The 57,671-nt window shown below is 46.4% G+C and carries 53 protein-coding genes, 6 tRNA genes, 1 pseudogene and 2 riboswitches (2 of these 62 cut by a window edge); of the genes and pseudogenes, 19 read left to right on the plus strand and 41 right to left on the minus strand.

What is annotated here, in order from left to right; translation table 11 throughout:
• From BM358_RS04540 to BM358_RS04585, 9 genes are all read right to left on the minus strand, one after another.
• Positions 1-292, minus strand: the beginning of a protein-coding gene (locus BM358_RS04540) for a type II secretion system F family protein (protein ID WP_028543028.1). The gene continues 587 nt to the left of window position 1, outside the view; only the first 292 of its 879 coding nucleotides appear in the window; it begins with the start codon at positions 290-292; its stop codon lies off the left edge, out of view.
• Positions 293-304: 12 nt separating this feature from the next.
• A complete protein-coding gene (locus BM358_RS04545; RefSeq protein ID WP_028543029.1) occupies positions 305-1,096 on the minus strand; it encodes a type II secretion system F family protein in 792 nt (263 codons plus the stop codon).
• Positions 1,093-2,340, minus strand: a complete 1,248-nt coding sequence (locus BM358_RS04550; RefSeq protein WP_028543030.1) for a TadA family conjugal transfer-associated ATPase — start codon at positions 2,338-2,340, stop codon at positions 1,093-1,095. The genes BM358_RS04545 and BM358_RS04550 overlap by 4 nt, the downstream gene beginning before the upstream one ends.
• Before the next feature lie 15 nt (positions 2,341-2,355).
• Complete coding sequence (locus BM358_RS04555) at positions 2,356-3,522, minus strand: P-loop NTPase family protein (RefSeq protein WP_028543031.1); 1,167 nt, start codon at positions 3,520-3,522, stop codon at positions 2,356-2,358.
• A gap of 517 nt (positions 3,523-4,039) precedes the next feature.
• Positions 4,040-6,367, minus strand: coding sequence for a histidine kinase (locus tag BM358_RS04565; protein WP_028543032.1), 2,328 nt, complete (start codon positions 6,365-6,367; stop codon positions 4,040-4,042).
• 219 nt (positions 6,368-6,586) lie between these two features.
• The gene (locus tag BM358_RS04570) at positions 6,587-7,474 is read right to left on the minus strand and encodes a metal ABC transporter permease (protein WP_028543033.1); all 888 of its coding nucleotides are present in this window, start codon (positions 7,472-7,474) and stop codon (positions 6,587-6,589) included.
• Positions 7,471-8,400 carry a metal ABC transporter permease gene (locus BM358_RS04575; RefSeq protein WP_028543034.1) on the minus strand — a complete coding sequence of 310 codons (930 nt, stop codon included), beginning with the start codon at positions 8,398-8,400 and terminating at the stop codon, positions 7,471-7,473. Before BM358_RS04575 ends, BM358_RS04570 begins: the two co-directional genes overlap by 4 nt.
• A 5-nt stretch (positions 8,401-8,405) precedes the next feature.
• Entirely contained in the window at positions 8,406-9,170 is a 765-nt protein-coding gene (locus BM358_RS04580; protein WP_028543035.1) for a metal ABC transporter ATP-binding protein, read from the minus strand.
• A gap of 14 nt (positions 9,171-9,184) precedes the next feature.
• Entirely contained in the window at positions 9,185-10,156 is a 972-nt protein-coding gene (locus tag BM358_RS04585; protein ID WP_028543036.1) for a metal ABC transporter solute-binding protein, Zn/Mn family, read from the minus strand.
• Between the two features lie 236 nt (positions 10,157-10,392).
• Between BM358_RS04585 and BM358_RS04590 the strand changes: the two genes are divergently transcribed.
• The gene (locus tag BM358_RS04590; protein WP_028543037.1) at positions 10,393-11,169 is read left to right on the plus strand and encodes a DUF3153 domain-containing protein; all 777 of its coding nucleotides are present in this window, start codon (positions 10,393-10,395) and stop codon (positions 11,167-11,169) included.
• A 195-nt stretch (positions 11,170-11,364) separates the two neighbouring features.
• Here BM358_RS04590 and BM358_RS04595 read toward each other — a convergent pair whose 3' ends face one another.
• From BM358_RS04595 to BM358_RS04605, 3 genes are all read right to left on the minus strand, one after another.
• Positions 11,365-11,790, minus strand: coding sequence for a thiol-disulfide oxidoreductase DCC family protein (locus BM358_RS04595; protein WP_023987611.1), 426 nt, complete (start codon positions 11,788-11,790; stop codon positions 11,365-11,367).
• Between the two features lie 130 nt (positions 11,791-11,920).
• Complete coding sequence (locus BM358_RS04600) at positions 11,921-12,247, minus strand: hypothetical protein (protein ID WP_025722703.1); 327 nt, start codon at positions 12,245-12,247, stop codon at positions 11,921-11,923.
• Between the two features lie 123 nt (positions 12,248-12,370).
• Complete coding sequence (locus tag BM358_RS04605; protein WP_013309264.1) at positions 12,371-12,790, minus strand: organic hydroperoxide resistance protein; 420 nt, start codon at positions 12,788-12,790, stop codon at positions 12,371-12,373.
• 149 nt (positions 12,791-12,939) lie between these two features.
• Here BM358_RS04605 and BM358_RS04610 point away from each other — a divergent pair, with 149 nt between their 5' ends.
• Complete coding sequence (locus tag BM358_RS04610) at positions 12,940-13,197, plus strand: manganese catalase family protein (protein WP_256253343.1); 258 nt, start codon at positions 12,940-12,942, stop codon at positions 13,195-13,197.
• Positions 13,198-13,433: 236 nt separating this feature from the next.
• Positions 13,434-14,753 carry an Nramp family divalent metal transporter gene (locus tag BM358_RS04615; RefSeq protein WP_023987609.1) on the plus strand — a complete coding sequence of 440 codons (1,320 nt, stop codon included), beginning with the start codon at positions 13,434-13,436 and terminating at the stop codon, positions 14,751-14,753.
• Positions 14,754-14,788: 35 nt separating this feature from the next.
• Here BM358_RS04615 and BM358_RS04620 read toward each other — a convergent pair whose 3' ends face one another.
• The 6 genes from BM358_RS04620 to BM358_RS04645 all read right to left on the minus strand — a co-directional run bounded on the left by BM358_RS04620 (position 14,789) and on the right by BM358_RS04645 (position 21,188).
• On the minus strand, positions 14,789-15,721 hold the full coding sequence (locus BM358_RS04620) for a GNAT family N-acetyltransferase (RefSeq protein ID WP_028543039.1): 933 nt from the start codon (positions 15,719-15,721) through the stop codon (positions 14,789-14,791).
• 166 nt (positions 15,722-15,887) lie between these two features.
• The gene (gene kdpC, locus BM358_RS04625) at positions 15,888-16,616 is read right to left on the minus strand and encodes a potassium-transporting ATPase subunit KdpC (RefSeq protein ID WP_028543040.1); all 729 of its coding nucleotides are present in this window, start codon (positions 16,614-16,616) and stop codon (positions 15,888-15,890) included.
• A gap of 19 nt (positions 16,617-16,635) precedes the next feature.
• Positions 16,636-18,666, minus strand: coding sequence for a potassium-transporting ATPase subunit KdpB (gene kdpB, locus BM358_RS04630; protein ID WP_028543041.1), 2,031 nt, complete (start codon positions 18,664-18,666; stop codon positions 16,636-16,638).
• A gap of 37 nt (positions 18,667-18,703) precedes the next feature.
• The gene (gene kdpA, locus BM358_RS04635; protein ID WP_028543042.1) at positions 18,704-20,380 is read right to left on the minus strand and encodes a potassium-transporting ATPase subunit KdpA; all 1,677 of its coding nucleotides are present in this window, start codon (positions 20,378-20,380) and stop codon (positions 18,704-18,706) included.
• 151 nt (positions 20,381-20,531) lie between these two features.
• A complete protein-coding gene (locus BM358_RS27125; protein WP_071559652.1) occupies positions 20,532-20,609 on the minus strand; it encodes a potassium-transporting ATPase subunit F in 78 nt (25 codons plus the stop codon).
• 183 nt (positions 20,610-20,792) lie between these two features.
• Complete coding sequence (locus BM358_RS04645) at positions 20,793-21,188, minus strand: hypothetical protein (protein WP_023987603.1); 396 nt, start codon at positions 21,186-21,188, stop codon at positions 20,793-20,795.
• A gap of 115 nt (positions 21,189-21,303) precedes the next feature.
• Positions 21,304-21,476: riboswitch (cyclic di-AMP (ydaO/yuaA leader) on the minus strand.
• A gap of 466 nt (positions 21,477-21,942) precedes the next feature.
• On the opposite strand from BM358_RS04645, the gene BM358_RS04650 reads away from it, so the two are divergent.
• On the plus strand, positions 21,943-22,428 hold the full coding sequence (locus BM358_RS04650) for a glutathione peroxidase (protein ID WP_023987602.1): 486 nt from the start codon (positions 21,943-21,945) through the stop codon (positions 22,426-22,428).
• Between the two features lie 145 nt (positions 22,429-22,573).
• Here BM358_RS04650 and BM358_RS04655 read toward each other — a convergent pair.
• A tRNA-Leu gene (locus BM358_RS04655) sits at positions 22,574-22,656 on the minus strand.
• Between the two features lie 263 nt (positions 22,657-22,919).
• On the opposite strand from BM358_RS04655, the gene BM358_RS04660 reads away from it, so the two are divergent.
• Together BM358_RS04660 and BM358_RS04665 are read left to right on the plus strand one after the other, a co-directional pair.
• On the plus strand, positions 22,920-23,657 hold the full coding sequence (locus BM358_RS04660) for an urease accessory protein UreF (protein ID WP_028543043.1): 738 nt from the start codon (positions 22,920-22,922) through the stop codon (positions 23,655-23,657).
• Positions 23,658-23,953: 296 nt separating this feature from the next.
• Positions 23,954-24,202 (plus strand): hypothetical protein, encoded by a 249-nt coding sequence (locus BM358_RS04665; protein WP_028543044.1) that lies wholly within the window; start codon positions 23,954-23,956, stop codon positions 24,200-24,202.
• 96 nt (positions 24,203-24,298) lie between these two features.
• Here BM358_RS04665 and BM358_RS04670 read toward each other — a convergent pair whose 3' ends face one another.
• The 6 genes from BM358_RS04670 to BM358_RS04695 all read right to left on the minus strand — a co-directional run bounded on the left by BM358_RS04670 (position 24,299) and on the right by BM358_RS04695 (position 26,287).
• Positions 24,299-24,682, minus strand: coding sequence for a helix-turn-helix domain-containing protein (locus BM358_RS04670; RefSeq protein WP_013309253.1), 384 nt, complete (start codon positions 24,680-24,682; stop codon positions 24,299-24,301).
• 94 nt (positions 24,683-24,776) lie between these two features.
• A complete protein-coding gene (locus tag BM358_RS04675; RefSeq protein WP_028543045.1) occupies positions 24,777-25,151 on the minus strand; it encodes a helix-turn-helix domain-containing protein in 375 nt (124 codons plus the stop codon).
• A 185-nt stretch (positions 25,152-25,336) separates the two neighbouring features.
• Complete coding sequence (locus BM358_RS04680) at positions 25,337-25,792, minus strand: MarR family winged helix-turn-helix transcriptional regulator (protein WP_023987598.1); 456 nt, start codon at positions 25,790-25,792, stop codon at positions 25,337-25,339.
• Between the two features lie 163 nt (positions 25,793-25,955).
• Positions 25,956-26,038, minus strand: a tRNA-Leu gene (locus BM358_RS04685).
• Positions 26,039-26,053: 15 nt separating this feature from the next.
• Positions 26,054-26,129: transfer RNA gene (locus BM358_RS04690), tRNA-Lys, on the minus strand.
• Between the two features lie 86 nt (positions 26,130-26,215).
• Positions 26,216-26,287 (minus strand) — tRNA-Glu (locus tag BM358_RS04695).
• Between the two features lie 246 nt (positions 26,288-26,533).
• On the opposite strand from BM358_RS04695, the gene BM358_RS04700 reads away from it, so the two are divergent.
• Positions 26,534-27,295, plus strand: coding sequence for a DeoR/GlpR family DNA-binding transcription regulator (locus tag BM358_RS04700; protein WP_028543046.1), 762 nt, complete (start codon positions 26,534-26,536; stop codon positions 27,293-27,295).
• A 69-nt stretch (positions 27,296-27,364) separates the two neighbouring features.
• Entirely contained in the window at positions 27,365-28,240 is an 876-nt protein-coding gene (locus BM358_RS04705; RefSeq protein ID WP_028543047.1) for a Cof-type HAD-IIB family hydrolase, read from the plus strand.
• A gap of 178 nt (positions 28,241-28,418) precedes the next feature.
• On the opposite strand, the gene BM358_RS04710 is transcribed toward BM358_RS04705, so the two are convergent.
• From BM358_RS04710 to BM358_RS04720, 3 genes are all read right to left on the minus strand, one after another.
• Positions 28,419-28,507, minus strand: a tRNA-Ser gene (locus BM358_RS04710).
• A gap of 1 nt (position 28,508) precedes the next feature.
• Positions 28,509-28,584 (minus strand) — tRNA-Asn (locus BM358_RS04715).
• Positions 28,585-28,628: 44 nt separating this feature from the next.
• The gene (locus BM358_RS04720; RefSeq protein ID WP_049828511.1) at positions 28,629-29,153 is read right to left on the minus strand and encodes a SprT family protein; all 525 of its coding nucleotides are present in this window, start codon (positions 29,151-29,153) and stop codon (positions 28,629-28,631) included.
• 144 nt (positions 29,154-29,297) lie between these two features.
• On the opposite strand from BM358_RS04720, the gene cmpA reads away from it, so the two are divergent.
• A complete protein-coding gene (gene cmpA / locus BM358_RS04725; protein ID WP_007429337.1) occupies positions 29,298-29,432 on the plus strand; it encodes a cortex morphogenetic protein CmpA in 135 nt (44 codons plus the stop codon).
• A gap of 104 nt (positions 29,433-29,536) precedes the next feature.
• Here cmpA and BM358_RS04730 read toward each other — a convergent pair whose 3' ends face one another.
• The 6 genes and pseudogenes from BM358_RS04730 to BM358_RS04755 form a co-directional block, all read right to left on the minus strand.
• A complete protein-coding gene (locus BM358_RS04730; RefSeq protein WP_028543049.1) occupies positions 29,537-31,759 on the minus strand; it encodes a Tex family protein in 2,223 nt (740 codons plus the stop codon).
• 179 nt (positions 31,760-31,938) lie between these two features.
• Positions 31,939-32,289: a type II toxin-antitoxin system PemK/MazF family toxin gene (locus BM358_RS04735; protein WP_007429335.1), complete on the minus strand. Its 351-nt coding sequence runs from the start codon at positions 32,287-32,289 to the stop codon at positions 31,939-31,941.
• Between the two features lie 6 nt (positions 32,290-32,295).
• Positions 32,296-32,577 carry a CopG family ribbon-helix-helix protein gene (locus tag BM358_RS04740; protein ID WP_007429334.1) on the minus strand — a complete coding sequence of 94 codons (282 nt, stop codon included), beginning with the start codon at positions 32,575-32,577 and terminating at the stop codon, positions 32,296-32,298.
• Between the two features lie 293 nt (positions 32,578-32,870).
• Positions 32,871-34,067 (minus strand): alanine racemase, encoded by a 1,197-nt coding sequence (alr, locus tag BM358_RS04745; protein ID WP_028543050.1) that lies wholly within the window; start codon positions 34,065-34,067, stop codon positions 32,871-32,873.
• A gap of 258 nt (positions 34,068-34,325) precedes the next feature.
• A complete protein-coding gene (locus BM358_RS04750; protein WP_028543051.1) occupies positions 34,326-35,603 on the minus strand; it encodes an outer membrane lipoprotein-sorting protein in 1,278 nt (425 codons plus the stop codon).
• A 110-nt stretch (positions 35,604-35,713) separates the two neighbouring features.
• Positions 35,714-36,346: pseudogene (locus BM358_RS04755) on the minus strand (LysE family translocator).
• 236 nt (positions 36,347-36,582) lie between these two features.
• On the opposite strand from BM358_RS04755, the gene BM358_RS04760 reads away from it, so the two are divergent.
• On the plus strand, positions 36,583-37,575 hold the full coding sequence (locus tag BM358_RS04760) for an ABC transporter substrate-binding protein (RefSeq protein WP_028543052.1): 993 nt from the start codon (positions 36,583-36,585) through the stop codon (positions 37,573-37,575).
• 109 nt (positions 37,576-37,684) lie between these two features.
• A complete protein-coding gene (locus tag BM358_RS04765) occupies positions 37,685-39,415 on the plus strand; it encodes an ABC transporter substrate-binding protein (RefSeq protein ID WP_028543053.1) in 1,731 nt (576 codons plus the stop codon).
• A 24-nt stretch (positions 39,416-39,439) separates the two neighbouring features.
• Here BM358_RS04765 and BM358_RS04770 read toward each other — a convergent pair whose 3' ends face one another.
• From BM358_RS04770 to BM358_RS04780, 3 genes are all read right to left on the minus strand, one after another.
• On the minus strand, positions 39,440-41,071 hold the full coding sequence (locus BM358_RS04770; protein WP_028543054.1) for a formate--tetrahydrofolate ligase: 1,632 nt from the start codon (positions 41,069-41,071) through the stop codon (positions 39,440-39,442).
• A gap of 212 nt (positions 41,072-41,283) precedes the next feature.
• Positions 41,284-41,592, minus strand: coding sequence for a hypothetical protein (locus BM358_RS04775; protein WP_013309242.1), 309 nt, complete (start codon positions 41,590-41,592; stop codon positions 41,284-41,286).
• Positions 41,593-41,692: 100 nt separating this feature from the next.
• Positions 41,693-42,196: a DUF6933 domain-containing protein gene (locus tag BM358_RS04780; protein ID WP_028543055.1), complete on the minus strand. Its 504-nt coding sequence runs from the start codon at positions 42,194-42,196 to the stop codon at positions 41,693-41,695.
• Positions 42,197-42,464: 268 nt separating this feature from the next.
• Here BM358_RS04780 and BM358_RS04785 point away from each other — a divergent pair, with 268 nt between their 5' ends.
• The 6 genes from BM358_RS04785 to BM358_RS04810 all read left to right on the plus strand — a co-directional run bounded on the left by BM358_RS04785 (position 42,465) and on the right by BM358_RS04810 (position 49,495).
• Positions 42,465-43,172 carry a response regulator transcription factor gene (locus BM358_RS04785; protein ID WP_023987588.1) on the plus strand — a complete coding sequence of 236 codons (708 nt, stop codon included), beginning with the start codon at positions 42,465-42,467 and terminating at the stop codon, positions 43,170-43,172.
• Between the two features lies 1 nt (position 43,173).
• Positions 43,174-44,118 carry a sensor histidine kinase gene (locus BM358_RS04790; RefSeq protein ID WP_049828512.1) on the plus strand — a complete coding sequence of 315 codons (945 nt, stop codon included), beginning with the start codon at positions 43,174-43,176 and terminating at the stop codon, positions 44,116-44,118.
• 108 nt (positions 44,119-44,226) lie between these two features.
• Positions 44,227-45,150, plus strand: a complete 924-nt coding sequence (locus tag BM358_RS04795; protein WP_028543057.1) for an ABC transporter ATP-binding protein — start codon at positions 44,227-44,229, stop codon at positions 45,148-45,150.
• Entirely contained in the window at positions 45,143-45,838 is a 696-nt protein-coding gene (locus tag BM358_RS04800) for a hypothetical protein (RefSeq protein ID WP_023987585.1), read from the plus strand. The genes BM358_RS04795 and BM358_RS04800 overlap by 8 nt, the downstream gene beginning before the upstream one ends.
• A gap of 121 nt (positions 45,839-45,959) precedes the next feature.
• Positions 45,960-46,104: riboswitch (FMN riboswitch) on the plus strand.
• A 172-nt stretch (positions 46,105-46,276) separates the two neighbouring features.
• A complete protein-coding gene (locus BM358_RS04805; protein WP_023987584.1) occupies positions 46,277-47,224 on the plus strand; it encodes a DMT family transporter in 948 nt (315 codons plus the stop codon).
• A 240-nt stretch (positions 47,225-47,464) separates the two neighbouring features.
• Complete coding sequence (locus BM358_RS04810) at positions 47,465-49,495, plus strand: methyl-accepting chemotaxis protein (RefSeq protein ID WP_028543058.1); 2,031 nt, start codon at positions 47,465-47,467, stop codon at positions 49,493-49,495.
• Positions 49,496-49,642: 147 nt separating this feature from the next.
• Here the strand turns inward: BM358_RS04810 and BM358_RS04815 are convergent, their stop codons facing one another.
• Together BM358_RS04815 and BM358_RS04820 are read right to left on the minus strand one after the other, a co-directional pair.
• Positions 49,643-51,124: a carboxylesterase/lipase family protein gene (locus BM358_RS04815; protein ID WP_028543059.1), complete on the minus strand. Its 1,482-nt coding sequence runs from the start codon at positions 51,122-51,124 to the stop codon at positions 49,643-49,645.
• 153 nt (positions 51,125-51,277) lie between these two features.
• The gene (locus tag BM358_RS04820) at positions 51,278-51,841 is read right to left on the minus strand and encodes a GbsR/MarR family transcriptional regulator (protein WP_028543060.1); all 564 of its coding nucleotides are present in this window, start codon (positions 51,839-51,841) and stop codon (positions 51,278-51,280) included.
• Between the two features lie 514 nt (positions 51,842-52,355).
• On the opposite strand from BM358_RS04820, the gene BM358_RS04825 reads away from it, so the two are divergent.
• Together BM358_RS04825 and BM358_RS04830 are read left to right on the plus strand one after the other, a co-directional pair.
• Positions 52,356-53,579 (plus strand): quaternary amine ABC transporter ATP-binding protein, encoded by a 1,224-nt coding sequence (locus tag BM358_RS04825; protein WP_028543061.1) that lies wholly within the window; start codon positions 52,356-52,358, stop codon positions 53,577-53,579.
• The gene (locus tag BM358_RS04830; RefSeq protein WP_028543062.1) at positions 53,554-56,151 is read left to right on the plus strand and encodes a glycine betaine ABC transporter substrate-binding protein; all 2,598 of its coding nucleotides are present in this window, start codon (positions 53,554-53,556) and stop codon (positions 56,149-56,151) included. The genes BM358_RS04825 and BM358_RS04830 overlap by 26 nt, the downstream gene beginning before the upstream one ends.
• 96 nt (positions 56,152-56,247) lie before the next feature.
• On the opposite strand, the gene BM358_RS04835 is transcribed toward BM358_RS04830, so the two are convergent.
• Positions 56,248-57,471 carry an ABC transporter permease gene (locus tag BM358_RS04835; protein ID WP_028543063.1) on the minus strand — a complete coding sequence of 408 codons (1,224 nt, stop codon included), beginning with the start codon at positions 57,469-57,471 and terminating at the stop codon, positions 56,248-56,250.
• A 1-nt stretch (position 57,472) separates the two neighbouring features.
• On the minus strand, positions 57,473-57,671 hold the final stretch of the coding sequence (locus BM358_RS04840; RefSeq protein ID WP_023987577.1) for an HlyD family secretion protein. It continues 1,166 nt past the right edge of the window; only the last 199 of its 1,365 coding nucleotides appear in the window; its start codon lies off the right edge, out of view; it ends in the stop codon at positions 57,473-57,475.

A 57,671-nucleotide genomic window follows, 5' to 3' on the forward strand; every position in this document is an offset into this window, starting at 1 on the left:
TATATCCGTAACCCAACATTTCTGTCAGAAAAAGCATCGTTTTTTCTCCGCTGTTGCGCATACCATACAGCTTCTGCACCGAACGCTGGAGCTTGAACATCAGCAAAGGCAGCCTGTGAGTAGCACGTGAAGCATGAATCATGTGTACAAATGGGACTGAAAGTCTTTGCAGCCGCAGTCCCTCCAGCTTCATATGGCGAAAATGCGCATACTTAGCACCATGCATCTGGTTCAGCACCACCCAGCCTCCCACTTGCAGAACCAGCATGACCAGACAAACCAACATCACCATACCCATCTCTCCTTACACTTCAATCTTCATAATGTGGTTGATCCACACAAGACACCCACCAAGCACCAATAAACAAAAGGTTGATAAAATCATACCTGTACCGCTGTATAAGGGCATCATGTAATCACTCGCTGTCATCGTCATAAACAATACAAACAAAAAAGGCGCTGCAAACATAACCCTCGATTCAAAACGTTTCTGCGCAATCATTACACCGATCTCCTGCTGAATTTCCAACTTCTCACCAATGACACTTGAAGCTCGTCGTACGACTTCCACCAGATCACCTCCGGTTCGCTTGCAAGCCGCAAATACGTCCGCAAAATTCGTAATATCCTCCATCTGCGCCCGACGGGCCAAATCCTGCAAAGCAGCCTCTACAGGCTGTCCGATTTCGAGACAGGCGGTAATAATGTTAAATTCAAAAATCAGGTCGTGATCTCCATCCGGGCTAAGCAATCTCAAATCCTCTACAGCCTCACGAAAACCATTCTCCACCGACCTTCCCGCTGAAAGAGAAGACGAGAGCGAATATAACGCCTGCTTGAATTGGATGCTTAGAGCAGACCTGCGTCGTTGCAGCAAAAATTGCCTAAAATAACGAGGCGTCACCACAGCCCCGGCAGCGCACAGCAACGATAATATCCATTGGTGATAAAATAGAAAGCCGATCATCGCAAACAGCACGCCACTAAAGAATATGCACAGACTTTTTTGTACTGTCGATAATGTATACACCGTATAATCTGGCAGAGAAGGGACCTCATGTGATACTTGCTTGGCAGTCGTTTTTCCTGGCTTCACGCTGATACTCCTCCCCTGTGCCAGCTTTCCGGATTGATCCCGGCCATTTGCAGCTTCAAAGTATGTTGCAGACCCTCGCCACAACGTTCCAGACCTCCTACGATTCGCCCGTTACTTTCTCCTCGTTCCTGAAAACGATAAAGGGGATTAAGCGTCACCTCACCATTTTCAAAACCAATCACTTCGCTAATTTCCAGTACTCGTCTGGATTTGTCGCGCATCCGTGACAGATGAACGAATATATCAATGGCCGAGCTGATCTGCTGCCGTACTACTCCAAGCGGAAGCTCTGCCCCTCCGAGCACCATCGTTTCCAGCCGGCTGACCATATCGCGGATATTATTCGCATGCCCAGTTGACAACGATCCATCGTGTCCTGTATTCATCGCTTGCAGCATATCCAATGCCTCACTTCCCCGGACCTCACCCACCACAATGCGGTTGGGCCGCATACGCAGGGAGGAACGAATCAGATCACGAATTGTGATTTCTCCCTTCCCCTCGGTGTTCGCATTCCGTGTTTCCATGGAAACTAGATTAGGGACCGTCACAATTTGCAGCTCTGCTGAGTCTTCAATGGTAATAATCCGTTCAGACGACGGGATAAACTGGGATAATGCATTCAGAAAAGTTGTTTTACCAGACCCCGTTCCTCCGCTTATAAAAATGTTGTACTTGCTACGTACCAAGTCCTTGAGCATAGCAGCGGTTTCTGCATCAAGCGCACCCATTTGTATCAAGTCATCCATCGTCATAGGACGCTCGGGAAACTTCCGTATTGTCATCGTCGGACCCTTGAGAGCAACTGGAGGCAACACAATATTTACGCGTGACCCATCCTTTAACCGGGCATCCACAATGGGGGAAGCCTCATTCACAATTCGGTTCACCCCGGCTACAATCGTCTGGATTAAATCCTCCAGCCGCTCGCGGGACTCAAATTGATCAGGTACCTGCATCACTTCACCAGCCCGTTCCACAAAAATTTCCCGGTGACTGTTAATCATAATTTCCGTAACGGTCGGGTCATCAATCAATGGCTGGAGTACATCCAGCCCACGGAAAGAGTTAAAAATCTTGCGGACGAGTGCATGCTTCTCACGGGAAGTTAAGCCCACCAGCTCTACATCGTGTAAAATTCGATTTTCAATATGCCGTACCAGATCTGCATCCTTTACCGAAGACGTTACGTCCAGCCCGTTTCGGATATCTGCTCGCAATGCCTTAAACCATTCCTCATTCATGTTCATCAGCCCCTTTTAAGACCAAACGGCGGGCGGATGTGTTACACTGTCCACATTCAGCAGCTCGTGGCACAGATGACGAATTTCCCGCTGATAAATCGGTGAACTAAGCAGTAGCTCATGGTGCTGCATCTGCTTCCATGAAGGTATATAGGGTAACGCTCCGTTTATCTCCATGAAGTCACGAGGTAATGAGTTGATCATAGTTCCCATATAGCGGTTCACCACAAAGCTGGTTTTGCATATCATGTCTTCAAGCCCTTCAGGCTGCGTGGTTTCTAAAACATCCAGCCATAATCCGCACTTGTGCATGCTCATTAAATCGTCTGCCAGCAGCCAAATCAGCTTATGACTAGCTTCAAGCACGGCTTGAGCCCGATCACCTTTTTCAGAATCGCCATCTACGATCACTACATCATACTGCCCACTTTCGGCAACCGTTCGAATCAGCTCTTTCGCTTCATCACAAGTCATGTCCGTCAGCTCCTTGCGATTATAGACAGGCTGAAAAGTATCCGCCTGAATTTCAGGGCGACGAATACAGTAGGAAGCCATGGATAATGGAGTGTCCTCACTCCCCTCCGCCTTGAGATCATAGAGCAGCCTGGACAGCCCTTCTCCTTCTGCTCCGCTAGCACTGCCTGAACCAGTGAACAACGAGCTTGAATCCACCGTCTCCAGATTCAGATAGAATACCGAATATCCCTCATTCCCCAGCTGTTTGGACATATTGAGTGCGGCCGTTGTCTTGCCTAGTCCACCGGAAGCTGCTACGATGCCGATAATCATTCCACCTTCCCGACTGTTTACACTTTTCCGACCGTTCGACCTCTGTCTAGCCGTTTCCAAAATAAAACCGACCAGCTCAGATAAAGGCTGATACTTTAATAAAGGCTGTCCATATTCGCTCACTTGTTCTCCCTCATGCAATACCAAACAAGGAATATCAGCAGCTTCCCTGTCTGTCCATAGATTCAAAAAAGCCGCTTCACCTACCACCACATCCGGTCTTTTCATTCCACTGGTTTCCATTATGTATTGATGAAATGCCTCCGGTTGCGAAAAAGCCGTGATTCTCAGCCTTCTGGCGTACTCGCTTCCGTGAACATAATTCAGCAGCGGCTCAATATAATCCCGGCTTTCTACGGCCAATACCACTTTCACTGGAACTATAACGCTCATCCCTTTCCCTAACACAACAACGCAAAAAAGCACCGTTCATCCATCCGTAAGTACATACGGTTGGTGAACGGTGCTTCCGTCACGTGCAATCTATTTACTGGTAGAATAGCATAGCGCTTATATTAGAGCAAGTATTTTTTGTGCAAGTATCTTCCAAAATCCTCGTACTAGGAGAAGGCGGGCAGTCTAGCCCCGCCTCCTAGCATCTTCATCTTAGTAGAATTTGTGGTGACGACGATGACAGTCATGATGACGATGATGGCGGTGATGGCGACGTTTCCGGCAATGACATTTCTTATCAAAATCTTCATGTTTCCGGTGATCATGTTTAAATTTAGGTTTAAACTTAATGACAGTCACCTTAATGATCTTCTTAAAGATACGTTTTTTTGGCTTACGCAAATGACAATGTTTAAACATTTTTAATTCGCCTCCATTTCTTTGAGATAGAATATACTATGGAAGCAGCGAACCATCGGTAACCATCATATGACTATTTATGAATTTACTGGGCGAATTAACGATCTACCTCCAGCTTAATATCCGGATCATAATCCGCCACAATTAGAACATCCATATGACGTGCTTGACGGAGAATCCTCGGCACAACCGCAGCCTTCCCCCAACGGCTACTTCGGGAAGACTGCCCCACGATGAGCTGCGTACCTGAATATCCTTCCACTGGAGCAATCAAAATGTCGGCAATCTCGCTTCGGCTGGAAACAAGCCGTATCTCAAAGGTTCCCCCCAGTCGGTGGGTCAGCAACTTTAGTTGTTCCAGACGAGGGTTCAGTCTCTCGGGCATACGCTCACCGACATGAACATAAGTCACAATCCACACAGCCTTCAGACGAAAGGCGATACGAAAACCGCGGCGAATCAGCCTTTCAGCATTTTCGCTTAGCGTCACGCCTACGAAGATCACTTCCTCCCTGCGCCAAGGTCCCCGAAGTGATTCGTGTCGATCCCAGGATTCCAGCCGCTCATCTACGTCATCTGCCAATTCCCGCAAAGCAAGTTCACGCAACGCAATCAGATTGCCCAGTTTAAAAAAATGGCTAAGTGCCTGTTCCACCTTCGCAGGATCGTATATTTTGCCCTCACGCATACGCTGCTGCAACGATTTGGGAGCCACATCAACAAGCTGTACTTCATCGGCCAGACGCATCATATGGTCGGGAACAGTCTCTCTCACTCGTATACCAGTAATCTGTTCTACCGCATCATTCAAGCTCTCCAGATGCTGTACATTCATTGTGGATATCACAGAAATACCTTGTTCCAAAATGGTAAGCACATCCTCATAGCGCTTAGATCTCATACTTCCGGGAACGTTGGTATGTGCCAGCTCATCAATAAGCACCACCTCGGGATTACGCCTGAGAATGGATTCCGTGTCCATTTCTTCCAAGTGTGCGCCATGGCGCTCGATGGACTGACGGGGTATCATCTTCAGAGATCCTACCTGGGCCAGTGTTTCTGCTCTTCCGTGCGTTTCCAGCAATCCGATAACTACATCGATCCCACTCTCCAGCAGATCATTCCCCTCTCTCAGCATCGTGTATGTTTTGCCGACCCCCGGAGCAGCGCCAATGTATACCTTGAGCTTGCCCCGCAGGATTTTGGCTGCCTCAGCCTGTGCTTCCTCAACGCTCAAACGATGATACGGATCGTTATCTCCCTCCTCCTGTCTCATTGTTGGCAAAATCCGCTCACCCTCCTGCTCGGCCCGGTCCGCAATCAGCAGCAAATCCATATTTTTCATTCGTTTTAAAATCCCGTTCACAAGCGATCCTTTCATCAGCTCCTGCCACGGCGTCTGCCGAGAATGCCCCATAACAATTCGGGTAACATTGTGCGTCACCGCATAATGAATCAGTTGACGAGGCAACCTTCTGCGGGAAAAAAGCGGGATTTCTTCAAATGTTGATCCGATCTTGTCAGCCAATTTCTCAATTGAACGCTTGAAGGCTGCTGATTCCTTGGACAGTTTGCGCTTCGAGCTGACAAAGGAGACCACTAGCATATCTCCACCCAACCGCTTGGCGACCTGTTCCCCCCTACGTACATAAATGGACCCATTCCAATGATATTGGACAGGTACCAAAATACGCTCTGCGGCTCCTGATGCCCCGTGCAAGCCTAACTCTTCCCGGTGCCGTTCCAGCGAATCGTTCACATCCTCTGCTACCAATCGCAGGGCTAGCTCACGCAATTTACCCAGATTTCCCCGGTGAAACATCTCAGGATTGGGCGTATGCATATAGCCTTTCGCCAGCCGTTCCAAAATCATCTCCGGGGTGGCATCAATCAGACGAATTTCATCCGCCAGCTCCAGTGTATCAACCGGAACCGTATATTCCGCTTCAAAGCCTGTCAGCTGATACACCCACTCCGTAATTCCCTCGAGTTCATAAACATTGACCGTCGTAATGACGCTAATTCCCTGCTCCAGCAAATACCGAATATCTTCCAGCCGTGTTGGAAATAGGGCGTCTTTCCGGTTATGATGTGCCAAATGATCCACCAGTACCACCTCGGGATTTCGTGCCACCAAAGCCTCCACATTCAGGTCCTTTTGCTCCTCACCATCTTTTATCCAATGAATGCTAGGCACTCGCTCCAGCGTGCCGACCTGTTCCACGGTCACAGGCCGCTGCATGGTTGAGACCGCACAAATCACAACATCAATACCTTCATGCTGCAGCGATTGTCCCTCCTGCAGCATATGATACGTCTTGCCCGAGCCACTGACCGCACCCATGTATATTTTGAGTCTGCCTCGATGCAGTTTGTTAATCGAATCCAGTATTTCCTCTGGTGATTTACGTTTGAAGCTCTCCACTTTCGTTCCTCCCCACAGCGTGCCGCTTGTTTGTTCGGTCCATTCTTATATGGTTGTAATGAATGTACTCCCGTGTCCCAATCAATTCAAGATGATCAATCAAGCTTGCCCCAAAAAAAGCCGCACAGGGCAGTATAAGTGCAAAAAAACGTGCATTCAGGTCTCTTATGCCTGAATGCACGCTATTTTGGGTAACTCATATGGGATCACTTCCTACAATCACTTGCTATCTTCGCCAACGATCCCCCGTTGTTGAAATAACTTTTGCCATACCACACCGTGAGACGGGGAAAAGAGGAAAGCCAAGAGCAGCAACAGACCCGATACACACAGCATACATGCTGCAATAGAAGCATCCAATACACTTGCTGTGTAAAAGCCTACGACCGAACTGATCGCCCCAAATCCGACGCTGTATACAATCATATGGGACAACTTCTCCGTCAGCAAATAAGCGGTAAGAGGCGGTACAACGAGCATGCCAACCACCAGAATTGCACCCACGCTCTCAAATGACGCCACCGTCGTTAGTGAGACGAGACTCATCAGTAGATAATGAAATAAAACAACTGGAATGCCTAATGAAGCTGCCAAGGCGGGATCGAAGGAAGTAATTTTAAATTGCTTGAAAAAGCCCCCTATCACGAGCAAATTGATCAAAAACATCACGCCCGTAATCCACACAGCCCTCGGACCGACATTGAAGCCAGCTATTTCTAACGTATTCCACGGCACATAAGCAATTTCCCCATACAAAACGTGATCCATATCCAGATGGGCATTGGAAGCAAACACACTGATCAGCAAAACACCGATAGCAAACAATGTCGTAAACACCACGCCAATGGCAGCATCACTTTGCAGACCGCTTTGTTGGAATAGCTGAATCAGGTACACCGTTAGAAGACCCAGCACAGCCGCACCAAACATCATCCACACCGAATCCCTCGATCCGCTGATGAGAAAGGCAATGACAATCCCCGGCAATACCGCATGACTGATTGCATCACCGATCATAGCCATTTTTCGGAGCACGAGAAAGCACCCAACGATACTACATCCCCCTGCCACTAACATTCCCGTCAAAATTACATAAAATGAACTCATAGGGCACGCTCCTCCCTTGGCTGTGTTCCGACTGTCTGCTCCAGATTTTTTCTGGCGTTCAACCGAACGATAGCCTTGGAGATCATCCCGCGCTGCGGCGCAAAAATCAAGCTCACTCCAAACACCACAGTCGCACACAACACGCATAACGGTCCTGTAGGCAGATTTTGTCCCAGAGAGCTAATGACCGTCCCACCAAGGCCTGCTATAGCACCAAACAAGCCTGATAGGCATACCATGACACCCAGCTTCTCTGTCCAGTATCTTGCCGACACGGCCGGGGTAATCAGCAGAGCAGCCATCATAATGACTCCCACGGCCTGAATGCCAGCAACCACTGCAATGACAATCAATAGCATCAACAACTTATCCAGCAAACCTGCCGGAAAACCAAGACCGCGGGCAAAGCCGGGATCAAAGCTGAGCAGCTTAAATTCCTTGAAAAATAATATACATATTCCGATGAGTACCACCGAAATTACCGCCATCGTATAGACATCAGACAATACCATTGCCGCAGCTTGACCAAATAGAAATTTATCCAATCCGCTTTGGTTGCCTGCGCCACTATGCTGAATTTCGGTCAACAACATAATGCCGAAGCCAAAAAATACCGACAGCACCGCTGCAATCGCTGAATCGCTTTTAATTCGCGAATACCGGGTTAACGCACTGATGGCAAAGGTCGCAACAATCCCTGCAATGGCGGCCCCAATCATAAATCCAAACACGGATTTTGTACCTGTGATCATAAAAGCCACACATACCCCCGGCAAAGCCGCATGTGCCAAAGCATCTCCCATGAGCGACTGCTTGCGCAAATACATAAAACTGCCAATCACCCCGCTGCTTAAACCGAGCAAAATGCAGCCCAGCAAAATCCACTGCATGTTTGGGTCGGTCAAAAGCGTTGCCAAGCTTGTCATACTGCTCACCTCACTCCGAGTATCGTACCGGAATCCGGGCCTGTTTTGAGTATACTCAGACGCCCGCCATACGTACGCTGCAGATTTTCCTCGGTAAAAATATCTGTCGTCTCTCCAAACGCCATCAGATGCCCATTCAACAGCATAACCTGATCAAAATAATCCGTGACTGTAGATAAATCATGATGAACGACAAGCACGGTTTTACCCTGCTGTTTCAGATCGTTGAGCAATGAAATAATGGCTTTTTCTGTTGCAGCGTCCACACCGACAAACGGTTCATCCATAAAATAAAGCTGAGCGTCCTGCGCAAGTGCTCTGGCTAAAAAAACACGTTGTTGCTGGCCGCCAGACAATTGACTAATCTGTCTGTCTGCATATTTGCTCATACCTACCTTGTCCAAACTCTCCATCGCAGCCTGACGATCTGCTGCTCCCGGACGCTTAAACCAGCCCAGTCTGCCATACCGTCCCATCATAACCACATCCAGTGCGTTCGTCGGGAAATCCCAATCCACCGACTCCCGCTGTGGTACATAGCCAACCTTGAGCAGCTGTTGCTTATAGGACTTACCGTAGACCAGCACCTCGCCCCTAAGCTTTGGAATCAATCCAAGCGCTGCCTTAATCAGCGTAGATTTCCCAGCCCCGTTCGGACCGATAATACCAATCAGCTTGCCTTCCGGCACTTCAAAGGAAACATCGAACAAAACGGGCTTTTTTTGATAAGCTACCGATAAATCACGAACAACAAGTGGTGAATGCCCCATGTATCTCTGCCTCCTTATTTAAGAGCTTTAACAATCGTATTGACGTTATGCTTGACCATTCCAATATATGTTCCATCTTCTGTGCCCTCTTCACCCATGGCATCCGAATACAGCTCGCCACCGACCTTAATTATATGACCTTGCTGAGAGGCCCCCTGAATAACCGCATCTATAGCCTTTCTCGGAACACTAGATTCTACGAATATAGCCTTGATTTTATGTTCGACCAGATAATCTCGCAGCTTGGTCACATCTTGAGAACCCGCTTCTGATTCTGTGCTCATACCTTGAAGTCCTCTCACTTGAATGTGGTAGGCATCTCCGAAATAGCCGAAAGCATCATGTGCCGTGACAAGCACGCGTTGGGCTTCCGGTATACTGGCAATCTGCTCTCTCGTGTAATCGTCCAGCTCTCGTAGCTCAGTGAGATAGGCTTCTGCGTTGGCTTTATATTCCTCCGCATGAACAGCGTCTAGCGCCGACAATTCATCTCTGACGGTTTCTACCGCAGACATCCAATTCTGTACGTTAAACCAGATATGTGGATCATGCTCAGATCCCATTTCCGGGCTACCTGCACGCAAGTGATCCTGGGCGATGTTTTTGGACACGGATATGACGGGTTTTTGCTTGCTGATTTTCTCCAGAATGTCCTGCATTTTTCCTTCCAGATGCAACCCGTTATAAAAAATAACGTCGGCCTGATCCAGCTTGCGCATATCTCCCTGAGAAGCCTTGTACAAATGCGGGTCAACGCCTGACTTCATAATTCCCGTGACCTCCACATGATCACCGCCGACCTTGCCGACAATGTCAGAGATCATACCGATGGTAGCCGTAGCCTTTATTTTTTGTCCCGCCTCTCTCGCAGTTCCCTGCTCCTTCTTCTTAGCATCGGTACATGCAGTCGCTAGAACTAGAGCTAGAGACAACACTCCAACCGTCGTTACCCATCGCGGCAAAGCCTTCTTAAACTGCTTGTTCATGTTTTAAAATCCTCCTTTGAATATTCGTTTTGGGACAAACTATTTCCTTGATTCAATTATTTTTTATCAATACTATATTTTAGAGTATACACTAAAGTTTTTACCTAGGGAAACATTTTATAAAATATAATTCTTATGTATTTCGTTATACCGTTCGATTTTCGTTCTCCCAATGTGTAATATATAGAAGATATCCAGTCGTTAAACCAAAGAATACATATAAAGAGGTGCAGGTCATGGAGCCAACAGGATACAGCCCTTATCGGAACAAACGTCGGCAAGTTCGGATACGAAAAATACTGCTCATTTTTATGCTGGTGTGCTGTCTGCTTGCCCTAACTTCCTGTGCTCGAGGTGACATCCATGTAGATGTTCATCTCGATCAAAGTGTAGATATGGATGCAACGTTCAGTGTAAACAATCAGACACTGATGATGTTGGACAATCCCGGGCTGCTAGATCAATTAGTCAAGCGTATTCAAAGCAACAATGTAGATGTACAGCCGCTAGCTGAACAGGGAAGAAAGGGATATCAAATCAAGGGACATTATCAAGGAGATTGGAGCACAAACAAAAAAAATCCCAGTCAGGGATTAAATCTACCTGAGGGATTAGAAATAAAGCGTGCTGTGAGTCAACATTTTTTCACAACGAATATTGATCTTACCATGAAGCTCGATATACCACGGATGCTTCCTAAAGAAGCTCAAGGACTGAGTGACAAATTTGAGCAAATGAATGTGTTTGCGCGCAAATTACTGGAGCGGCAGCTGGATCTTAACTTCAGCCTATCCTTACCCATCCAACCTGCTACCAATAATGCGGACCGTGTGTCGGAAGACGGAAAAACACTATATTGGGACATTGCTCCTTTGGAATCTAACGAGCTAAAATTGTCTGTTAACGTACCCAATGTACGACATATCGTGTATGTAGCTGTTACGAGCCTGATACTGATCGTGATCGCTGTGATCTTACTAATTCGTAGACATCGCTCCAAAAAAGAAACTTAAAAAAAAAGCAACTAAAAGTGCGTGTTCAAAAAGTCGGCTTTTCGGGACCGAGAAGGTTGGATGAAGCTAGGGACTGAGTAGCGGAGCGTAGACAGATCTACGTGAGCAACGGAAGGCCCGGCTGAATTCAAGATTCGACGTCGAATCCGCTTCTTGAATAGCTTCGTTATGGAAAGACGACTTTTTGAACAACCTCTAAAAAAATCGTTGTCTAATTTCTGGTGGGGGGATCTGACATTGATCCTCTTCATCCTTGCCAAACCAACGATATCGGTTACGCGCCACCCAGTTATAGACTGCATTGCGCACAAAGCGGGGAACCAGGATGAACACATAGGCCAGCGGATATGGAAAACGAAGACGTTTGGCAATTCGCAAAGCTGCGGTTGACCTTGTATAATACGTACCGTCTTCAATCAGCACGAACGTATCCAACTGATCTGTAGATAGTCCTCCTGCACGTAATAGTTCTTGTCCTGCCTCAGATTGCAGGGAACCAAAATGAAATGTTCCCTTAGGGTCACGCTTGATAATAAAGCGGGCCGCTCCCTGACAAAAGTGGCATACCCCATCCACCAACACAATGGAATGATCTGAATGGGCATGATCAGACTGGTTCATAAATGCATTTCACCTCCAGAGAAATCAACGGCATGAATACCAGCAACGCAACCATATGAATATAAACAAAAAAACGCCGAAAGTATCCGACGCTTGTTTAGAAATGTATAGTCTTTACCTGTTCGAAAAACTAGCTCAATGCTTTCTCAAACAGCTGTTTCGTATTAATTTGCTCTAAAAACTCCTCATGGAACTTATCCATACACTTGCAGATAAAATCCTTATGGCATACCGGGCAAGGCGTCGTTAGCAGTCGACTAATATTCGTCAAGGTCCACTCCGGATTACGTTGAGAAAAAACGCGGCACTCCGTTCCATCGGCCAAACTCATTTTAAACTCATAAAGCCCTTCTTTTTCGTTGCTGCCAGCCAGCGTGAAATTAACAATATTCGGTCTGTAAGACATCATATCACCCGTATTTTTCAAATTTGTTTCGTACCTGATGACCAGAATCACCTAAGCCATCTTAATGAATTTTGGCGATGATGTCAAATGGTCGCGAATCTCAGCTAATCAAGATCTATGTGCAAAAGCCGCCAATAAATCGGCGGCCAGAGTGTAAAAGTTATAGAAATGCAGTCAAATGACATTGAGCTCGACATCAATGTTACCGCGTGTTGCTTTGGAGTATGGACAAAAATCATGTGCTTGGCGTGCCAAATCTTCGGCCTGGGCGCGTTCAATACCAGGTATTTTCACATCCAGACGTACCGCCAGCTGGAAGCCGCCATCGCTTGGGTCCTTGCCGATAGATACGTGGCTGGTGACCTCAACATTATCCACCTTCACCTTAGCCTTTCGGGCCACGTTAGCCAATGCGCTCTCATAGCAGGCACCATAACCTGCCGCAAACAATTGCTCCGGATTCGTAGCTTCTCCACCTGCGCCACCCAGTTCCTTCGGCGTACTGAGCTTATGCTTCAAAACCCCATCAGATGAAGCGACTGAACCGTCTCTTCCACCATGTACCGTTGCTGATGCTGTGTATAATGCTTCCATGATTTCATCTCTCCTTCTCTATATTATTTGCATTCCGCAGGAATCTATCGTCATGTTAATACATGATTTCCTTCTCGTATGTACTTTAAACGAACTACACAAAATGAATCATTTAAAACATGGAAGTTAACTGATTTATTTACCGTTTAATTCCACCTGAAACGCGTAAATTCAAAGAAAAAGGATTGCACCGGGCTATTTATCGTTTCAGTCCGAATGACTACAAGGAAATTGATAAAATATGGAACGGCGTTCACCCGGAAGATGGACAACCTTTGTATGTTAAAGACGGTCCTCCCGAAGGAGCTTCCATCCCCGATTTGGAGGAAAAGCCAGAAATGTTCTCCCCAGGACTATCCTCGGAAGAAATTGAGGAACTGGCTGCACGGCTCTCCCGCAATATTTAAAAGATGTAATTTTAAAAAAATCCAAAACGACCAAGCTGCTCCCCTCAGAGTGATATAGCTTGGTTTTTCTATTGTTCAGCTTTATACGATGGCTATATTGCTTCAAAAATACGATTAACTTGCTTGACCACACAAAAGTTGCACTAGACAAAAACTATTGTGGGTGTACAATAGGGATAACACAATCGTTATGTCACTAATAATATATTTCAACATCAATAAAGAAGGTGAAGCGTATGAAAAATACAAAGGGCAACTTCGCGGAAATCGCTTCACTGTCGGAAGTGAATCGTTCCTTGAGCGTCCCGAAAGACGGGACCTGGTTTCGGAAGTTTCTTGCCTTTGCTGGACCCGGCTATATGGTCGCAGTCGGCTATATGGACCCCGGCAACTGGGCCACAGACATCGCCGGCGGATCGAAATTCGGCTACACGCTGCTTAGTGTCATTCTAATCTCCAACCTGATGGCCATCCTGTTACAAGCCTTATCTGGCAAGCTTGGCATCGCCACAGGTAAAGATTTAGCTCAAATGTGCCGTGATGCCTATAGTCGTCCTGTCGCGATCGGCTTATGGCTATTGTGTGAAATTGCCATTGCAGCCATGGATTTGGCAGAGGTCATCGGTTCAGCCATTGCGCTGAAGCTGCTGTTCGGTCTACCGTTACTATACGGAGTTATCATTACAGCATTTGATGTTATGCTCATTTTACTGCTGCAAAACAAAGGTTTTCGGGCATTGGAAACACTTGTCATTGTGCTGATGGCGACGATTGCCGGCTGTTTTGGCATTAATCTCCTTTTGGCACAACCGGAATGGGGCGGCGTATTGGGCGGCTTTGTACCAGACTCGCAAATTTTGACGAATCCAAGCATGCTGTACATTGCCATCGGTATTATGGGCGCTACGGTAATGCCGCATAACCTGTATCTGCATTCTTCTATTGTACAAACTCGCAAATTTGAGCAGACTTCAGCAGGTAAACGGGAAGCTATTACATTTGCAACTTGGGATTCCAGTATAGCGTTGATGTTCGCTTTATTTATTAATGCCGCCATCTTGATCGTGGCAGCTGCTGTATTCCATACGGCAGGAAGAACAGATGTAGCCGAAATTAGTGATGCCTATTATCTGCTTTCGCCACTACTAGGAACCACACTGGCGAGTATACTATTTGGGGTGGCGTTACTCGCCTCAGGTCAAAATTCAACCGTTACAGGCACTTTAGCTGGACAAATCGTGATGGAGGGCTTTCTCAATCTTCGTCTTTCACCTTGGTTGCGTCGTCTGGTGACCCGCCTCATCGCGATCATTCCAGCGGTCATCGTCACTGCCATCGCAGGGGAAAAAGGTGCGGAGGAACTGCTTGTGCTGAGCCAGGTCATCCTGTCCATCCAGCTTCCCTTTGCTATCATTCCATTACTTCTCTTTACCAGCGACAAAAAAATTATGGGTGAATTCGCAAATAAAATGTGGCAAAAAGTATTAACCTGGATCGTGACCGCTGTCATTATCATCTTGAATGTAGTGCTCATCATCCAAACGATTTCAGGTTAATCGGTAGCCAAATATGAATATATTAAAAAGGTATCTCACTTGCCCCAATGGCAGCGAGATACCTTTTTTTGTTCACCCTTTTTTATTTGTCCTGTATAAATTAAATTTTGTATAGCACTCACATAATAATGAGACTCGGCAGAAATCTCAAACCCTATTGACCGATAGAGGTTCAAGGCACGCTCATTTTGCGTAACTACTCCTAGTCGAATCTTAGTGTACTGCTTGGCAAGCAAAATTTTCACCAAACAAGCAAGAATTTCACGGCCATACCCTTTGCCTTGGTATAATGGATGTACACAGAAATCATGAATAACAGCTGTATCCATATGAACATGATTGACTCGAATCATTCCGACCGGTGTCAGTCTATCTACAGCGAGGTAAGTTACACGTTCTGGTTCTCTCGTATGCTTAAAATAGTTCTTTGTCCAAGACTCGGAGTCACCAAAAGCTTGCGATGAACATTCAACCATAAAATCAAAATCCCGATCTTCTTCTAGCCGCAAAACTAAGCCGGATTGATGTAACCTATCAGATTGGAACCGATTTAAATTCATGGAGAATTCAGACGTACTAAAGTTGGCCCCCAAGTGCTTCACACAATCTATTCCAGGTATTGAATTGGACGGGATTCTGATGCGACATGCTTTGATGCCTTGTAATTGTATCTCAGCTGCAGCATTGTACATTAAGGTGCGGAATACACCCTGGCGCCGATAATTAGGATGAACCATAGCGTTAATATTAGCTTCGATTTCATCTGATGTATACCAACTGAGATAGCCAATCAACTGGTTGCCCAATTGGCAAAGGATCGCTTTATCTCCACCGTTTTCTTTAAGGCTTTCTATGCCCACTCTTAAACTTGATCCGTCGAAATTCTTGCATAGTTGTTCCAACATTCGTATTCGAGCAATCTGATGATCTGAAAAATCATTCATTTTAAAAAATTTATAATCTTGCATATTATTGGTTACCCTCATCAAGAAGAAACCACGCAGTTTATGGACGAGTAGGCGCTGTCCTTCTATAGTCTGTCCGCTTATTCATCGTTACCATTTGGACCGCCTCCTTGATCATATATGAGTACTATTTTAACTTAATTATCAGACAAATCAATTTATTATATTCTCAACGCTTGGCAGGCTCTACCTTCATTTGCGCCTTAAGCGCGAGATTCAGCTTGAGCACGTTCACACGCGGCTCGCCGAACACCCCTGCGCTGCGGCCTTCTGTCTGCTCCTGCACCAGTGCTCTCAGTCGATCCTGCGGGATACCCGTCAAGCCACTAATGCGCGGAATTTGCACCCGTGCCGCCTGTGGCGAGATGTGCGGGTCCAGACCGGAGCCGGAGTTCGTAATCAGGTCCACCGGAACCTGACTGACGGGTACATCCGGGTTATGCTTCTGCCAATCCGCAATAGAGTCCTTGACTCGCTGTATCAAGGCTGGATTCGATGGCGCGTAGTTACTTGAGCCTGAACCAGCCCCATTGTAATCAACGCTCGATACCCGACCTTGAAAAAACGCCGAATCGGCAAAGGACTGCCCAATCAGTTCGGAGCCGACCACCCGCCCCTCCGCGTCACGAAGCATACTGCCGTTTGCTTGCTGTGGAAACAGAACCTGTGCTACTCCTGTACTGACTAGCGGATATGCCAAACCGCACAAGAGAATCATCAGCACTGAAGTTCGTAAAGCCACTCCAATAACTGTACTTCCTCGCATCTCTTGTCTCTCCGGTTGTCCTTCCGACACTGTCCCGGTCCCTGTACGTTTGTTATGACCTTGCCCGCCAGATTCGGCTTTTTCGTGCGCAGCAAATCTGCGTCCAGACATCATCCGATAAAAACCACTCATGTCGCTCACCCTTTCTGCGCTAAATCCACAAATGCACCAACAAATCAATGGCCTTAATGCCAACAAACGGTACGACCATACCGCCCAGACCGTAAATCAGCAAATTCCGTCCCAGCAGGCGATCCGAGCTCATCGGCTTATACTTCACGCCCTTCATGGCCAGCGGAATCAGAAGCGGAATAATAACCGCGTTAAAGATCAGCGCCGACAAAATAGCGGACAGCGGGGAGCCAAGCCCCATGACGTTCAAAGCGCCCATTTGTGGAATGGCCAGCATGAACATCGCCGGGATGATGGCAAAATATTTGGCAACATCGTTCGCAATGCTGAACGTTGTCAATGCTCCACGCGTCATAAGCAGCTGCTTGCCGATCGCGACCACCTCAATAATTTTAGACGGGTCGGAATCCAAGTCCACCATATTAGCCGCTTCTTTGGCCGCGACTGTGCCGCTATTCATGGCAAGACCGACATCCGCTTGCGCCAGCGCAGGTGCATCATTGGTGCCGTCTCCGGTCATAGCAACCAGCTTACCCTGTTCCTGCTCACGTCGGATAACCGCTATTTTGTCCTCCGGCTTGCTCTCAGCTACAAAGTCGTCCACACCCGCTTCTCGTGCAATTGTAGCTGCTGTCAGTGGATTATCTCCGGTACACATGATCGTACGGATACCCATTTCCCGGAGCTGATCAAACCGTTCCTTCATGCCTGGCTTCACTGTATCCTTCAGATAAATAATGCCGTATATCTGATCATCCAGCGCGACTGCCAGCGGTGTACCTCCTTCAGAGGCTACCTGATTCGCTTTTTCCTCCAGATCGGCTGGAACACTGCCGTTTTGCGATACGATCCATTGCCGAACAGAATCCACCGCGCCCTTGCGTACCTTTCGTCCATCGGCCAGATCCAGACCACTCATCCGGGTCTCCGCCTTGAATTCGATAAAAGTTCCACCTGCTGCCAAGGATGCATCCAACGTATGCTCCTGTTTGCGCATCAATTCGAGAACTGAGCGCCCCTCTGGCGTCTCATCCTTCATAGAGCTAATCGCTGCCCACTTCACTAACTCTGCCTTCTCCACGCCCTCTACAGGCACGAATTCACTCGCCATTCGGTTCCCGAAGGTGATTGTACCTGTTTTATCCAGAATCATCGTGTTGATATCCCCAGAAGCTTCTACCGCCTTGCCTGACATGGCCAACACGTTAAACTGGGTGACCCGGTCCATACCGGCAATCCCGATGGCTGACAGCAGTCCTCCAATCGTGGTTGGAATCAGACAGACTAGCAACGAAATCAGCACAGGAACAGGCAAATCAATATTAAAATGACGGGCAATCGGCGCTAGCGTAACCACTACAATTAGAAAAATAATCGTTAAGCTAATCAGCAAAGTGTTCAGTGCAATCTCATTCGGCGTTTTTTGCCGCTGTGCGCCTTCCACGAGCGAAATCATTTTATCAATAAATGTCTCGCCCGGCTCTGTCGTAATCCGCACCTTAATCCGGTCACTGACCACTCGCGTCCCGCCGGTTACCGAGCAAAAGTCACCACCCGATTCCTTGATGACCGGAGCCGATTCGCCCGTAATTGCAGATTCATCCACCGAAGCCAGGCCTTCAATGACCTCACCATCGCTTGGGATCATTTCGCCCTGGGAGACAATAACCACGTCCCCCTTACGCAATTCGGTTGAGCTAACCACCTGAATGTCATTTCCGATGAGCTTGTTAGCTTGCGTTTCCTGCTTGGATTTTTTTAAAGAGGCAGCTTGTGCCTTACCCCGCCCCTCCGCGAGCGCTTCGGCAAAATTAGCAAAAAGCAACGTAAACAACAGAATAACAAACACGGCCAGGTTAAAGCCCAATTCCTTGCCAGTTCCAAAATAACCGGGAAACAGTAACATTAGCAGCACGACCAATGTACCGATCTCCACGACGAACATGACAGGATTTTTCATCATAATCATCGGATTTAATTTTATAAAGCTATCCTTGATCGCATGCTTCAAGATGCTTCTGTCCAGCATGTGTTTGCGCTGTTCCTTCATGATCAAACACCCCGTTCATCCATTCTCATTTTCTTCTTCACATGGTCAAAAATTCAGCAACAGGTCCCAATACGATGACGGGTAAAAAGGTCAACGCACCAATCAGCAGCACGACCCCGATCAGAATAGCTCCAAATAACTTGTTGTCCGTGCGCAGTGTCCCCGTCGTCACCGGAGTCGGTGCTTTGGCATTCAACGAAGCCGCCACAGCCAACAATGCAATCATAGATACATATCGTCCGAAGAACATAACCACCCCCGTTGTCATATTCCAGAATACGTTGTTATCCGAAAGACCTTCAAATCCCGAACCGTTATTTGCGGCAGATGACGCATATTCATAGAGCACCTGAGTCAACCCGTGATAGCCAGGGTTAGTGACCGCATCGTATCCCCAATGACTCATAAATGCAAGTGCAGTTGGGGCGAGAATAAGAAACGGATGTACCAAAATGGCAATCGCGATCAGCTTCATTTCCTTGCCTTCAATCTTCCTTCCCATAAATTCCGGAGTTCTCCCGACCATCAGTCCGCATATAAACACACCCAGAATCGCATACATCAGCATATTCATCAGCCCGACACCCTTGCCGCCAAAAATGACGTTTAGCATCATTTCTCCCAAAGCAGCCATACCACCCAGTGGGGTTAGTGTATCATGCATATTATTGACCGAACCTGTCGTTGCCGCTGTTGTGACCGCAGTGAATAAAGCCGATTGTCCAATGCCGAAACGAACCTCTTTCCCTTCCATGCTTCCTTGAGAAGCATCCACACCCAGTGTCTGGATTAACGGATTACCTGTCTTTTCAGACACATACGTAATGGATAGAAAAATTAGAAACAATACCATCATGGAGCTAAAAATAATCCAGCCCTGTTTACGATTACGGGCAAACAATCCAAAGGTATACGGCAACGAAGCCGGCATTACCCACATTGCCAAAATTTCCAGCACGTTCGTCCAAGGACTTGGATTTTCAAAAGGATGCGCAGAGTTAGCTCCCGCATAACCGCCCCCGTTTGTCCCCAAATGCTTGATGGACTCCAGAGAAGCAATGGGTCCCATAGAAATCTGCTGCTGTGTTCCGCTCAGCGTCGTAAGATCCGCCGTAGGCTGTAGCGTCTGTGGTACCTTCAATCCAACCAGCACCAGCGTAAGCACAAAGGCCAACGGCAGGAAAATCCTTATAATGGCTTTAATAAAATCTTGAAAGAAATTGCCCATCCCTTCACCCCGCCGCGTCAATCCTCTCATAAAAGCCGCAGCAACCGCAAAACCGGAAGCAGCCGAAGTGAACATCATCATCGTGACGAACGCCATCTGTGTCAGATACGTAAGCCCGCTTTCTCCGCTATAATGTTGGAGATTCGTATTCGTCATAAAGCTGATTACCGTATTAAAAGCTAGTGATGCTTCCATATTACTGTTTCCCGCCGGATTACCGGGAAGCATTCCCTGTAAACGCAACAGCAAGTAGCTGATCGCCACAAGCACGACATTCGTTGCAATGAAACTCATAACATACGTAGTCCAACGCATGCTTTCTAGCTTCTTCAATCCTACTATCTTATAAATCAGCTTTTCTGTTCCGCCAAAAATCCGATCCGTCCGATTGGGTTCATTCGAGAATACATGATACATATAGGTGCCCACTGGCTTTACCAAGAGCAGCAATATGACGATCACAATTCCAATTTGAAGCAGCTCCATCCTTTATTCCTCCTTCAAAATGCTCCTGCGTTTGGAACAACAGACCTGCTTCCAGAGCACCAATTGTGTGCACACGTTTGCGAAAACCCGCTACCTATGATGCTTAATATTCAGATCTGTTGTTCCCGCCCGCTCTATCCCCTATAGCTGACTAGAACTTTTCAGGGTTCAGGAGTGCGTAGATTAAATACATAAACACAATAGCCGTAAGCCCAAGTATAACGATCATCCTCTTCGTCCTCCTTTAGAGGTCTGCGCATCACACCAGCGTACAAACAGCAGTATCACTCCATAACTCACAGCCATGACGAGCAGCATGTATATATCCATCATGTTTATACCCTCCGTATCGGTCCTCAGATCGCCATTCTTATTTGATCATAAAATCATAAAACAACTATGTTATAAGTGCTTATCCGTTCAGCAGAAAACCCACCTCTCCGTTCAATGTGTAGATCACATGATCCGCTCCCAATCCCCGATAAATTCCTTGTGGATTACAGCCGTGCGTAATAACATAGATCGATTCCGATGTTAGCGGCCGACATATTTGCAGGAAACGGCACGTCAGATTCAAGCTGTTCTCGAACAAATACACACTACCAATTTCTTTTTTTGGAAAATTCCATTTTCCCGCTTGCATGGTATTGATGCGGACAATGTGCTCCACACCCATTTTTTTGAGCTGTCGTTCCTCCTGGGCGCTATTCGTGAGAACTGCAAACGCCAATTTTTTGAAAATAAGCAATTTCACAAAACTTCTGCCCGCTTCATTCGGTGCAGTGACAATAATTAACCGACCTTCCATCAGTAGCTCCTCTCCCGGTATAAAAAGACAACAAAAAGAAGCCGAAGGAAAAAGGCTTTCCTCCGGCTTCTTACATATCCATGATAAAATAAACCATGGCTGCACACGGCGGTTTGTTGCCTCTCCCTGTACGCTTACGAGGTTAGCTGTCGGATTCGGACGTGAGAGTCGCCCTATTTCTGGCACTTGACCTGAAAATTCACCCCATGAGACACACGGCTTCCGAAGCCGTACAATCTCGATTGGTTCCCCCGCTTTTGCAACTGCAAAATTCAGCGCTATAGACATTTCGTTGTTGCTTCATTCAAGTTAATTTGAAATTACGTCTTGAATCATACACCCGCGCATGGAAGACTGTAAAGCTCAACTGCGGGGTTATAAATCGGCCTTTAGAGCCTAGGATATTAATAATAGCGCTTACAATGCAACTATGCTTCTCACAGCTCCTTCAATCTCTGTTTTTCATCCCTTTTCGAAAATGACAAGCATGTCAATATTGGCGTAGGGTAGAGCGTTTTTGGCCTTTTTTTGTAAAAAGAGAAGAAAATACGCTATATGTACCAGCTAAACACCGATTGAACCCGCTTTTATAAGAAGAAACACCTTAATTCGCTCCATTTGCGGTGCGATTTACTGTTTTGAACAAAATACGATTTTACAGCGGCTAAAGGCTTGATATAGCTTTTCCAAACTTGCAACCTTGCTTTTAATTGCTTACAATTTAATTGCTGAATATTGAATAAGGAGAGATACTATGACCGTTTATGAATATGATGCACACACCCTGCAAGGGAAACAAATTCCGTTATCCACATATGAAGGGAACGTTCTGCTTATCGTGAACACTGCCAGCAAATGTGGGTTAACCCCCCAATACAAAGCGCTACAAGAGCTATATGACCAGTACCATGAACAGGGGCTCGAAATTTTGGGATTTCCCAGCAACCAATTTGCCAAACAAGAGCCAGGTTCCAGCGAGGAAATTTCCGAGTTTTGCCAGATCAATTATGGTGTTACCTTTCCGATGTTCGCCAAGACAGATGTCAATGGCGATCAAGCGCACCCCTTATTTCGTTACCTGACCCAAACTGCTCCGGGGGTATTAGGGTCCAAAGCGATCAAATGGAATTTTACTAAATTCTTAATTACACGAGAAGGTAACGTATTTAAGCGCTATGCACCGCAAACCACTCCAGATAAGCTGGCGGGAGATATAGAGAAGCTTTTGCAGCAAAACTGACATCCTTCTTTATCACAGTTAATAAACGACCGGTTGTCTACCGTTGTTCTGTGGCAAAAGGATATAACGAAAAATGCTTAACAAAAAAAGCATCCCTTCACGTAAACCGTGTCAGGATGCTTTTTTAACTGAGTCTTGCATATAATGCGGTCGAGAGGACTCGAACCTCCACGGGCGTACGCCCACTACCCCCTCAAGATAGCGTGTCTGCCATTCCACCACGACCGCAAATCATAATGTAATGAGGCAACAGATTTATTATACTCTCTCATCAACTATTTGTAAACAAAAATATAATAATTATTTTATATGTTATTTTAACTAACATATATGAGCGATAAGAATATTTAATTTGACACAAAAGCTATTTAAATGTAAATATATATTACATATATTTCGAATATTTTTCGTTATCCCCAAGTAAAAAGTAAAATAACATAACATAAGGATTCACTTCGAGGAGGCGAACCACCTTGCATAAAGGCAACCGCTTGCTGAACTATGCATTATTGTTGGACCCTTCCCTACCTGTTGGTGGCTTCACCCGTTTCAACGGACTGGAGAAACTATCCCGTAACGGACATTTGAACAGTCTACAAGACCTGGAACATTACATGCTGGATGATTTGTATCCTCAATTTACAACCGTTGACGGCATGGCTATCAAAAGTCTGTATGTCGCCATCCAGCAGAATGACAGTTGGCGGATCGCCCTCATTGATAAGATGCTGCATACCCAACGTCCCTCCTGGCAGCATGTGAAGGAGTTTCGTCTATCCGGTCAGCGTCTACTCAAGCTCGCTAAGGCTCTTTATCCTTGGCTTGAATTTGACCAGTTGGAATCCATACTCATTCAATACAATGCGATTGGCACACTCGCTACCGTTCACACCTGGATTAACTTCCTCCTCGGAAACGATGTAGAACAGACCGTTCACGGCTATCTTAGCGCAGCGGTGTCCTTCTGTGTGGAAGATGCCTTCAAACTACTCAATCCTCCTTATGAGGAAAAGAACCCTCTTATGGAGCGTATGACAAGCGAGCTCCTCTCTGCCTGGAAGAAGCTTAACCAACCTGAGCCAACTGCATCTCAGCGTCGCTTTCTTCACAGACATTGGTCCAGCTCCTACATCACTCTACCTCTTTATATGAGCCATAATAACCAATTGGATGAACCTAGACTGTTTTCCTCCTCAGGTCTATTCAAACGCCTTCCAGCATCCCCCTGATGCGTCGCTTCGCCAATGTGGTCACAACACCAAAAACACTCTGTCCCTTTCCTCAGGTGGCAGAGTGTTTTTTATCCACATATAATCGCAATTCACACCATTAGCAGACTCTAGACGGATTATCAGAACCACCTAGCACTTAATTAAGTAATCAATTCAACAAAATGACGCATTTACGATTGTAAAAACACGTATAAAAGTGTATCATAGTGTCAGATGGTTAATTCTAACATGTTTACTGATGATTATTATAACACACCAATTATTCCGCAAGAATCCGTAAGGGGCGATTTCTCTTGAATAACAAAATGCCTGTCACCTCCTTCGGGTGGGCCATCAAACAACGGCTTGTCGAACTTCGACTGGATCAGAAAACATTTTGTGAGACACACAATATTCCGCCTTCACGCTTGTCCAATCTGATTCATGGCACCCGCAAAGCACAAAGGTACAGAAAACAAGTTGCTGCAATTCTGAACATCGACGATAACGATTATAAGGAGGCACCGCACTCTAAACCTAACAAGCTTTCCAGTTACATATAGGTCATTCCATATCACCAAGAAACCAAATAGACCCGTAAAGCGAACCCCACTCGTTCGTTTACGGGTCTTCAACCCAGACGATCTTTAGCCAAAAAATTATTCCGGCTTTGTTTTATCCTTCTCACTTTTTTGCTTACGGTATTTTGCAAATTCAACATATTCTAAAATAAAATTCTGTTCTTCCGTCTCAAGATCTTCTGCCTGGCAATTCAGTGGCCCCATCACTCCAAAAAAATAAGCAGCCTTCTGCTCCTGAAGCACGCCTTCTCCTGGCTTAATCCCTTTCATTAACCAATCGAGCGATACATTAAAAAAGTCCGAAATCTGAATCAAATGGGTGGTACCCGGCGTTGTTTTCCCCCTTCTCCAATCACCGAGATTCCCTGAACTGATTTTAAGTTTTTCACAAAATGCCTTCTTGGTCATTCCGCGATCCTTAATCAAAGCTTCAATCCGCTGATAAATAGTTTGATCTCCCAAAATGTTTCCCCTCCGACACAGTAACTTTTTCTGAAATAATTTTCATTTTTCAAGCCTTACTCATTAGTAATCCTCATCAAATCCTAAGCAACCATTACCCCATAGTAGAATTGCGCTGGTTTTTCTCTTTACGAAAGCGGGTAAATTCAATATACTCAAGTATAAAATTTCTTTCCGCCTCACTAAGCGGTTCCCCCTGGCAATTCAGTTGCCCTGAAGCGCCAAAAAAATAAGGGTCTTGCGACTCCTTTAGCACCTCACCCTGTACATCTCGACCCAGCATGATCCAATCCAGACTGGCATCAAAAAACGAAGCAATTTCAATGAGTTTATTCGTGCCCGGCGTCGTTTTTCCTCTTTTCCAATCCCCGAAGTTCCCTGTACTAATGCCTAACTGCTGGCAGAACGCCTTTTTCGTCATTCCCCGTTCCTTGATGAGTTCCTCAATGCGATGGTAAATAGATTGCATAGAAGTTCCTTCCTCCCTAGCAGGCTCTCAAATAACGATATCATGTTCTCTGTTCCCATTTCAAAGATCACGTATGCTAAAATTACCGAATTATGTATGTTGGTTTCCATTATACCACAACACGCAACAAAAACCGCCTGTTTTCCGAAGAAAGGGCGGTCTTTAAGCCAGTTCACTTACGCCAATCACGTAGCAGAGTTGTCGATTTTAAGTAAGATATGCTTCAATTCATTCAAAGTTTCACTCAGATGCAATAAATCTTCTTCTGGCAAATACACCAGTCTTTCTTGAATTTTATTGGAGAAGGTATGAAATACCTGTTCACAAAAAGCATCGCCTTCCTGTGTAATCGCCACATTCACGACTCTGCGATCCGAATCACACGATTGGCGGTCAGCCAACCCATGCTCCACCAACTTATCCAGAAGAGGAGTCATGTTTGGACGTGAGACATTAAGTTGTTTGGACAAATCGGATACTGTAGACGAACGCACTTCACGCAGAAGCATGAGCACTTGAAAGTTATTAGGCGACAAGTGTAATGGGAAATCGAGCGGACCGTAGGTGAAAAATTTCTTCTTCACAATCGGAAACAAGCCCAAAATATTTTCTGATATATTTCCTAACAGTTGAGTGTCCATATTTTTCACCGTCACTTCATAAGTTTATACTTATCATTCTATAACATTATGGCATTATATTATACTATGGAATCATTATTTCATCATAATCATTACTTTATTACATCACTACACAAATAAAAAAAGCCTCTACCGCGAGAGACTTTTCCGTTTATTCCATTGATGCGGTCGAGAGGACTCGAACCTCCACGAGCGTACGCTCACTACCCCCTCAAGATAGCGTGTCTGCCATTCCACCACGACCGCATAACAAAATATAAATGGTGAGCCATGAAGGACTCGAACCTTCGACACCCTGATTAAAAGTCAGGTGCTCTACCAACTGAGCTAATGGCTCATGCTGTTCATCCAAGCTGTCCGCCATTAGACCAGACCTCAGGAATTTCCCTTAAGCATGCAACATGTAGTCTATAAAGACAACAATGACCCGTAGGGGATTCGAACCCCTGTTACCTCCGTGAAAGGGAGGTGTCTTAACCCCTTGACCAACGGGCCTTATTATTATACGCCAACTTGGCGACAAGAAAGAGTATATCAAATAGAATAACGAATGGCAATACTTATTTTTATTTTTTTTAAAAAAGCAGTTTTTATAAGTACAAAAAATGCGTATTTACTTACAATACCTTATCTAAAATCACTAAAATCCTGAAAATAGTGATAAATGATTGCAATATCGCTTGCATTTACTTATAATCACTTACGAGATACCGAAATAATTATATATCAGAGGAGCTTTTTATGTATCAGGAAGAACGAATGTTAAAAATCGTTGATTACTTACAGCTTCATAAGCGTATTTCGGTGGATGATATTTGTGAATTTTTTAATGTTTCACGAGATACGGCCCGTCGAGACCTCGTAAAACTTGAAGAACATCAAAAAATTATTCGCACCCGCGGCGGCGCTCTTCTACCTACACTTCATCACGATCCAATTGGAAATTATAATGAAAGACTACTTACTGTATCCGAGGAGAAACAAGTGATCGGACAGCTGGCTGCCAGCATGGTACGAGATAAGGATCGTATTATATTGGATTCCTCTACCACCGTACAGGCGTGTGCAGAAAGACTGAATGTGCAGGAATGTTCGGTCATCACCAATTCAATCAATCAGGCTGACGTGCTATCTGGAAAAGACGGTGTCTCCATTCATCTGCTGGGAGGCCGCCTGCAAAAAGAACACCGATATGTATATGGCTCCTCCGTGATCGCCACTTTGTCTCACTATTTTGCAGACAAAGCCTTTATCGGGATTGGTGGTATATCTGCCCACGGACTAAGCCTGATTCATGAAGAAGACGGTATGTTGAAGCATCAAATGATGAAACAGGCAGATCAGGTGATCGTCCTTGCGGACCATTCGAAATTCGGAATCAATTTTCCATATCGTTTTGCCGATCTGTCTGAAGTTAATATCGTGATCACCGACAGATTGCCAGAACCAGCGATGCTGGAAATTTTGCAACATTATGATGTGGAAGTTGTTGTACCCTCATAAAATACGAAACCGATTAGCTAGAACTCAAGATTTATCACAGAGATATCGAAAGACAGGAGCTGGGGAGAAATGAAACTGTTTGCGATTGATATGGATGGAACACTGCTGAACGAGGAAGGAAAAATAAGCAAAGTGAACGCGGAGGCTATACGCCAAGCACAGCAGCAAGGCGTTCAGGTGACAATTGCCACTGGTAGAGCTGCTTATGACGCCTGGACGAAGCTAGAGGAAGCAGAGCTTGTAACTCCCGTCATTGGAGCAAACGGCGCAACCGTACACGATGTGCATCGTCGTCAGTTAACCTCTACTCCTATGGGCCGCAGTGAAACGTTTGAAGTGCTGAGCTGGCTGCATGACAACGACTTTTACTATGAGGTCATGACAGACCGCGCTATTTATTCTCCACAAAACGGACATCAGCTGCTTGCTGTTGAAATGGACCGCTTGCTGAGCTCCAACCCGGATATTTCGCTGGATACTTTATTACATGCAGCTGAAAAACAATATGAACAGACCGGACATACTCGCATCGCTTCATATGAGGACATTCCACTGGATGTAGAGATTTATAACGTGCTCTGTTTCTCCTTTGATCAAGCCAAATTGGATTGGGGCCGTGAACGTTACCGAGGTTTTCAGGGCCTGAACATGGTCATCTCTTCAGACCGTAACTTTGAAGTCGAGCATAGGGATGCGTCTAAAGGTAATGCATTGCGTTATCTGGCGAATCATCTGAGCATTCCCATGCAGGAAGCCGTAGCGATTGGGGACAGCTACAACGATATCTCCATGCTGACGATGGCAGGAACAGGCATTGCCATGGGCAATGCAAAAGACGACATCAAGGCCGTCTGCTCCGAAGTGACTCTGACTAATGCAGAAGATGGCGTCGCTCATGCTCTGTTGAACATACTCAAGACAGTCGAGGCTGACAGCGTGAAATAGAAGTTATTGGCTGCGTACAAGACAGGCTAACGTCGCTTCATGCTGTACGCAGCACGTCCGCCTCTCCATTTAAACGATTTCAGTCCACCGTTATTCTCAAAGCAGATATAGACGAAAAGGACGCTCGCAAGCATCATTACAATGCATACGAGCGTCCTTTTTCTGCTTAAAATACCAACGGAGAGAGAGGGATTCGAACCCTCGCACCGCTTTCGCAGCCTAACCCCTTAGCAGAGGGTCCCCTTATAGCCACTTGGGTACCTCTCCATGGCTCCCCGAACAGGACTCGAACCTGTGACAACTCGATTAACAGTCGAGTGCTCTACCAACTGAGCTATCAGGGAACATTACTGTAAATTATCATACAGTATGGTTAATTTACCATGATTCAGGGGGTTCCGTCAAGTGCCAACAGGCGAAGCTTACCTCCACACTTCCCACAGCGATACCGCTGAGGATTCATCTTACGCTTGCGCATATACTCCTGTTTACAGGAAACGCATACTAGCTTGTAACGATAAGGCTGAGGCTTACCTTCCGTTCTTCCTGGCAGAGTCTGACAATGCCTGCTCCCTCCTACACGGGCAAGCCATGCTTTGAAGTCAGCATCTCGATGCTGATAGCCCATCCCTCGCAAATGTAAATGATAATGGCACAGCTCATGCTTAATAATTTTCTCCACCTCAGAACGTCCGTAAGCTGCGAGTTGATGTGGATTAATTTCAATATGATGACTTTTCATAAAATACCTACCGCCTGTGGAAGACAGGCGCGCATTAAAGGTGGCTTGATGTCGAAACGGCACGCCGAAGCTCTCCAGCGAAATGCGCTCTACCCATTCTTGAAGCTCTTCATTACTCATAGAACGGTTCATAGAATGGTTCATTGAATTGCTCAGGGACTTAGACTCCATCCTTCCGGTCTCTCCTCCTTTGCTCCTTACTGACAAGCATATTATAAAATAACGGCCGAAGTCTAACCCCCAATTCATAAGCACACTTTAGGTACCCACCCCATATGCTAAACATACAGAAGTAACGCAGAGGAGGAGATCGGCTTGCCTCAATGGCTCAGCAACCAGCTCATGCGGGCCTTTTACAAAAAGGACCGGCGCCAAATTAAACTGTTGAACGATTGTTGGTTTTTTTATCATAAAGCACCTGGCGTGGAGTTCGATGCCAACAACGGTTAGAAGCTAAGGCATCCAAAAATGAAAGCCGGAATCTCCGATGCAGTTCGGAGATTCCGGCTTTTGTTATACCTTCACAAGAAGGTTGTACAGCTTTATTTAAAGTATTATGCCTGCGATTGCGCCTCTGCAGGAGGTTTCATCGTCAGACCAACCCTGCCTTTTTTCAAATCAACATTTAACACCCACACCGTCACGTTATCACCGACAGATACGACATCCATCGGATGCTTTACGAAGCCACTGCGCAGCTGTGAAATATGAACCAACCCGTCACTTTTAATACCGATATCGACAAATGCGCCGAAATCAATGACATTGCGGACGGTTCCCTGAAGCTCCATACCTGGTGAGAGATCCTCGATCTTCAGCACATCCTTGCGGAATACAGGCAACGGCAGCTCGTCACGCGGGTCACGGCCCGGACGCTGGAGACTGTCCAGAATATCCTTCAGTGTTGGCACGCCGACTTCAAGCTTTGCAGCCAATTCGTCAATGTTGGACACGCTCAGTGCTTCCATTGCAGTCTTAGTACCCAGATCGTGGGCGCTGATGTCCAGTTCCGCTAACAGGCGGTCTACGACAGCATACGATTCAGGGTGAATCGGTGTACGGTCCAGTGGATTTTCTCCACCCGGTATACGGATAAAGCCTACAGATTGCTCGTAGGTTTTTGCACCAAGGCGCGGCACCTTCTGCAACTGACGACGGCTGCTGAATTTACCGTTTTCCTCACGGTACTTAACGATGTTTTTGGCAATCGTCGCATTGATCCCCGCTACATAGGATAACAGCGCAGAGGAAGCCGTGTTCACATCCACACCGACATGGTTAACGGCTGATTCGACAACATCCTTTAAGCTTTCATCCAGATGTTTCTGCGACACATCATGCTGGTATTGGCCTACACCAATAGCCTTCGGCTCAATCTTGACCAGCTCAGCCAGCGGGTCCTGCACACGACGTGCGATGGAAGCCGCACTGCGCTCAGCCACGTCCAAATCGGGAAATTCCTCCTGTGCCAGCTTGGAGGCAGAGTATACGCTCGCGCCCGCCTCATTGACGATCAGATACGCTAGACTGCTGTCACCAATGTCCGCAATGACTTCCGCTACAAATTGCTCTGTCTCGCGCGAAGCGGTTCCGTTACCAATGACAATCAATTCGATACCATATTGGGCAATTAGCTGCTTGAACTTTTCAGCAGCCTCGCGCTTCTTGTTATTCGGCGGTGTCGGATACGTTACAGCCACTTCGAGCAGCTTGCCGGTGTCATCGACAACCGCCAGCTTACAGCCTGTCCGATAGGCCGGATCGACACCGAGCACACGTCGGCCCTTGATCGGAGCCTGTAGCAACAGGCTGCGCAAGTTGCCTGCAAAGATGGAGATGGCCTGCTGCTCGCCCTTCTCCGTCATTTCAGCGCGTACTTCACGCTCGATAGATGGCGCGATAAGTCTTTTATACGCATCCTCAATGACACTGCGCAGCAGATCTTGCACGACAGACGATCCTTTAATCACTTGGCCAGCCACGTAATTGTAAATGGAATCTGGCGCCACCTCCAGACCAACCTTAAGAATGCCTTCCCGCTCCCCGCGATTAATTGCCAGAATACGGTGAGGTGGCATTTTCTTAGCGAGCTCACGATAGCTGTAGTAGTTTTCATACACGGATTCTTGCTCCGCGTCCTTCGCTTCGGAGGTCAACATACCATGGTCCAGCGTATATCGGCGTACCCATTGGCGAATAGCCGCATCATCCGCTATATTTTCAGCTAAAATGTCCAAGGCTCCTTGGATGGCCGCCTCGGCGCTGTCCACTCCCAGTTCCGCATTAACATAAGACTCGGCTTCTTTCAGAGCATCGCCCTGTTTCGGCTGGCTCCAGATCCAGATGGACAGCGGCTCCAGTCCCCGTTCCTTCGCTACACTGGCGCGGGTTTTGCGTTTTTGCCGATACGGACGATACAGATCCTCCACTTCCTGAAGTTTAACCGCAGAGGTGATAGCAGTCTGCAGGTCTTCCGTCAGCTTGCCCTGCTCATCAATAATGCGGATGACCTCTACCTTACGATCCTCCAGATTACGCAAATACACCACACGATCTTCAATTTCACGCAGCTGATTTTCATCCAGCTCTCCTGTCATTTCCTTACGATAACGCGCGATAAAAGGAATTGTATTCCCTTCATCCAACAAACTGATCGTTGTCCGGATTTGCTTGAGTGCCAGCGACAGCTCTCTCGCCACTTGTTTGACAATCCGCTCTTGGCGTTCTGCTTCGTTCGGCTCCTGCCGGATTTCCGTCTTCGTTTCCTCGTTAGACAAACCTATCCCTTCTTCCTCACAGCTCTTGTCGTACACCATGTCTTTCATTATCACAAAAAAAGATTCAAAGCGCCAGCAGGTGACGTTAAAGCAAGCCCTACCTGCATTTTTCATTGGACACGCAAAAGGGCAGCGCCCAAGCGCTGCCCTTTTCCCGTTTCACTCGTCGTTCCATCACGCTAAAAATCAATCAAACCGAGACTGATTTGTAGCGAATCGCTCACTTTGCGCATGGTTTCTTCATCTAAATGGGTGATTTTGTCGGTAAGCCTTTGCTTGTCGATCGTCCGAATTTGCTCCAGAAGAACAACAGAATCACGATCAAAGCCATGCGTCGCCGCGTCGATTTCCACGTGTGTAGGCAGCTTTGCCTTCTGAATCTGAGCGGTGATAGCTGCTACGATCACAGTAGGACTAAACCGGTTGCCGATATCATTTTGAATGATCAGCACAGGTCTGACGCCACCTTGCTCGGAACCGACTACGGGTGAAAGGTCTGCAAAAAAAACGTCGCCGCGCTTTACGATCAATATGGATTACACCCCGCTAACTGTACGGCCCAAGGTGCTGTTTGCATCTTCCTCCGCGTGAAAGGCTTCGGATGCCATGGTTAAGTTGATTTTAGCCATTTCCATGTATCCACGCTGCATAGCTTCACGAATGTAACGTTTTTTACGTTCGCCTACATACAGCTTCATGGCCTGCCTGATAAATTCACTGCGGTTGGAATTTTCCATAGCTACGATCCCGTCCACTTCCTGCAAGAGATGATCTGGCAAACTGATCATTATTCTTTTGGTGTTCTGCAAATTGGCCAACTTCTCTTCCACCCCCAAAACCTTGTCGCCATTGTACCATTATAACGTTATTCCCGGTAATTTATTCAAACGGAATACAAGAGAATGTATATGATATTCGTATATCATCTATGCTGCATTCCATTATAAACTACGCAGTTCGTTTTCGTACAGGCGTTTGATCCCCGAAATACAAGTGTCAGCGGAGCCTGATGCGTCTTTTGACAGTTATAGCGCTCTTTTCTTTCCTTTGTACATATTTCGGGACGTTCTGCGAAAACTCCTGCTTTTATTCGGTAATTTGCGTTATGAAATTAATTCCAGCGGGTTGGAAGAAGCGAGTTCACTCGAACAACAGGAACATGACCTCGTGTGTATACACGCGGTACCCTATCTGCGATCATGCAGATCACCTCATAGTGGATCGTACCAAGCTTGGATGCCAACTCATCCGCCGCGATAGTTTCGCCGGACTGCTGGCCGATGAGAACAACCTCTTCGCCGGTTTGGATTTCTTCCGCATCTTCTGCGAAAGATTGTAAGGATACCATACACTGGTCCATGCAAATCGTACCGAGTACCGGGACGCGGCGACCGCGTATCAACACTTCGATCTTCCCACTCAGCATGCGGGAGTATCCATCCGCATAGCCGATTGGCAGTGTACCGATCCGTTCTTCACTGGAGGTTACATACCGGGTGCCATAACTAACTCCCCAGCCGGGAGGAAGCGTTTTGGTGTAAACCACCGCCGTCTTCAATGACAATACAGGCAGCAGCTCAATGGCTTGCCGATTAACCTCATCAGACGGATACAGACCGTATATACTGATACCAATCCGCACCATATTGGGGGAAAGAGAAGGGGTATCAATGGTGGCGGCGCTATTGCCCGTATGTATAATGGGAATGGTAATACCTTGTTCCCTTAGCGCTTCCGCCACGCCCCGAAACCGATCATATTGTAGCAGTGTATAGCTTTTGTCTTCTTCATCCGCGCGGGCAAAATGGGTGTACATGCCTTCCAGCAGCACTTGCTCTAATTCGTGAGCTTGCCGGACAAAAGCCATAGCCTCTTCTCCAGGCAGCAAACCCAGTCTTCCCATGCCGCTGTCTATTTTGATGTGCACCTTCAACTTGCGTTCGTTTCCTTGGCGGTCCAGTCTGCGGATACCCTCCAGCACTTCTTCACTGAACACAGTCAATGAGATATCATGCTCCCAAGCCGTTTGTACAGCTTCCGGTGAGGTATAGCCGAGTACAAGAATCGGTAGCTGAACCCCCGCATGACGAAGCTCCAACGCTTCATCCAGAAAAGCGACGCTCAAATAATCCGCACCAAGGCGTTCCAATTCCTTTGAAATTTCCACGGCACCGTGTCCGTAGGCATTAGCCTTGACACAGACCAGTATCAGCTTATCCGCTGGCAATGCCTTGCGAAAAGCTTCATAGTTGGCGCCAAGGTGATCCAGGTTGATTTCGGCCCGGGTCGATCTGTATTGTGCTTGCAAATCCAGTCACCTTCTTCAATTGTTAGCCTGTAACATAACCTTTTACCATTCGGAGTGTGGCAAAGTTCTTGCTTCCAAAGGTTAATGGTAATGTTCAAAAACGTGGCTGTCAATGGCAGGAGACGTTTGCCTGCATCCTCTACAATGAACACGACATACAAGCGGTGCACATCCTAGACCGCGAATGAACAAAAGACGGATACGGGCGGCAGCAGAGCATTTTTACACTCTAGACCGTCTGCATCCGTCTATAAAGTTTTATTTACCCGATTGATCCTGTATAGAAGCGGCAATTTGTATCATTTCGCTCACAGGCAGGTCAGCACTGGTGATTCTGAACTCGATTCCGTCATTCATCCAGGTCATCGTCTGCTGTTCGCCTCCGGTCAGAACGGCAAAGCTTCCTCCAATATCAACCAGTTCGCCTGCGGCTAGTGCGACTGCCCGATCTTTTGGACGCGCCTCCACAATGGTATAATTATACGTTCCACTATACCGCAGCATCACGGCATGTGTACCATTATCCTCCAGCTCCGGCGTATCCTTGATCTGTACTCCGGCTGGCGTGTAGGACGGTTCGATTAAGCCGAACTCACCCATCACAGCTTCTGCCGCATCTGTTCCCGCTGACGTTCCGTTTGCGGCATCCGATGTGCCCGGGGTTTGTTGCTGCGCATCTGCGTTGGCTGCTGCGTCCGGTTTGGACGTATCATTTGTGGCAGTACCGTCCACCTTCGCTTCCCCTGACGGCTGCTGGACTGCATCCCCTGCTGTTCCCTGCTCTTGTCCGGGTTCGCCAGACGTCACGCCAGTCGTCCCATCTATCGCACCGGAAGGATCAAGCTGACCGCTGGGCTCCACTGCTCCGGAAGATGGCGCCCCTTCGCTACCCGTACTCGTCTTACCTGAAGCCATGTTCCGCTCCATATCAAAAGAGTCCTTGTCAAACTTCGTATCAAAAGCAAATTGATCGAATTTCAGATCAACAACTACCTTGGCATTCGCATCAGACACCTGTACCTGAGTCGGTGCATAGTCATTTTTGGACAGCCATATCTTTTGTCTCACCAGCGCATGGCTGTTGTAATTCGCTGCCACATCAAACACATAGGATTTATCGTCGGTAGCCAACTGACGGGAGGCATCGCCGATAATGCTGCGAACCAACGTTTCATATAAATATACTTGACCCTGATTGTTTGGCCAGTCGCTTTTGAAACGGAAGCTTTTGTTCAGGCTGGGTGTCAGTACAAATACACCCTCATCATTACGAAGCACAATTTGCGTAACATCCTTTTTCTCGTTCGTCATGGCAATTCGGTAATAGGACGGCTTGCGGTAGGAAATATCAACCTTGTATTCCTGCGGCGTGTCGCCGGTATGCAGCGTCATCAAAGCTGTACCGTGGTAGCTGTTCAGGTCGCTCACCACGTCACTCAAATCTTTAACCACATCGTCCGCGCTCTTCTTGCCGCACCCGGCCAGTAGCAGCGTTACACACATGACCATGGCAAGCATCCATGAAATCCGGCGCATGTCATCAACCCCTTCAGCACATGTTTTAAATGAATTAGTACATGTCTATGAAGGACTTGTTCGATTTATGCAGACTGGCATGACAAGCTTGAACGTATCCTTGTGTAATGCTATAAAATCTTTTGGAGAGTGATCATAAATTCATACAGGAAATAAAAAGAAAAACCGATCAAGACCACACCAGCACTGATCGTGACCCACTTGATGGCGGTTCGATTCATCGCTTTTCGTGTTGTCGCAACAAGGGCCATCAAGCCTAAATCATGGATAAGAATACCAAACAAAATACCTAAGCCAACAACCAAGAATTGACTTGTATTTGACTGATCAAATGAGCTTGCCAGCACAGTCCCAAAAACACTCACCCAGAACACTAAATTCCCCGGTGAAACAGCTACAAGCAGTCCATTTTTATAGGAAGAAAATAATGATTTCGTCTTTTTTTCTCCTTCCAGTGCAATATCATGATCCGCATTTTTAATGCTGTCGTACCCCACGTAGCACAAAAATATAGCTCCAATGAGCCACATGATCACCTGTACAACAGATAATGACAAAACAGAGGCCAGACCAAAATATAAACCAATGATTAATAACAAATCGACGGTCATCCCCCCCAAGGCCCACAATCCATCCATGCATGAATCCATTCTTTAGCCCTTGCTTCGTCTTTCAACCGTAATTGTACCTACAGGTAGTGCTATAGAGAAACCTAGTAAAACATATGTAATAAACAATGCCATTTCAAAACCCCTTTCAAATGTATAAAAACGATATTCTATACCATAAAAAATGACAAATCAATAAAATTTGAAAAACCTGAAATGGGCTAAGAACACATGAGAATTATTTTGTACAAAATCGGATTCATTGACCAAGTTTGTCCATTGAGTATTGAGGGTCCAGCGCTTATCATTGCTTTTGTGATAATAATTCTCATTTATAAAATTCTGAATCATTCTATTATACGGAGGTTGCTATGACCAACAAGAACTCGACAATCAACAAAAATTCTACTCGACAATACACTGCTCTGATCTGCCTTTTCTTTCTTATGGGGGCATTGCTGCTGGGATGCGGCGCATCTGACAATCAGACTGCAAGCAGCAACACAACAGCATCTACAAAAACATCGGAAGCTGCCACAACTCGTGACTACACAGACTATAAGGGACATACAGTGAACATTCCCACGACTCCTGGGCGCATTGCTTACTTCGGAGAAAACTATGGGGATCTATTGGTTTTAGACGTACAAGCTATAGGTACATCGACTTCTATGATTGAAGGCAAGGTTTATGAGAAGCAGGTTCAGAACGTGGCCGATCTGGGGTTCCCGATTAATTTGGAAAAAACCTTGGAACTACAGCCTGACCTGATCATTACCGCCGATACAGATGAAAAACAATACGCAGCGTTAACAAAAATTGCACCTACAATTATGTTCGATACCTTTGCCCCGTTAAACGAACGTTTGCTGCATCTCGGAGACATTGTGAATAAGAAAAAGGCTGCTGAAGATTGGCTTGCCCAATATAAAATAAAGGAAGCGGAGATGTGGACCAAGCTTCACGCAGAGGGTGTTAAGGCGGGGGAAACTGCTTCAGTGTTTACCTACTATCCTGGTGACCGTTTATTCGCAATGGGACGGACAGGACTGTCACAAATACTGTATGAAAAGAATGGTTTCAAGCCTACTCCTCTTATTCAGAAAGCACTGGATGAGGACAAAGGATTTGTACAAATATCTCAGGAAGTGATCGGACAATACGCTGGAGATCGGATTTTCATACTAAGAACACCAAGTTCAGAAGCCCAACAATCCACCGAACAGTTAATGAAAAGCAAGCTGTGGCTCCAGCTTCCTGCTGTCAAACAGGGACGTGTGTACACTCAGGATATTGGCAAAACTGAAAGTGATGCTTCCACTCGAGAATGGCTGCTGGAGGAATTGCCCAAGCTCATCAAATAAAAATTGGAGAAGCTTATCGACACTTGTTGATAGGCTTCTTTTTTGTTGAACCTAAAGGAGGTATACTTATACATACATGATAACCATTCTCAATAAAAGGAGCAATACCGTGAACCAGTCTCCGTCGTCCGTATATCCTCCCCCATTCAGCTCACTGCTTTTTCATTTTAAAGAAATTGCGTTGGTTGGTGAGCCTACCGATGAATTATTATCACGTCCCAATTCATATCACTGTCTTCTTATATTCATCGGTGGGACAGGTATGGTGGACATTGGCCCAGAGCAGTATCTATCCCATACAGGTCATGGGTATTGGCTAGCTCCAGGTGAATCCTATCAAATCGCTCCCCTGAATGGAACTGTACCCGAATACTACAAAATCACGTTTGAGGTCATCGCTTTGCCATCAGAACTACAAGCGGACATGGCCTTGCCTGAACACGCAGCACGTATGCCATCCCTATATCATGAACCTGTCCTGCCGGGACCACGCGAATACATTGCCTCCTCTTCTTCCTCCAAACTTATTCAGTTGACTGAAGAGTTATTTCATAGTACCCAACAAACGGTACAGTCGCATAACCAAACATCTGTATTACGGCAGCAAATCATGTTTCAAGAGTTGCTCTTGCTGTGGCAGGAAGACCACACCCATATTGATCAAAATAATACCTCTAATCCGGCATTGCCAGCATCGGTGGAAGGTACCCTTTCATATATGGAAAACCACTATGAAAAGCCCATTACCGTCAAGCAGCTCGCTGAACAAGCGAACGTTTCCATATGGCAATACTCCCAATTGTTCCGTAAAATTACAGGCAAAAAGCCGCTGCATTACCTCACTGAGCTGCGCTTGAACCATGCCAAGCGGCTGCTGCTGGAATGCAAACGGCCTTTACGTGAAATTGCCCGTCAGGTTGGTTTCTCTGACGAATATTATTTTAATCGACGGTTTAGGCAAATGACCGGGATTCCCCCTGGCAAGTACGCACTTTCTGTCTCCGGTTCTGTGCGCGTCAAGGATTGGACGGGTCACCATATTCACATTCCGCGCCGAGCAAGCCGCATCATCTATCATGGAGAAACGATGGGCGATCTATTGGCATTAGGGACCAAAGCCATCGGTGGAAGTCTGCGGCTCAGTGAATACAGCGTCTATAAACATCGTCTTGTGAATGTCGCCGATGTGGGCCTTCCCCTGGATATTCGCTTGACCAGCGCTCTTGATCCCGATCTAATTATCATCGCCAATTCGGATGAACAGGAATATGAGCGCATTGCCAGTATCGCTCCAACCGTTACCTTCAACTCCTTCGCCACGCTGGAGGAACGGATGCGTACACTTGGCGCCTGGCTCGGTAAGGAGCGGGAGGCCGAACGCTGGTTGTCTACCTTTACAGCCCGCAATCTGGCAATGTGGCAGCAGCTCGGTACGCAAATCACAGCCGGAGAAACGGCCTCCGTCTTCATCTTCGATCATGGTGATCGGCTCTTTGTCATGGGTATGTCTGGATTCTCGTCGGCCCTCTACCACCCACAGGGCTTTCAGCCCGTTGAGCCGATCCAAAAGGTGCTTGACGCGGAACAAGGCTTCGCGGAAATAGATCCGAACGAATTACCTGATTACGCCGGGGACCGCATTTTTATGCTTGTCCCAACAGCTCCAGAATCCAAACATACGCTGGAACGCATGATCAGCAGCCCTCTCTGGCGCAGTCTTCCTGCTGTACGTCAAGGTCGGGTATATTTCGTAGAAGCTGACCGCTGGAACTGGAGCGATGCCATGACCCGGCAAAAATTGCTTACTGCACTGCCCAAACTGCTCGGCACTTCATCTTAAGAAGTTGCCATTTTTCTAAAGATACTACATTAGACCTTGAATGCTCCCATCTGCCTCCAGCGACATATGCTCAGCTGCTGGGGATTTGGGCAAACCTGGCATCGTCATAGTATTGCCTGTTTCCACGACCACAAAGCCTGCCCCTGCGGACAAAGAAACGCGGGACACGTGAATGATAAAGCCCTCCGGTGCACCTAGCAGAGAAGGTTGATCTGAGAAAGAATACGGCGTTTTGGCCATGCATACAGGCAGTTGTCCAAAACCAAGCTGCTCCATACCGGCCAACGCCCGTTTGGCCGCAGGAGTGTAAGCTACCTCTGCCGCACCGTAAAGTTCCTTCGCAATGACACTAATTTTCGCTTGCAAATCAAGTGTATGCTCATACAATGGTGCAAAATGGGCTTTGTCCTCCTGGAGCAGGTTGAGCAGGCTTTGGGCTAGCTTTTCTCCCCCTTGGCTTCCCTGTGCCCACACCTGTGACAGCTCTGCGGGTACACCCAGCTTGCGGCATTCCGAGAATATTAGTTCCAGCTCGGCCTCGCTATCTGTTACAAAATGGTTGACCGCTACCAGTACTGGCACGCCAAACTTTTGCAAATTCCGTACATGCCGGTTCATGTTGGCTAATCCAAGTTGCAATTGCTTCAGATTTTCTGCGTCCAGCTCATTTTTAGCTACACCGCCGTTATATTTCAGCGCTTTGGCGGTTACGACCAACAAAGCCGCATCTGGCTGCAAACCGGATTGACGGCACTTGATGTCAAAAAACTTTTCTGCCCCCAGCTCAGCCCCGAATCCAGCCTCCGTAACGACCACCTCTCCCAGCTTCAGGGCCAGCTTCGTACCGATCAAACTACTGCATCCATGCGCAATATTCGCAAAAGGTCCGCCATGCACAATAACTGGAGTTCCCTCCAACGTTTGCACCAGATTGGGTTTCAATGCTTCCCGAAGCAGCACAGCCATACCTTCCACCGCATGTAGTTCCTCAGCTGTTACCGTTTCGCCATCTTCGTTATAACCAATCACCATCCGACCCAATCGCACTTTAAGATCGTCCATATCTTCACTTAAACATAATACCGCCATCACTTCTGAAGCCGAGGTAATCAGAAAGCCACTTTCTCTCACCGCTCCATTACCTGACCCCAATCCGGTCACAATATTTCGTAAACTCCGGTCGTTCATATCGACAGCGCGTTTCCACACGATCCGCTCCGGTTTCAACCGCAAAGCATTTCCATGAAACAAATGGTTATCGATCATCGCTGCCAGCAAATTATGCGCAGCTGAAATCGCGTGAATATCACCTGTAAAATGCAGGTTAATGTCTTCTGCCGGAACAATCTGGGCTTGTCCTCCCCCGGTTGCTCCTCCTTTCATGCCGAAGCAAGGGCCAAGGGACGGCTCACGCAACGCAGCAACGGTTTTATGCCCCAGCGCATTCAGCGCCTGTGACAGCCCGATGGTTGTCAGCGTTTTTCCTTCTCCCGCCGGTGTGGGATTCATCGCCGTAACCAGCACCAGCTTTCCATTCGGGCGATCCTTTAACTGCTCCCACAGGGACGGATTCAGCTTCGCTTTATATTTTCCATACGTCTCCAAATGTTCTTCTTCAATTCCTGCTTCTTTGGCTATATCAATAATCCTCTTCATCTTTCGTTATGTACCCCCAGTTTTATAAGTCTGACCGATGGTGCCAAACCCTGTATCGTTTTATTTTACCAAAGTGTGCCGCTTATTGCGCTATGATTCATTTCATCGCAAGCGTTGCTATCATGTGAGTTATAAAAAAAGAGCATTCCCCGCCCGCATGGACTTTGGTGGATGCTCTTTTGATACGTCTCGTTTAACAAGCAGCTCTCAAATTAACCTGCAAAGTTAGCAGCGTAATTTTCAGCAATAAATCCCTTAGAAATCAGGATAGCTTGGGATTTCTTAGTAGCAGGACCATAGCCTTGGGACAGCAGATCATTAATATGTAAGCGGTTATAGATGAAGCAAAATACAAAGTTGGACGCCCCACTCGTAAGGATCGACACCAGAAAAATAATAACTGCCCACTTCCAATCCCCTCTAAACAACGCAGGGAAAAAACCGAAAAAGAGCGTAGTCCATGAAAAACCTACTTTGCGTTCCTTGATCATTCCAGTTTTATTTCTTAATTTAATTTTCATTTACCCCTTACCTCTCTTTATATAGTCTTTTAGAACTATATTAGATTATATAGGACAGAGGGAATAAATGGAACTTAATTTCGGTAAAATCATAAATTTCTCAAATACTCTCTAGTTTATAATGCTTTTCTAGCATTTCTTTAAAAACATCAACAGGGTACTTGTATTCAACAGTTTTAAAAACAATCCGGTTATTCCACTGGTTTTTTTCCAGCTCGCACCCATGCTCCATATCCAGTTCCTTCATGATAAAAATAATCTCATCCAAGGTTCCCATTACACTATGACTATTCGTCGTCGTAGCCAGCATCTGCTCGCCTTCCTGTGTGTATGCCTTTACAATCTGTTCATCAAAGCATTCACTGATCATTAATTCCTTCAAAGCTTGCACAAAAAGAACTGGCAGGTTGTTGTACTGCGATTTTTTGATCCCAAAAAGCGTGATGCTTAAGCGGGATATATCATGCATAAACACTATATTTTTTCTTCGATTAAGTAAAAACAAGCTGGCATGCCAACTATTCAAAGGCGGATAAATATCAACTTGAAGTGGTTCAGTCTCCCATTCCTTCAGCAGTTTTTGTGTTCCTCGTATAACAAACATCGTTGCTCTCCTTTATTGACGGTCCTGTACCGCAGCGTGATTCGACATACCTAATCTCTCACATGAGGCATGTCCCGGATATTATAACACCGTATTCCAAACATCCGATTATAAACTCTTTCAGTATAATATAGGGGAATGATATATTACCAGACACATTAATTTTCCCTTTGGATATTTTTTATGGAAATCCCCTCCACTGCTCTATATAATTCAGGTACAGTTCGTCACGCGAGCTTAATCTAAAAATTAGGGGTGTTCCACACCTATGTCACAACATATTTTACTTATTGAAGACGATCTATCCATCGCCGAAATGCTACTCAAAGCACTCACTAAGGAAGGATACAGTCTAACCACTGCCTATGACGGGGAAGAGGGGCTTCTTGCCTTTGAACGTCATACCTATGATCTGGTACTGGTGGATTTGATGATGCCGAAGGTGGACGGTATGGAGGTGATCCGCCGAATCCGTACCCACAGCGCCGTACCTATTCTGATTATGTCAGCCAAGGACAGCGATGTGGATAAAGCGCTTGGACTGGGCTTTGGGGCAGACGATTATGTTGCCAAACCTTTTTCAATGCTGGAAATGACCGCTCGTATTCAGTCCGCGATCCGCAGATCTACTACATATGCCCGTCAGCAACAGCAGGAGGAACAGCCGCAAGCACAAGTTTTGACCTACGGCAGTCTGCGCATTGATTTTGATCATTTTACAGTCATACGCAATGAAAATGAAATTCAGCTAACAGCCAAAGAGTCCGATATTTTGAAGCTGTTTGTAGCCAATCCGAATCGAGTATTTACAAAAGCACAATTATACGGATTTATTTGGAAAGACGATTATATGGGCGACGAGAACGTGATTAACGTCCATATTCGCCGCCTGCGCGAGAAAATCGAAGAAGATCCCTCTCATCCTGTCCACATTAAAACGCTATGGGGCATTGGCTACAAATGGGAGAATGGTTGATATGAACATCGAAAACATTTCTCAATGGATTATCGTCCTCATCATGTCAATCGTTATAGTATGGCTTTGGCGGGAGCGTGTGGCCTATAAGCGCAAAATAAAGGATATCCGAACCCTACTAGAGCGGATCGTGACGGTGAATCATGCGGAAAAACTGCTATATGTCACAGGTGACGTTGAACTGCAACGACTCATGACGGAAATTAACCGACTACTGGACTTGAATCTCAGAGTGTCTGCAGATTACAACCGTAGCCAAATCGCTATGCGCAAAATGATTTCGAACATTTCCCACGATCTCAAGACCCCGCTTACGGTTGTGCTTGGATATGCCGAGATGCTGGATGGCGATCCGACTATTTTGCCAGAAGAACGTATAAAGCTGCTATCCAAAATTCATCAAAAGACAAGCGAGGCGATTGAGCTGATCGGCAGCTTTTTTAGCTTGGCGAAGCTGGAGGCTAATGATACGGATATTCCGTTGACTCGACTGGAAGTGGGAGAACTGTGCAGACGCAGCATTTTGGAGTTTTATGACCTGCTGACCGCACAGGGGTTTACTGTGCATATTGAGATCCCAGAGCACCCCATTCATGCCTTGGGGAACGAAGGAGCGATTGGGCGGGTACTGAACAATCTGATCTCGAATGCCATTCGCTACGGGGCAGACGGACGGACGCTGGGTCTGGCTCTATCGGAACAGCAGGATACGGTGTGTATCGAGATATGGGATCGTGGGAAAGGCATACAGGAATCTGAGCAGGACAAGGTTTTTGAACGCATGTACACACTGGAGGACTCCCGCAATAAGGCGGTACAAGGCAGCGGACTGGGCCTTACGATTGCCAAACGCCTGGTTGAAGCGATGAACGGAGAAATTCAATTAACTAGTAGACCATATGAGCGGACGGTCTTCTCTTTTACATTGAAGAAAATCAACTATTAGTCGAACTAAACATGCTTAACTTAATAAATTTGTAAGAATCACGAAAGAAAAATGAACATTTCGCCCTTTATCCTTGAATTATCAGCAGTATACGAAGGGAGAACACCCATGACTTACGTAATACGTACACATCAGTTGACAAAGGCCCTGAAGGGCAACGAACTTGTAGCGGGAGTCAGTATGAATGTGCGCAAGGGAGAAACCTATGGCTTTCTCGGTCCTAACGGGGCAGGCAAGACGACGATGATGAAAATGATTACGAATTTACTCAAGCCGACATCGGGTGAAATTGAATTATTCGGTGAGAAATTAACGCCAAAATCGTATCATCTGCTCGGACGGATGGGTTCGATTATTGAATACCCGATTTTTTATGACAGGCTGACGGCACAGCAAAATCTCGAACTTCATTGTGAATACATGGGCTACTATAATAAGCAGGCTGTTCGGGATGCCCTGGAATTAGTGAATTTGCGAAATGCAGATGACAAGCCGGTAAAGGATTTTTCGCTAGGAATGAAACAACGTCTCGGGATTGCCCGCGCTATTGCGACTAAGCCAGAGCTACTCATTTTGGATGAACCCATTAATGGTCTGGACCCAGTGGGAATCAAGGAAATCCGCCAACTATTCCACATGTTATGCAAGGAATATGGGATGACCCTGCTCGTGTCCAGTCATATTTTAGCGGAAATAGAGCAGATTGCGGATACGGTAGGCGTGATTAATCACGGACGACTGATTGAGGAAGTATCGATGGAGCAGGTGCGGGAAACCAATACGGAATACATCGAATTTACGACCAACGATTGTAAGAAGGCGGCCTACGTCCTCTCCCATCATTTGAGCCTGAATAATATAAAGGTGATAAATGAACAGAGTATACGTATTTACGATACAAATGTACCGCAGAAACAAATTACGAAGACGCTCATCTTAAATGATATAGAGGTGGATTCCATTCATCAGAAAAGCAGCACGCTGGAAGACTACTTTTTTCGCCTGTTAAACGGAGGTGATCTCCATGCTTAAATTGATGCAGTTGGAGCTGAAAAAATTTCATCTGACGGGTTATATCCGTTCAGCACTGATCGCCAATGCATGCATTCTTGGGCTGCTCTGTGTTATTGCGCTGGAAAGTCAAAGTGAAGGAATACCTGAATTCACACAGTACACTCAACTATTGGATCTAATAGACAATTTTGTAAGAGCTACATTTATTGTGTTTGCTTCCGTTCTCCTATGCCGCTTTATCGTCGGGGAATTTAAGTCCAAATCGATTACGATCTTGTTCATGTATCCGATTCATCGTCAAAAGCTGATGATCGCCAAACTCTTGGTCGTATTACTGTTCACGTTCTTGTCCATTATTATTTCGGAAATAATCATTACGGCTGCTATTCATCTGCTCAACCAGTTTGTTTTGATTGTACCGGATAACCTTACTCTTTCCATACTGGGGCAACAATCAGCACGGACGTTAATCAATGCCGTTGCTGCCAGCTTTATGGGACTGGTTCCGCTGTATATGGGGATGCGAAGATACTCTGTACCCACCACCATTGTGACCTCAATCCTGATTGTAGCATTGCTTTTCTCCAATAATAACGGCGCTACCCTTAGCTCCATTGCCCCCGTGCAAATCGGCTTCTCTATACTGGGAATGCTTGTGGCTTATGCGGCGATTCGAGGTATTGAGTATAAGGATATTACCTCGTAATATGTAATTTCGTAGAGCGCTTTCAAAAAACAGATGAAAATCATTGTTCGATATACACACATTTTTCACTGGACTTCATTCTAAAACAGGTATATCCTATAGGAGAAATTAAAAACGGAATAAGGATCTTCGGGGTAGGGTGAGATTCCCAACCGGCGGTATGGCTCATGGAGCTAAGCCCGCGACTCTGTATCTGGCAACAGGATACGGACTGATTTGGTGAGATGCCAAAGCCGACGGTAAAGTCCGGATGGAAGAAGATCGAAATATCAACATGCCGCGAAGTGGATGAATACTGCGTTATTGGTTTTGCAGTAACTTCATTTAACTTGCGTAAAGCGGCAAGTTTATTTGATCAACCCCCGTCTTGCATGGCCTTTCGCCATGGACGGGGGTTTTTGTGCCACCGGTCCTGTATTCGCAAGGAGCTAATTGAGTATGAGTCAATCTTCTACTGTACTAACATCCAAAGGTTTTGATCGTAGCTCCCACATGAAAAGTGGTTTTTGGCTGGTCGCAATTGGAGCAGCCTTGTGGGGCGCAGACCCGCTGTTTCGTATTATTTTGTTAAAGTCATTTACCTCAACACAAATTGTACTAATGGAGCATGTGCTGCTTTTCCTCGCTCTGACACCGATGTTGTGGAAGCATCGTGAGGAGCTCAAAGCGGTACGGCTTCGTCAAGTTTTCGCTATTTTGTTCGTCTCGTGGGGTGGCTCGGCTCTGGCCAGCGTAATTTTCACCATGGCACTCAGCAATGGTGATTTGAATGCTGTACTCTTACTCCAGAAGCTTCAACCCTTGGTCGCTATTATTCTAGCTCGTATTATTTTGAAGGAAATGTTGCCGCGTCATTTTGGATTATTAATTGTCGTCGCTCTGTTCGGGACGTATCTTCTGACCTTCGGTTGGTCGCTCCCCTTCGGACATGTTCGTGATTTTGTCCAGGTCGGTAGTCTACTTGCACTCGGTGCAGCAGTTCTGTGGGGCGGTTCGACAGTCATGGGAAGTTACTTGCTTCGTTCAATGAAATATGAAACGGTAACCTCCCTCCGCTTCATGGTCGCGCTCCCTCTGCTGATTGTCCTCACCTCTGTAGAGCATGCGCCATGGAATATGCCTGCCGGTACATGGGCGGGCGCAGCTGTGATTATCAATCTGCTATTGCAGGCATTGCTTCCGGGTCTTCTTAGCTTATTGTTGTATTACAAAGGCTTAAGTACGACCAAAGCGTCTTATGCTACGATGGCAGAATTAAGCTTTCCCATGGTTGGTGTCGTGATTAACTGGATCGCATTTCAGCAAATTGTCACTGTAGCGCAATTGACTGGTTTTATGCTCATCTGGATTACGCTCTTTATGATTTCACGTCAGCAAAAAAATTAACAGTTCAATGTCCCTTTCATGACTCACCCAAGCCAAATCGTGAAGATGCTTTTGCATCTCTGATTTGGCTTTTTATGTATTCGTATTCATATAAATCATAGTTCTTTAGACCTATTTTCCGAAAAAAGTGTCTAAAACAAGCAATTATTCCTCGTTTCTCAAAGATTACATCTATAAAATTCGTCGGTTTCTGTCGAATAAAACAATGTAGTGATCATCAGACACAGAGGAGCAATAACTATGACTAAAACAAAACAAACAGTTCCGTGGTGGAACAGGTTTCTCAAGCAGTTTTATTTAATGAGGACAAGATTAATAATATCTTTTTTGGCTGTGTTATTGATTCCTAGCGTACTTATCGGGTACTTTTCCTATCAGGGGGCTACGACACAACTCAGTCAGCAAATGGGCGGTTCCGTATACACGAATCTGTATCTGATCCGAAGCAATGTCAATCAGTATGTAGCGCCCATTATGAAAGACCTGGACGTGCTTACCACTGAAATCAAATCTGATTCCATTGGTACCAACCAAGAGGCCCTTCAGAAAAAGTTGGATGTCATCGTCAAGGCTCATCCCGAGCTAGATGCCGCGCTTCTCGGCAATGCGAAAGGGCAATACATACGTTCGCCGAAAAAACAGGAGGACGATTATGACCCCCGGGAGAGAAAATGGTACAAAAATGCAATGCTGGAAAAGGGCAAGGTATTCGTCGGTGTTCCAGTTGCCAGCGTCACGACAGGGAATTTAGTCGTTAATATATCGGGAACGCTGGAGGACGGTGAAGGAGCTGTTTCATTGGCTTTGAATCTGGACAAGATGGGTGAAAGTCTGCAGTCTGTTAAGATTGGTGAACGCGGAGGACTCATTATTGTTGATTCTGAACATAAAGTTGTATCTGGGACTGGAACAGCCTTTAACAAGGCAGGCAAAAAACCTGCTGACGCCATAGAGGGACTTCCCGAAGTGGCGACAACCGTCGAAAATGATACTCCTTCCATGTCGCAAATTCAATTTATGAATCGAGATATGCTGGCCTTTACACTTAAGGACCCTCTCACCGGTTGGAACATTATCGCACTGTCGGATCTGGAGGATTACAGTGATGCAGCCCAACCGATTCTGAAGCAAAGCCTGATTGTGATTGTCATTTCCATACTTGCCGCTGCAATCATCATTGTGCTTATGGTCCGCTCGTTCTTAATTCCGCTGCGCAAGCTGCAAGCAGGAACACGCATCGTCCGTGACGGAAATCTGACCGAACGTGTTAATCTATCCAGCAAGGATGAGTTCGGCGAACTGGCACAGAATTTTGACCAGATGACGCATTCCTTGCATACGATGGTTTCCGAGGTCAATCAAACGTCCTCCCGACTTGCTTCCTCTTCTCTGATGATCAAGGAAAGTACAGAGCAAACGACGGAGTCCGTACAACACGTAGCGGAAACGGTTATGGAATCCGCAGAAAATGCAGCCACCAGCGCCGAGGCATCCGAGCAAACCGCTAATGCCGTTGAAGAAATGGCGAAGGGTGTCAGCACCATTGCCGAATCGGCAAGCTCCATCGTGGATTCAGCAGGACAAACCGAGCATGATGTGGCACAAGGCAGTCAAATGATCAGCCATGTGCGGACACAAATGGACCGTATTCTGGAAGCTGTAAGCCAAACAGCTAGCCTGATGGATGAGCTATCCCAGCTCTCAGACGATGCGAAGCAGATGAATACAGCTATTGCCGCCATTGCCAAGCAAACCAATTTGTTGTCTCTGAACGCGTCTATTGAAGCTTCCAGAGCAGGCGAAGCCGGGCGTGGATTTGCCGTAGTCGCTATAGAGGTACGCAAGCTGTCTGAGCAATCCAAGGAAAGCGCGGATTCCATCAGTCAGATCATTACTCAGATGCTCGATTTGATTCAACGCTCCACCGCTACCATGAACGGTAATGTTCGTAACCAGGTAGGTGAAGGATTACGTATTAGCCAAGATGCAGAAGGTGCATTTACGAATATTGAACGCTCTACATCTCATATCGTGGAACAAATTCAAAGTGTATCCGCTGCAGCTGAACAAATCTCAGCCAGTACAGAGGAAGTTTCCGCTACTGTCACCCATTTGGCAAGTCTGTCTCGCAATTCAGCGGACAGTTCACAGACAACATCTGCTGCCGCTCAGGAGCAAATGGCGGCCATGGAGGAAATCGCATCTTCGTCTCAGGAGTTGTCCAACATGGCGCAGGATTTGCAACAGCTGGTTAAGCGATTTAAGATTTAACTTACACATTGCATCGTTGCAATTTCATGCAAGTAAGAATGAACAGCAATACATCTTATGACTAACAAAAGCCTTCGTCCGTATACAAATTACGGGCGAAGGCTTTTTACATTAGAGTTCTTAGGATGCTCTCTCTCTCTTGTCTACTTATAGGGTCATCTGACCGGTTAATTGACGGCGTCTATCTCCTTCGGGGTCTTGCTCTACTTTAATATCCTGATGGAAAATAGCTGTAGTCCGCTCTTCCCTGTCGTACATCGGCCAAGCCCCCTCAGACAGCACAGGCTTCCCATCACGTGCAAAAGCAACCCATGCCTGCTGCATAGCTTGAGCCAGCTTTTGCATCGACGGTTGAATCTCTAATCCAAGCTTACCTAGCAACTCCAGATTATCGAAAACAAACGCAATTTCGGCACCGTGAACCGCTTGTCCAAAGGTAGGATGCCCCGGCAATGTCCAATCAAAACGATACATCCATACAGGCGTATGCGCCGACTGCGCAACAGCAAGAGCCAATGCAGGACGCCAAAAAAATAGATCAGTCAACATTTGTGCCTGTCCCTCAATCGTAACCGGAAATGGTTCTATCAGGTCGCCGATGTCTGACATGCCCGTCATCATCTCCAATGCCTGACTCGCTGTTGACTTGTTCATTAGATGGGATTCTTTTCGGATGAAATAGGCCCCCTCATGCAAGTTCGTTCCAATCAAAACGGATACCTGCTTTGCTGAACCTTGCGCGATTGCAGACAGCGGTACATCTGGCAAGGTCACACCGTCCACAACGGGTTGATAGATCATCGCCATCCCTGGTCCGATGACTTCATGCGTCTTCGCCATAGCTAGCATCAGCGCATCTGTCGGCAGCGTAAACAACCGTTCTGGATGCTGAGTGTCCACACCCAGCTGCTGCAGATACACAGCCGTCACTTGTTCAGCCTGTGAAGTTGACAATACCTGCGACGCACCACTCTGCAAAATCGCACGCTGGAACAGTCCCTCAGCTGCTGGCATCGCCAATAAAGCGGCAATACTCATCGCCCCTGCCGATTCACCGAACACCGTTACTTCGTCCGAGTTACCGCCAAAGGCAGAGATGTGATCCCTAACCCATTCCAGCGCAGCGATCTGATCCAGCAGTCCCGCATTAGAGGTCAGGCCATCTCCCTTTGGAGTCAGATGCAAAAATCCTAACGGCCCTAATCGATAATTGATCGTAACAACCACAACATCGCCACTCTTCGCCATGCGTTCCCCGTCATATAAAGGTATAATCCCGGACCCCGTGACAAAGGCACCGCCATGAATCCACACCATCACTGGGCGTCCCTTCTCAGGTGCCTTCGAAGCAGGTGTCCAAACGTTCAGGTATAAGCAATCCTCTGACTGCTCAGGCGGTTCCACCAGATTTCCAGTCATGCTTTCAGCGGATGGCATAGGTTGCGGACAGATTGGCCCAAAACTCGTCGCAGCCCGTACACCCTCCCAAGACTCCAAAGGCTGGGGCGCGTGAAAACGTAGTTTTCCAACAGGAGGCTGTGCATATGGGATACCTTTCCATACATGATATCCATTCCCCGTTTCCCCACGTAATTGACCTAAACGAGTATGTACTGTAATACTCTCCATCATGAAGCCTCCTTTATTTCGTATGTTCAACACAACGGTATAATATCAATCTTTACATATCTCTATTATACCCTTTGCACACGGCCAAACCAAAAAATACCGGAAGCACTTTTGCGCTCCGGCATTTTTATAAACAAGATAGAGAAATAGCGATTAATCCCGAACTTCTTCTTTGGGAATCAGCTTGTAAATTTCTTCGCTTTCCATAGAGTCAATTAGTCGGTCTAGCCACTTGTAATAAGCGACGGCCTGCTTCATTTTCATACGATCTTGCTGAAGAATCGCCTTAAATTCCTCGTACTCTTCCCCCTGATTCATCAATCTGTCCAGCTCATCAATGGCTTTGCGCAACACCAGTAAATTTGTTTCTACCGCTTTTCTCCATTTAATAGCGAAGAAATCAGTGAAGGTTTGATGCCAGTCATATTCGACTTCATACAAGTCTTTGCGTGAGCCCTTGCTCCATACCTTATTTACCATTTTCAGATCCAATAATGTTCGAACTCCTGTACTCATGCTCGTTTTGCTCATTTCCATTTCACGGCCCATCTCGTCCAGCGTCATCGGTTTATCCGCAAAAAAAAGCAAACCGTATAAATGCCCCGCAGACAAAGTGATCCCATACAGGTCCATGTTTTTACCTATAGCTTCTATAACACGTTTGCGAATTTTTTGCAGCGAAGCCTGCTGCTCATCACCTAACTGGTACAAGCTCATGCTTGCAACCTCCTAATTTTAGAGCATTTTGCACAACCTAGTATGAACGATTTACCCGTAAAAGATTAGCTTTGACGCAATGTATGAAATCTTTCAATATAAATGAAATGTTTCAAAAACAAAGCTTCTGTCTATATTACAACAGCATGGATCGTTCAAAATCATAATTCGCAAAATTGCTAATGATAGTAAACTTTTAAAATTATGGATATACATAAATCTTTTTCTTATGGTTATATTTCATTGTCTATTTTAAAAAAAGCACTATCGGTTGTAAAGTTCCGAATGTTTGAGCATTCTATAGAACGAAGGAGCATATCAAAGGAAACTTTGTACAGTTTTTTCTGTACGTACTTTATGAACAGTTTTTTTGTTTGAAATGTAAGCAATGCTTCTGTTACAATTAATTTTGTCATTAACCGTTCAGGATGTTCAGAATTATGATTTTTATACTCAATCCTTAATGCAACATGGGGTTAATACCAAGCAAAGTATAGAAAGAAGAGGTGTATGTATGACGATTTTGGAAGTCAAAAATGTCAGCAAACTCTTTGGTCCTCACGCAGAGCAAGGTGTTCCGCTCCTGGAGCAAGGCTGGGGCAAGGAAAAGTTGGCCAAAGAAAAACAGATTACTGTTGGTGTCAATAAGGCCAACATGGAAATTAAGCAAGGTGAAATTTTCGTAATTATGGGTCTATCGGGCAGTGGCAAGTCCACTTTGGTGCGAATGCTAAATCGCTTGATTGAGCCTACCTCCGGTGAAATTCTGGTCCACGGCAAAGATCTCCGTAAGATGAACAAAGAACAACTTCGTGAAGTTCGTCGTAAAACCATCAGCATGGTTTTTCAAAAATTCGCCCTGTTCCCACATCGGACTGTACTAGAAAATGTAGAATATGGTCTTGAAATTCAAAAGGTAGAAAAAGCACAGCGTCAGGAAAAAGCGCAACAAGCGCTGGAACTGGTTGGTCTTAAAAACTGGGGCGATAAAATGCCCGATGAATTGAGTGGCGGTATGCAGCAGCGTGTCGGTCTGGCACGGGCGCTGGCTAATGACCCTGAAGTACTTCTGATGGATGAAGCGTTCAGTGCATTGGACCCTCTTATTCGCCGTGACATGCAGGATGAGCTGTTGGAGCTTCAAGATAAAATGAAGAAAACAATTGTGTTTATCACCCATGATCTGGATGAAGCGTTGCGGATTGGTGACCGGATTGCATTGATGCGAGACGGTGCGGTCGTACAAATCGGTACACCGGAAGAAATTATGATCCAACCGGCTAACTCTTATGTAGCCCGCTTCGTCGAGGATGTGGATCTGTCCAAGGTATTGACGGCTGCTCATGTCATGCTTCGTCCAGAAACCATTACCATGGATCGTGGTCCGCGTGTGGCTCTGGAATTGATGCGGGAGCGTGGGATTTCCAATTTGTTCGTCATTGACCGCACCAAAAAGCTACTGGGTGTTATTAACGCCGAGGATGCTGTGCATGCACTGCGCAACAATTTGAAGATTGAAGATATTTTGATCACTGACGGACCGCAGGTTCCTGCCGAGACTGTCATTAATGATTTGTTTGAAATTACAAGCTCGTCCAAAGTGCCGCTGGCTGTAGTCGATGATAAGCAGAAGCTACTGGGCGTTATCGTCCGTGGAGCATTGCTCGGCGCACTTGGTGGAGATGTTACCACTATGAAGGAGGTGAATGCCCATGATACCGAAACTGCCAATCGCTGAGTGGATTCAATCCATTGTCGACTGGATGGGTATTCATCTGGCTGGATTGTTTAATGTTATTTCTTCCATTATAGAAGCTGTAGTAGGCTTTTTCTCAGGCCTGTTCATGCTTCCGCACCCTCTGGTGTTCATCGTGATTATCGGGATTATCGCCTTTATGATCGGGCGGGTTCAGCTTACGCTGTTTACTGTCATCGGCTTCCTGCTAATTGATAATCTCGGCTATTGGAGTGAAACAATGAATACGCTGGGACTGGTCATCACGTCTGCGCTCGTATCCATTGTTATCGGGATTCCCATCGGGATCTGGTGTGCATACAGTAAATCCGCATCACGCATTATCACGCCTTTACTTGATTTTATGCAGACGATGCCTGCGTTCGTGTACTTGCTCCCAGCGGTTACCTTTTTCAGCCTAGGTGTTGTACCAGGTGTTATCGCTTCTGTTATCTTTGCTATCCCCCCAACCATTCGTATGACCAACTTGGGGATTATGCAAGTATCGGGTGAGCTGATCGAAGCATCAGACGCTTTCGGTTCAACATCTGCGCAAAAGCTGTTCAAAGTTCAGCTTCCACTGGCATTGCCTACCTTAATGGCTGGTATTAACCAGACGATTATGCTGTCACTGTCCATGGTTGTTATTGCTTCCATGATCGGTGCAGAAGGCATCGGTGCTGTTGTGTACCGTGCTGTGACACAGCTGCAAATCGGTAAAGGTTTTGAAGCCGGCCTAGCTGTTGTCGTTCTGGCTATTGTGCTTGACCGTTTTACGCAAAACCTGTTTAAACCTACGCAAAAAGGCAAAAGCCGCGTATCCAGCAAGCAAAAAGTATGGATTACTTCTGCAGTTACAGCTGTCATTTTGATCGCTGGTGCATCTCAATATTTTGTTGGTACGGATCATTCCGCATCTGGCAAAGGTAACGCTGCTGCCAACCCGGTTGGCGAAGAAGTCGGTTACAAAATTATCGGTATTGATGCCGGGGCAGGCATTATGAAATCGACTGCCAAAGCAATTCAAGACTACAATTTGTCTGATTGGAAGCTCGTTGAAGGTTCCGGTGCAGCCATGACGGCCACACTGGACAAAGCCATTAAAGCGAAAAAACCGATCATTATTACAGGTTGGACTCCTCACTGGATGTTCAACAAGTATGATCTCAAATATTTGGAAGACCCTAAGAAGTCTTATGGTGAAGCCGAGGGTATTCATACGATTGCCCGTAAAGGATTGCAACAGGATGCTCCTATCGCTTATGAGTTTCTGAAACGTTTCAAATGGACACCAGAAGATATGGGTGAAATGATGGTCGCCATTCAAGCCGGAACCAGTCCTGAGCAAGCTGCCAAGGATTGGGCGGAGAAACATGCCGACAAGGTTCAGGAATGGACTCAAGGACTGCAACCTGTCAATGGTGATACCTTCAAGCTAAGTTATGTGGCTTGGGATTCTGAAATTGCCAGCACGAATTTGCTGAAATATATTTTGGAAAACAAACTAGGTTATAAAGTAACCGCACTGCAAGTGGAAGCAGGTCCTATGTGGACGGGTGTCGCTAGTGGTGATGTAGATGCTTCACCTGCCGCATGGCTGCCGTTAACCCACGCGGATTACTGGGCTAAATACAAGGATAAGCTCGACGATCTTGGGGCTAATATGAGTGGTGTTAAAACCGGATTGGTCGTTCCAGCTTACATGGATGTTAAATCGATTACTGATTTGCAGGATAACGGAGCCGAAGCGGCTCCGGCTTCCGCCACAACTGGGGACTTTGGCAAAGAGGTCGGCTACCGCATTGTCGGTACCGACCCTGGAGCCGGACTAATGAAGCTAACCGCTAAAGCTATGAATGACTATGGCTTATCCGACTGGAAGCTGCTTGAAAGCTCTGGAGCTGCTATGACCGCTACACTGGATAAAGCTATCAAAGCCAAGCAGCCTATCGTCGTAACAGGTTGGACTCCTCACTGGATGTTTAATAAATATGATTTAAAATACTTGAAAGATCCTAAAAAAGCATACGGTGATAAGGAAGAAATTCATACCATCGCCCGCAAAGGCTTGAAGCAGGATGCTCCTGTGGCTTATGAATTTCTAAGCCGATTTAAGTGGACTGCTGAAGATATGGGTGAAGTGATGATCGCGATTCAGGACGGTACCGCCCCACAGCAGGCTGCTAAGAACTGGGCTGATAAACATCCTGACAAGGTTCAGGAATGGATCAAGGGTCTACAGCCCGTCAACGGTGATCCTTTGAAGCTGAGCTACGCTGCTTGGGATTCTGAAATTGCTAGTACGAACGTATTGAAATATGTATTGGAACAAAAATTGGGCTATAAAGTAACAGCCCTGCAAGTGGAAATCGGCCCAATGTGGACTGGCGTGGCCGGCGGAAGTGTAGATGCTACTGCTGCCGCTTGGCTTCCATTGACGCATGCTGATTATTGGGCTCAATTCAAGGATAAGGTGGATGACATCGGAACCAGCATGACTGGCGTTATGTCCGGGCTTGTCGTTCCATCCTATGTACCGATTGATTCTATCGAGGATCTTAAGCCGCCGCAATAATATTTTTTCCACTTTTAAACCATATGAATAAGCAAAAGGCAGATCAGGGTTTACTCCTGATCTGCCTTTTTACGATATCCATATTTAAAGTTGCTCTCAGCCTTTTAGCGTGAATCCTTCTTGAGCGGGCACATCGGCATGCTGCCCTGTCGTCTGGTGCTGTCTAAAGAATAACGGATAGATCGCGAAGGCCACCAGCAGACTCACACAACCAATGACGCCCAAGGCAATCATATCTTTGAAGATGTATGTGATATCCAGTCCTTTGAGCGTGATATTCCGTACAGCATCCAGGTAATACGTCAGTGGCAATATTTCAGCAAGCCCCCGCAAGAAGCCGGGCATTGCCTCTAATGGCCACGTATAGCCTGATAGCATAAAGGAAGGAACAGCAATCAACATCAGGGTTTGGGTCGCATCCACTCTAGTCTTGGAAAAGAGACTGAATAGGAATCCTAACCCGCACAGTGCAAAGTTAAAGGCCAGCGACACTAAAATCAACGGCAGTACCTGTCCCCTAAACGGAATATCGAAGCATAAAGCGCTGATACTGAATACAGTCAACACATTGAAAGCTCCCGCTGCATAATACGGTGCCAGTTTGGCAATAGCCATACGCCAAGGGGTATTTCTCCATGCACCAAATCTCCCCCAAGTCCCTGCTTCCTTATCACGCGTGCAAGACAACGCAATACCAAGCAGCAAACACTGCTGGAGAGCCGCAGAAATAACCCCTAGGGGCATGAAAAGCTTATAATCATATACCGGGTTAAATAGCACTCTGGATCGGAACGGGATGGTAGTCAGCGTCGACGCGGCCTGATCGGCGTTCATTCCCTTTTGTTTCATGGAATTGACCGATACTCCAGCGCTCACGCTGCTAATGACCTGATTCGCAATCCGACTGGCACTATTGGAATACATCATATTACTGCCGTCAATCAGCGTGAGCACGGGTGGGTTCTCCCCATGCTTAAGCCGAGTCGTAAAGTTGTCGGGAATGACGATTCCGACCTTAGCTTCCCCGGTCTCTACCTGACGGACAGCATCTTCCTGATTGGTCGCTTGCCGTGTAACGGCAAATGAGTCGGTCGAATCGAACGCCTGAATGATCTGGCGACTGAGCTGTGAATTATCTCCATCGTACACTGTGACAGGCATCTCGGTAATCCGCTGATGTGAATATAGGAAGCCGAATAGTATCGTATACACAATCGGCGTAATCAGCAGAATAGCCATAAAGCGGCGGTCCCGGAAGATGCTCAGCCATTCCTCGCGAAACACATCGCGGATACGAAGTCTTTCCTGTGAATCCTGCATATTACTGCGCCCCTTTGCCTGTAAACAGAACCGTGGAGCCTGTTGGAACCGAAGCAGCAAGGTCTGGCAATGCTACTTTAACACCGAAGGAACGGACATCCTTGTCACCGGAGCTTTGGCTCGGTTTTTGAATGGCAAAGTCCGCAGCCGATTCTAACAGAATGACTTTACCCTTCAGCTCCTTACCGCCAGACAGCAAT

The organism is Paenibacillus sp. cl130 (assembly GCF_900116035.1).
Classification (GTDB): Bacteria; Bacillota; Bacilli; order Paenibacillales; family Paenibacillaceae; genus Paenibacillus; species Paenibacillus polymyxa_B.

What these genes read in the sequence shown, in the direction of transcription:
- BM358_RS04815 (WP_028543059.1), bottom strand. Translation starts at nt 51,124, where the DNA reads ATGGAGAGTATTACAGTACATACTCGTTTAGGTCAATTACGTGGGGAA.
- kdpA (WP_028543042.1), bottom strand. Translation starts at nt 20,380, where the DNA reads ATGGAGCTGCTTCAAATTGGAATTGTGATCGTCATATTGCTGCTCTTG.
- BM358_RS04805 (WP_023987584.1), top strand. Translation starts at nt 46,277, where the DNA reads ATGAGTCAATCTTCTACTGTACTAACATCCAAAGGTTTTGATCGTAGC.
- BM358_RS04760 (WP_028543052.1), top strand. Translation starts at nt 36,583, where the DNA reads ATGACCAACAAGAACTCGACAATCAACAAAAATTCTACTCGACAATAC.
- BM358_RS04580 (WP_028543035.1), bottom strand. Translation starts at nt 9,170, where the DNA reads ATGGGGCATTCACCACTTGTTGTTCGTGATTTATCGGTAGCTTATCAA.
- BM358_RS04820 (WP_028543060.1), bottom strand. Translation starts at nt 51,841, where the DNA reads ATGAGCTTGTACCAGTTAGGTGATGAGCAGCAGGCTTCGCTGCAAAAA.
- BM358_RS04680 (WP_023987598.1), bottom strand. Translation starts at nt 25,792, where the DNA reads ATGGACACTCAACTGTTAGGAAATATATCAGAAAATATTTTGGGCTTG.
- BM358_RS04615 (WP_023987609.1), top strand. Translation starts at nt 13,434, where the DNA reads ATGAAAAATACAAAGGGCAACTTCGCGGAAATCGCTTCACTGTCGGAA.
- BM358_RS04795 (WP_028543057.1), top strand. Translation starts at nt 44,227, where the DNA reads ATGACTTACGTAATACGTACACATCAGTTGACAAAGGCCCTGAAGGGC.
- BM358_RS04780 (WP_028543055.1), bottom strand. Translation starts at nt 42,196, where the DNA reads ATGTTTGTTATACGAGGAACACAAAAACTGCTGAAGGAATGGGAGACT.
- BM358_RS04825 (WP_028543061.1), top strand. Translation starts at nt 52,356, where the DNA reads ATGACGATTTTGGAAGTCAAAAATGTCAGCAAACTCTTTGGTCCTCAC.
- BM358_RS04705 (WP_028543047.1), top strand. Translation starts at nt 27,365, where the DNA reads ATGAAACTGTTTGCGATTGATATGGATGGAACACTGCTGAACGAGGAA.
- BM358_RS04835 (WP_028543063.1), bottom strand. Translation starts at nt 57,471, where the DNA reads ATGCAGGATTCACAGGAAAGACTTCGTATCCGCGATGTGTTTCGCGAG.
- BM358_RS04585 (WP_028543036.1), bottom strand. Translation starts at nt 10,156, where the DNA reads ATGAACAAGCAGTTTAAGAAGGCTTTGCCGCGATGGGTAACGACGGTT.
- BM358_RS04645 (WP_023987603.1), bottom strand. Translation starts at nt 21,188, where the DNA reads ATGGAAGGTCGGTTAATTATTGTCACTGCACCGAATGAAGCGGGCAGA.
- BM358_RS04700 (WP_028543046.1), top strand. Translation starts at nt 26,534, where the DNA reads ATGTATCAGGAAGAACGAATGTTAAAAATCGTTGATTACTTACAGCTT.
- BM358_RS04570 (WP_028543033.1), bottom strand. Translation starts at nt 7,474, where the DNA reads ATGAGTTCATTTTATGTAATTTTGACGGGAATGTTAGTGGCAGGGGGA.
- BM358_RS04620 (WP_028543039.1), bottom strand. Translation starts at nt 15,721, where the DNA reads ATGCAAGATTATAAATTTTTTAAAATGAATGATTTTTCAGATCATCAG.
- BM358_RS04675 (WP_028543045.1), bottom strand. Translation starts at nt 25,151, where the DNA reads ATGCAATCTATTTACCATCGCATTGAGGAACTCATCAAGGAACGGGGA.
- BM358_RS04650 (WP_023987602.1), top strand. Translation starts at nt 21,943, where the DNA reads ATGACCGTTTATGAATATGATGCACACACCCTGCAAGGGAAACAAATT.
- BM358_RS04590 (WP_028543037.1), top strand. Translation starts at nt 10,393, where the DNA reads ATGGAGCCAACAGGATACAGCCCTTATCGGAACAAACGTCGGCAAGTT.
- kdpC (WP_028543040.1), bottom strand. Translation starts at nt 16,616, where the DNA reads ATGAGTGGTTTTTATCGGATGATGTCTGGACGCAGATTTGCTGCGCAC.
- BM358_RS04550 (WP_028543030.1), bottom strand. Translation starts at nt 2,340, where the DNA reads ATGAATGAGGAATGGTTTAAGGCATTGCGAGCAGATATCCGAAACGGG.
- BM358_RS04810 (WP_028543058.1), top strand. Translation starts at nt 47,465, where the DNA reads ATGACTAAAACAAAACAAACAGTTCCGTGGTGGAACAGGTTTCTCAAG.
- BM358_RS04800 (WP_023987585.1), top strand. Translation starts at nt 45,143, where the DNA reads ATGCTTAAATTGATGCAGTTGGAGCTGAAAAAATTTCATCTGACGGGT.
- BM358_RS04775 (WP_013309242.1), bottom strand. Translation starts at nt 41,592, where the DNA reads ATGAAAATTAAATTAAGAAATAAAACTGGAATGATCAAGGAACGCAAA.
- BM358_RS04555 (WP_028543031.1), bottom strand. Translation starts at nt 3,522, where the DNA reads ATGAGCGTTATAGTTCCAGTGAAAGTGGTATTGGCCGTAGAAAGCCGG.
- BM358_RS27125 (WP_071559652.1), bottom strand. Translation starts at nt 20,609, where the DNA reads ATGATCGTTATACTTGGGCTTACGGCTATTGTGTTTATGTATTTAATC.
- BM358_RS04605 (WP_013309264.1), bottom strand. Translation starts at nt 12,790, where the DNA reads ATGGAAGCATTATACACAGCATCAGCAACGGTACATGGTGGAAGAGAC.
- BM358_RS04750 (WP_028543051.1), bottom strand. Translation starts at nt 35,603, where the DNA reads ATGCGCCGGATTTCATGGATGCTTGCCATGGTCATGTGTGTAACGCTG.
- BM358_RS04790 (WP_049828512.1), top strand. Translation starts at nt 43,174, where the DNA reads ATGAACATCGAAAACATTTCTCAATGGATTATCGTCCTCATCATGTCA.
- BM358_RS04785 (WP_023987588.1), top strand. Translation starts at nt 42,465, where the DNA reads ATGTCACAACATATTTTACTTATTGAAGACGATCTATCCATCGCCGAA.
- kdpB (WP_028543041.1), bottom strand. Translation starts at nt 18,666, where the DNA reads ATGAAGGAACAGCGCAAACACATGCTGGACAGAAGCATCTTGAAGCAT.
- BM358_RS04720 (WP_049828511.1), bottom strand. Translation starts at nt 29,153, where the DNA reads ATGGAGTCTAAGTCCCTGAGCAATTCAATGAACCATTCTATGAACCGT.
- BM358_RS04830 (WP_028543062.1), top strand. Translation starts at nt 53,554, where the DNA reads ATGATACCGAAACTGCCAATCGCTGAGTGGATTCAATCCATTGTCGAC.
- BM358_RS04595 (WP_023987611.1), bottom strand. Translation starts at nt 11,790, where the DNA reads ATGAACCAGTCTGATCATGCCCATTCAGATCATTCCATTGTGTTGGTG.
- BM358_RS04770 (WP_028543054.1), bottom strand. Translation starts at nt 41,071, where the DNA reads ATGAAGAGGATTATTGATATAGCCAAAGAAGCAGGAATTGAAGAAGAA.
- BM358_RS04575 (WP_028543034.1), bottom strand. Translation starts at nt 8,400, where the DNA reads ATGACAAGCTTGGCAACGCTTTTGACCGACCCAAACATGCAGTGGATT.